A 45,379-nucleotide genomic window follows, 5' to 3' on the forward strand; every position below is an offset into this window, starting at 1 on the left:
CCCCACCCCCTATGAGCAGTATTTGCCTTATCTAAGTAAGAAATTTCCCCCCACTTACTTTGGTAATAAATGCCAATGCACACTCTCCGGCCCTTCACGGAATTTCTTTATATTAATAAATGTTTCCATCTTACCTAACCGCCAAAGTGCAGTCTCAATCAGGCATGATAGGTGAAGGGGGAGTGGTGTATCAGTATTCTTATACTTTCGTAGCTTTCTTGAAAAGTTACTCGGACAACTGTAACCAAGGGTTCTTGATACTTCTGACCAGCTAGTCCCTGTAGCCTTTATTAATAAAGCATCATTGTATGTTTTTATATGCAGCTGTGGATTAAGCATACGCGATTTTAATGGCATAAGACTCTCCGTTTAAAGGACGTGAAATATTAGTTTCATCTCAAGAACGTTATTACTTAATGCCTTTAAAACTATGTACGTTCTTTATGTTTGATAAATAAAACTGTTCAGAGCTTACGTATGACCTAACTTAAGGGTCTTCAGGGTGAAGTTCTGTGACTACATTGTTTAGCATTTGCACGAATTTCCGATAAAAAGACAATTAATTGTAACTTTTTTTAAAAATAATTAAGTGACCAATAACTAAAGGTATACGAGTAGGTATATCGCAAGCTCTTGCTGTTTGGTAAGTTGTTTTAAATCATGTATTTAGTAATTTAATTCAGCTGACCCCAGCTCCACCAAATATGAAAAAGGCTGCTCTCAGAGCGGCCTTTTTTTATTGCTAAAACTTTTTTCTAAAGCTCCTCTAAAGAAGTCCAGAGTCTAGAATCAAACAACCAACTGAACGGCATCAATAATCGGTTTGTTTTCGGTATCGATGGTGTCGATGATGTGTTTGTGTAGGCGCTTTTTATGCTCGGCGAAAATCGCGCGTTTTTTATCGAACTGGCTGGCAAATTCGAGGGCGGTATTTAACAAGGTTTCGCTGTCTGGGCAAGCTTGTTCAATAACATGATCCGTGGCAAGTTCGCCTGCGGTAACGCGACGGCCAGTTAGCATCATTTCGTTAAAACGATAGTCTGGAATGGCTTTTTTAATGAAAGCGAGCATGCCCGGTAAAAACGGGATTGATAAATCCACTTCGGGGAAGCAGAAGAAACCACGATCGCTTTGCATAAACCTAAAATCACAAGCGCACGATAAAATGGCGCCATTACCAAAAGCGTGGCCATTAATTGCTGCAATTACTGGCATTGGGAAGAGTAATAGGCGTTTAAATACCGCATCCATCGAGTGCATAAAGCCACTTACTTCAGCAAATTTTTGTGCTTTTAATGCAGGCATAAGCCAATCGGTATCTATGCCCAAGCTCCATGACTTTTCGCTGCTTGAAGTGATCACGAGTGCTTTGTGTTCAGGGTTATGTTCGATTTCGTCAAGGCAATTTAAAAAAGCCTCTGCAAAAGCAGGGTTATGGCGATTTTCAGCTGTTGTCATAGTTAAGATAGCAACAGATCCTTGTGTACTTAGATTCATCAGTGTCATGCTGTGCCTTCAATTTTATTGTGTTGTGGGCATAGTTATAACCCATAGGTTTAACAAAATAAACCACAAGTCTGACCAGTTGTGAATTTAGGGGCACTTCTCTTTTGGTTGATATGGTCTTTTAGTCGAAACTAATTTCCAATATGTCGCTAATAGTGGTGAGTCATGGTAGCGTTAGCTCAAACACACTATTTTAAGCGTAACAATGGATTTGATCAGTTGGCAGTTTTTGGGTGGAGATTTATTAAGTCCGATCAGCACAATCATGCTCATTGTGGTTGCGGGCTTTACTTCAATGATTTCAGCGGCTTTTGGTGCGGGTGGCGGCTTAATGCTGCTGGTGATCATGGCATCTATGCTTCCTATGAGTGTGGTTATTCCTGTCCATGGGTTAGTGCAGTTAGGCTCTAATGCAAACCGCTTTTTATTTACGTTTAAGCATATTGATGGCGCTATGTTTGTGTACTTCTCAATAGGGGGAGTCTTAGGTGCGCTGGTTGCCTCAACGATTGTCACATCAATTCCCCTTGAATTAATGAAATTAGTGGTCGCTGCCTTTGTGCTTTATTTACTCTGGGGTGTGACGCCAAAGCTCAGAGAAACCTCAAAGTTATGGCGTGTTCTCGCAGGGCTTTGGACCACGTTTATCTCGATGTTTGTAGGGGCAAGTGGGCCTTTGGTTGGCAGCTGCTTATATGTCAATAATTATAATAAGCTTAAATTTACCGCTACTTTTTCAAGCTGCATGACAGTACAACATACCTTAAAAGCGGTTTTATATGGGGCTGTGGGCTTTGCATTTTGGCAGTGGTTGCCGCTGGTTATGCTCATGATATTGAGCGGTGCATTAGGTACTTGGCTTGGTCTTAAGTTACTGCACCGCATTTCGTCAGATAAATTTAAAAAGATTTTTCGTTTAGTGTTAACGGTGCTTTCCCTGCAACTTGCGTGGCAGGGAATTATGGCTTTTAGTATTTAAACAAACCCAGTTTGGCAACGATGCCGCGTTCTAATTCATTGAGCTGGCCTATGGTGTTATCGAGGTGCTGAGCTTCTTGCGATAGGCTCTTAGCGCCTTGGTTTATGAGCTGCATGGTATTTAAGATATCAGCGGTCACACTGGTTTGCTCTTCAGAGCTTGCTGCAACGCTCTCGTTCATTTGATTAATGGTATTGATTTGTTTAGCAATATCTTTAAACACTGCTTGGCTTTTTTGATTCGCTTGGCTCACTTTATCGCTGAGTGACTTACTTTGCTCCGTTGCGGTTACACAATCAGAGGTATTGTTGTGTAGCGATACAATAATCGACTCAATCTCAGACGTTGAATCATAGGTTTTACTAGCAAGCGCTCTTACTTCATCGGCTACCACAGCAAAGCCACGACCAGATTCACCTGCACGAGCCGCTTCAATAGCAGCATTTAGAGCCAGTAAATTGGTTTGCTCGGCAATACTTTTTATAACATCGAGCACTTGGCTAATTTCATTACTACTGGCGTTTAGTTGTTTAACTACGTTTGATGTGTGGTCGAGCTGTGCAGCTAACTCATCCACCATGTTGCCATTGGCATTCATGTTTTGTTCGCCCTGTTGGCATAAGCGATGTACGTCGGTTGTTTGCTGCGCGGTTTGATTAGCCCCTTGCGCAATCTCTTTGGTTGCTTCACTTAACTGACTAAGCGCATTGGTTGCAGAATCAGTGCGGTTATATTCAAGTTCGGCTTCGTTTTTAGAGCGCACAGATGCTTCGTTTACTGTGCTGGCTATCATTTCAAGCTCACTGGCTGTGCTGCCTAGCTCTGTAATTATTTCTTGCACTTGCGCTATGAATCGATTGAAACCATCAACCAAATAGCCTATTTCATCATTCGATTGATAGCTAATACGTTTTGTAAGGTCGCCTTCACCTTTGACAATTTCATCAACAAGGTTATTTACGCTATCGATTGGTTTTATCACTAAAAGCCGCACGATATAAATAATCACCGCACCCAAGGCGATAAATGAGACCAGCAAGGTAATAAACATGGTGCGTGTCGACTCAGCAATGGTGCTATGCAGTGCTTGTTGTGAGTAACCAATTTTTATGTGACCAATTAAATTATCTAAATAGTGCAAATCAATAGTTTTGCTAACCGATGCGTTATTGCTTTGTTTAGTGATAGCGGCCAGTGGCTTATTGCGATGATCTGTCACTGAAATGCTATGTACATGTTTGTTTTGCGAAAAGGCTTTAATAATCTGATTGATTAACGGTTCATCATAAGAGAATACAGGCTCGGCTAAAATAACCTGCATTTGCTCATTAAGGGCCGTGATGTCGTCTTGCCATTGCTGTGTTTGACTCGACTTTGCCAGCAGATAGTTTGCGCTGATCACGAAGATCACGCTCAGTAAAAGGCACAAAGACAGTGCCAAGGTTATTTTATATTTTAATGATTTCATTGTGTGCTCATTGAAATGGGTTAAACCACAAAGGGCTATTTTTATTAGGTGTGTTCGACGATAACGTTGGGTTATCAAGCTCAATTACGCGACGCGAGCTTAAGTTGGCTTTTGATAAAACCGTTTGTACTTGGCTGTCTGCCAAAAACATGGCGTTAAATGTGCCATCAGCAATCATCTCGTTTAGCGCATCATTTAGCTGTTTATGCAGCGTGTGGTTGTTTTTGTTGACGAAAAAGTAAAGTGGTGCGGTGTACTTAATGACCAAGTGCGGCTCAACAGTGAGGTTAAGCTCTGAGTGATTGGCAATTTCATCCCAAGGTTCATTCACCCCACGCGGGAAGTAATCAAAGCGCTCGCCTTCAAGCATTGGGAACAAATTAGGGTATTTTAATGTAGTAACAACAGGCAGTTGATTTGCTTTTAATATTTTCGTGTCTGGCCAGGTTTTACCTTGCCCAGCGGTAAAACGTTTTAAATCTTGTAAGCTAGTTACCGAGCTAAACAGTTCGCGATTTTGTGCTTTCACAATCGCGACTCGCATGCCAAGTAAGCCACGAAACAAGGGAATATAAACGGCTTGATAATCCTGTTCTAACTGAGTTGATGTCATGCTCCACATCACATCCAGCTGGTTGTTTTTTACATCGTTTAAGATACGTGCATTAGAGATATCTTTATTGGTTTCATAAGGGTGAATATACTCTAAGCCAGCACGTTCGATGGCGCTGATCAGTAATTTGTGGGGAAGGGAGGTATCGCCACTGTAGCTTTGAACTTTTACCGGTGCGGCAAAACAAGCCGACGTAAAAGCAAAGCAAAAAAGTAAAGCAAAATGACGCATAAAGCACCTTTGTTATTATTATGTAAACAATAAACTAAAGTGCTTTACGCGCTTTCTCAATCTTATTTCTTATGCATACGTATTCAATTGCTTAGTAGGCTGTCGATTGACTTATCACCATTAAACAATTCAAACACTTGCGGTTTTTTCGGTGTATGTTCAGCGAGGTATAGCAGGGTATCTGCCACATCTTCACGGTTGATCACCGCATCTTGGCGCGTTGCAGGGCGTGTGGTGGTTAAAAACCCCGTTGCTGCATCATTTAATAGCGTGCCAGGTCTGACAATGCTGTAATTTAATTCGCTATTGATTAAATGTTGGTCAGCCATGTGCTTTGCAACTAAATACGGTTTTATACTGCTTTCAATGTTGTCTGGGGCATCAGCACCAATTGAGCTGACCATAATAAAGTGCTTAACCTTGGCATCTGCCGCATAATTAATCGCTTTAACAGCGGCCCATAAATCTATCAGTAAGGTTTTATCGGCACCCGTAGCGCCGCCGGATCCCGCGCTAAAAATCACTTGCTCAACCCCTTCGAAGGCGCGACTAAAATCGTTTTCGAGGTCTTGCTCTACAATCGTTAAATGATTACTTTCAAGCGCAGTCAGTTTGCTTTTGTCTCTAACTAGAGCCACTACGTCATGGCCACTTGCCAGCATTTTTTCGGTGGTCATTTTACCTATTTGGCCCGTTGCGCCAATGATTAAGGTTTTCATATCAAACTCCTTCTAATTGCTGTGTAACTAAAGACCTTGGGGTGTGGATTTATTTTTAAAGGGGTACAAGCAAACTTTGAATAAAAAAGTATTATTTGGCATAGTATTGAATCAGGTACAAAATCAATTAAAAGGACTTAAAGTGAAAATATATTTTAATCTTTTGGTGGTGGTAACATTAGCATTTTGCAATGCGGTATCTGCCAATCAATGGCTATCGCCTTATCCAAATAGTGAGGTTGAAAAGTCGGTTAAACTCAGTGGCGAACAGACACAATTACTGAGCCAGTTTGATGACAGTAAAAAGTCATCAGAGCGATTTAGTTACACAGACTTTATTGACGATGTAAACCACACATTGTACGAAATAAACAATGTTGCCACTCTCAAAGTATTTGAAAACTATAAACAAGCTTTACTCACCGATGGTTTTAATATTGTTTACTCTTGTCAGCTAGATGCTTGCGGTGACAGCAGTGATTTTGCAGAGGAAGTCGGTTACTTTCAGCTCTATAATTATCATCGTAAGCCATATTATCTGCTTGCCACTAAAGGTGAAAAGCCTGAGTTTGCAGTGTCGTTATTTGTTGGCCAGTACAACAGTAAAACGCGTGTTATGAGTAGCTCAATTGCGATTAAAGAGCTTGAAACAGGTCTGATAAAAGCCAATACAGCTGCTTTTGCAAAACAGCAATTAAATCCAGTTACCAAAGCACCTAAAGACGATATTAGAGGCTCAAGCGATCATCCATTACTTAGCCGTTATCCTGGTAGTTTTATTGAAGACTATGAGCAAATTGATTACGAGGAATTTTCACTACCAACAGGATTATTTAACCGTAAAAACAAAACGCTACCTGCTGAAGATGTGACAGGCGATATCACTCGTATTACTTATGAAATTAGAAAAGTATCAACCCTTAAGGTTTTTCATAACTATGTGTCTGCCTTAACAAAAGAAGGCTTTGAAACGGTATTTAGTTGCGAACGTCAAGCATGTGGTGACGACCGTAAGGCAATACAAGAACTTGGTGATCACTTGTCGGTAAAACAAGTTTATAACTATTATCGTCAGCCGCGTTATCAGTTAATGAAAAACACCATAGAAAATCAAACAACCTATGTCGCATTTTTTGTTGGGAATTACCAAGGCACTACGCGAGTGCAGCTTGTTATAATTCGAACAGAGCCTTTACAAGGCGATTTAGTTAAAACCAATCCGGACCAAGTGTTAAAGCAGCTAGAGCAAAAAGGTAAAGCAGCCATTTATGGCATTTACTTTGACCATGATAAATCAGACATTAAGCCAGAGTCAGCAGAGTCATTAAAAGTGATTGCGGATGTTTTAAATAAAAATAACAGCTTAAATTTGTACGTTGTTGGTCATACAGATGATAAAGGAAGCCCAGAATATAATTTAGGGCTGTCATCTAAGCGAGCTAAAGCAGTTGTTAAAGCGCTCGTGAGTCAATACGGCATTAAAGAGTCGCGTTTAATTGGTTATGGTGTAGGCCCTTATGCGCCAGCTGCCAATAATAAAAATGATTTGGGTCGTCAGCTAAACAGACGCGTAGAGCTAGTTGAGCGATTAAGTAATTAACAATCAAAAGGGGCTTTTTAGCCCCTTTAAATTTTATTACGAATTAGGTCGCGAACAATAAAGCGGGCGGGGTGAATAGCCTGACTCACACGTTCGCTAAATGGCCTTGGTTCATTGTTTAAACAAGCAATTAAATGTTCAGCACATAAAGGGGCACTGCACAGGCCTCTTGCACCAAAGCCTGTGAGTACATGCAAGCCTTGCTGAGGTTTCGTTAACGTTTGGTACTGATAACGCTTACCTAAGCGTAGATTAGCAAACGCGCTTACATAATCACTTTGTTCAGCCCATTCACCTGCCATAGGTAGATGGTCGATAAAGGTGCACCTTACAGCTGCTTTTGCCGCTGTTATCTCACCTAAGGTCGTTGCAAACTCGCTGTTTGTGTAAAAACTTAATAGTTGTTCGCGATTGGTGTGGTTGTCTTGCTCTTTAACTTCACGGCTTTTTGAGTTTTTTTCAAAAGTCGCGCCCATGCAATGATGGCCTTGATATTCAGGAGTAAAATAGCCCTTATGGCAAAGCACGGTCTTTAGGCGTTTTGACTGCTCGCTTGCTTGCACATGCGAGACTTGGCCGCGCACACCAACAATAGGTAGCGCTTGAGTTTGGCTAAACTGGTCACTGTGTTCACCTGCACAATTAATCACATCGCTAAATGGCCCGAAAGTTTGCTCTTTGCTGTGTAGTAACCAGCCATCAGCGGTTTTTTCGAGCTTTTCAATATGGCAATTAAAGTGACTGTCCATTTTATTATTGGTAGTGGCAGTTAACGAATTTGCCGCATTAAATAGTGCTGTAACCAGGGCTGGTGGATTTACCCAGCCGCCTTTTGCAAAGAATACACCTGAGTAGCCTGTTTCTACACCGGCAATTTCGTCACCTTCTTCGGCGCTTACATTACGCATTAATTCAACTGGCCAAAGTTCTTTATCGGCAAGGTTTTGATGTTTATCAGCTAGACCTTGTTTAACCGCGTGCTGTAATACACCACACCACTGGTGAGGGTAGTCAAAACCATCATCAAGTAATTGTTGGTACAGACGCATCGCATATAAAAAACTATGGGCGAACATTTCACTGTGTGGTGAATTTTTCGCTTGTAAATGCGGATACACAGCCCCTTGTACATTGTGAGAAGCGCCCATGGCAAGCGCTTCGTCTTGGCAAAAAAGCGTGGCTTTTAGGCCTCTTTTTGCCAGTGAATACAGTACACTGCTACTGGCAATACCACCGCCAATAACAGCCACATTACTCAGTTCACTTTGCTGATGAGTAAAATAGGCAGGCCCTGATTGTTGATCATTAGGCTCAGTGAGCTCGCCAATCAGCATTTCGCGTTTTTTACCATAGCCTTTTGCTTTACTCATGCTGAAGCCTGCTTCGATTAGCCCTCTTCTTACAAAGCCTGCGGCAGTGAAAGTGGCGAGTGTGGCATTTGCTCTTGAGATAGCACGCATCTTGTTGAACAAACTCTGTTGCCACATATCTGGGTTTTTACTTGGTGCAAAGCCGTCTAAATACCACGCATCAACAACCCCTTCGCTTGGGTAGCTCATGGCGTCAATGCTGTCTTGCACGTCACCAAAGTAAAGGTCGAGTATTAGTTTGCCGCCTGCAAATTCAAGGCGATGACAGCCGGCCAAATTAATTGGGTATTGAGTAATTAGTTGCTCACTATACTTGCTTAAACTAGGCCAGGCTTTGAGTGCTTGAGCAAGGTCATCACGCTTAATAGGAAATTTTTCAAAAGAGATAAAGTGCAAGCGGGTAACACTTTTTTTACCACTATGGTCGGGTTGATTTTGAACTTCTTGCTCTGCATGCTGCCTATCAAGGTGAGCAGCAAAGTGTTGCCATGTATTTAAAAAGTTAAGCCCCGTACCAAAGCCTGTTTCAGCAATTGCAAAGTGGTTACGGTCATGATTTTGTAATCGTTGCGGGATATGGTTTTGTTGATAAAACACATAATGTGATTCGGCTAAGCCATCGTCATTAGAGAAATAAACATCGTCAAACTGATCGGCGACAGGGGTACCAAGGTGATTAAAATGAATATGTGCGTTTTTGATCATGGTTTAACTAATTAACTACAAACTTTTTTCATTATTTTACGTGTTTTCTTTGAAATAGTCTGGCGTTATTTATAAGCTAGACATTCAGAGTACATGTGTACGCTAGAAAGCTGACCACTTCGAAAGTAATTTCAGCGTAAAATAGAACACAATTTAGTATAGAGCTAAGGTAATTACCCATGAGAAGAGCCGTTATTACGGGCATCGGTGTTGTTTCAAGCATCGGTAACAACAAAGAAGAAGTATTAGAATCATTAAAACAAGGCCGTAGTGGTATCGCGTTCAACCAAGAGTTTGCTGACTACAACCTACGTAGTAACGTATCTGGCAAAATCGATATTGATGTTAAAGAGTTTGTTGATCGTAAAGCAATGCGCTTTATGGGCGATGCTGCTGCATATGCTTATATCTCAATGTCACAAGCGATTGCAGATGCTGGCCTTAGTGAAGATCAAGTTTCAAACGAGCGCACTGGTTTATTAGTGGGTTCAGGTGGTGGTTCATCTAAATGGCAAGTTGAAGCGGCTGACATTTTACGTGAAAAAGGCGTAAAACGTGTTGGTCCTTACATGGTACCACGTACTATGGCGAGTACGACTTCGGCGTGTCTTGCAACACCATTTAAAATTAAAGGTGTTAACTACTCACTAAGCTCTGCATGTGCGACATCTGCACACTGTATCGGTCACGCGGTTGAGCAAATTCAACTAGGCAAGCAAGACGTAATCTTTGCAGGTGGTGGTGAAGAGCTTCACTGGACGCTAGCAATGGAATTCGATGCAATGGGTGCATTGTCTACTAAGTACAATGAAACACCAGAGAAAGCATCACGTACATACGATGCAAACCGTGACGGTTTCGTTATCTCTGGTGGTGGCGGTATCGTTGTTGTTGAAGAGCTTGAGCATGCACTTGCTCGTGGCGCGCACATTTATGCAGAAATCACTGGTTACGGTGCAACGTCTGACGGCTACGACATGGTAGCTCCATCAGGTGAAGGCGCTGTACGTTGTATGAAGCAAGCAATGCAAGATCTTGAAGGCGGTATTGATTATTTAAATACTCACGGTACTTCAACACCTGTTGGTGATGTGAAAGAGCTTGGCGCTATTCAAGAAGTATTTGGTGGTAACTCGCCAATGATCAGTGCAACCAAAGCGATGACAGGTCACGCTCTAGGTGCGGCAGGCGTTCATGAAGCAATTTTCTCGCTATTAATGCTTGAGCATAACTTTGTTGCTCCATCTATCAACATTGATGAACTAGATGAGCAAGCTGAAGGTCTAAATATTGTAACTGAGCGTAAAGACGTTGAACTAAATACAGTTATGTCTAACAGCTTCGGTTTCGGTGGCACTAACGCCACATTAGTAATGAGCAAATATAAAGGTTAAACCTCTCCAGTATTTGTTTAAAGCCGAGCAATAGCTCGGCTTTTTCATTTGTTATAAAGTCTTAGTTGTTACCTATCCGAATACTGATAAATTCGCTACAATAGCGCCACTTTCTGCCTCTCGGACACACAAATGAAAATTCTTGCAGATCAAAATATGCCATTGGTTGAGCAGTACTTTGCCGATTTTGGTGATGTTGAGCGATTTGATGGCCGTAATCTCCAACCCGAGCAGCTAGTCGGGGTCGATATTTTGTTAACCCGCTCTGTTACCAATGTAGATAAAACCTTACTCACTCAAGCAGATAAATTAAAATTTGTGGGCACAGCAACCATAGGTGTTGATCACATTGATACCGAGTTACTTGCTGAGCGAAATATCGCATTTAGCAGCGCACCAGGTTGTAATGCCGTGGCGGTTGCTGAATATGTTATTAGCTGTTTGTATGCCTTGAGCCAAGAAAATGCTAGTTCATTACAAGGTAAAACCATCGGCATAGTGGGTGTTGGCAGTATAGGTAGCTGTTTACGTGATAAGCTTAGCCTGCTTGGTATGAATGTATTGTTATGTGATCCACCAAAACATGAAGCCGGTGAGCTTGCAGAGCATATTGAATTAGACACATTACTAGCCCAAGCCGATATTGTGACTTTTCACGTGCCATTGGTTAAACAAGGTCCGCATAAAACCCTGCACATGCTAGACGAAACGCGCTTAAAAGCGCTTAAGCCGGGTATGACGATTATCAATGCAAGCCGTGGTGATGTGATTGATAACCAAGCATTGCTAGCATTGTTTGAGCAAGGCGCAAAATTAGATTGTGTGCTTGATGTTTGGGAAAACGAACCCAATATACTGACACCTCTGCTTGATTATGTACGTTATGCCAGTGTGCATATTGCAGGGCATACACTTGAAGGCAAAGCCCGCGGTACACAAATGCTGTATCAGCAAGTATGTGAGCTTGAAGGCATCGCAGCGCTTAAGTCTCTGGACGATTTTTTGCCAGAACCAATTAGCCACTCTGTCACGCTAGGTGAAACCTTTAACCTAGATGATATAGGTCGCTTAGTGCACTTAATTTATGATGTGCGTCGCGACGATGGCATTTTACGAAGTAAATTAGCAAGCGAAGGCTTTGATAGTTTACGCAAGAATTACCCGCCACGACGCGAGTTTAGTACTTTGTCGGTGGCTGCCAACAGTGCATGTGAAGGCGCATTAGCTGCACTGGGATTTAGAATTAACGAATAAAGCCATTTGCTTTATTCAAAAGAGGAAAACACATGTCGCAAAAATTTAATGTAGCCGTATTAGGTGCCACAGGTTTAGTGGGTCGTCAGATTATCGAAACTTTAGAAGATCGTAAGTTTCCGGTAGACCAATTATTTTTACTCGCAAGCAGCCGTAGTGCTGGTGAAGAAATCCAATTTCGCGGTGAGAGCATTGAAGTAATCGATGTTGAAGAGTTTGATTTTAGCCAAGCTCACATTGGTTTATTTTCAGCAGGCGGCAGTGTCTCTGAAAAATACGCACCGATTGCGGCGGACGCAGGCTGTGTGGTAATTGATAATACCTCACACTTTCGTAATGACTACGATGTGCCACTAATTATTCCTGAAGTTAATGCATCAAGCTTAGCGGATTTCAGAAACCGCAACATCATTGCAAACCCTAACTGCTCAACGATTCAAATGCTGGTGGCACTAAAGCCAATTTATGATGCTTATGGCATTGACCGCATTAACGTATCAACTTATCAAGCTGTATCGGGTGCGGGTAAAGAAGCCGTTGATGAACTAGCTAAGCAAACAGCAAACTTAATGAATGCGCGTCCGATGGATAATGCCGTTTTCCCTAAACAAATTGCTTTTAATGTGATCCCACAAATCGACAGCTTTGAAGATAACGGTTATACCCGCGAAGAAATGAAAATGGTCAACGAAACACAAAAAATCTTAGGTGATAACAGTGTTGTGGTTAACCCTACTTGTGTTCGTGTTCCCGTGTTCTTTGGTCACAGTGAAGCGATTAATATTGAAACGCGTATGCCAGTAGATATCGAACATGTGAAGCAGCTATTAAACGATGCACCTGGTGTAGAGTTTATTGAAGACTTAGCTGATTATCCAACTGCAGTATCAGACGCAAGTGGTAACGATACTGTATACGTGGGTCGTTTACGTGCTGATATTTCGCACCCACATGGCTTAAACATGTGGGTTGTTAGCGATAATACGCGCAAAGGTGCGGCAACAAATAGTGTGCAGATTGCTGAAGAGCTTATCGCAAATTATTTATAAATCTGATGATTTAGGCTGAGCTAAATTTAAGAAAAGCGGCAATTTGCCGCTTTTTTTGTGAATTCACTGCCAAATTATTGCCGCATACGCTGTAAAAGCGTATAAACTTAACGATAACAATAAAAAAGCCTCTCAGCCGCTATTATTTAAGCTATTTACTATCAAGGTGTTGCAATAGATATTGCAAGGCAACTAAGTTATAGTTTGCAGCTGGAATAGAGCTTGCAAGAAAACATAATTAAGAATCAATTCTGCAAGAATTACTTGATGTTTAAGCAACCAAGGTTGCTGCGTTAACATTTAAAACATAAAGGATCAGCATGCGCGGTTTAGCAACACTCTTCATATTAGCGTCTGCATTGGTGGTAACACCGACATACTCTGATGAAGGCACCACACTTAAAGGCCCTAAAGGTGTCGATTACGGTGCGCAGGGGCGCTCTATTGGTCCAATTAAACCGACCGATACATTATGGCGTATTGCCGCTAAAATTCGCCCTGACAACTCTGTAAGTATTTATCAGGTCATGCAAGCTCTGTATGACAAAAACCCATCGTCATTTTTAGACCAAAACCTAAATCATATGCGTGATGGCGCATACCTAAAAATTCCAACAATTGCAGAAATGCGTGCGGTCAACCCGACATTAGCAAAAGCGCGTTCTGAACAAGATGATGAGCTGTGGGAAAAAAAGAAAAACGGCACGCTGACTACAGCTGAAATTAATGAATCGCAAAAGAAAGTAACTCAAGCCCGTAAAGTTGATGTAGACGAAGCAAAACAAGAACTTAAGCAAGAAATCAACACCATTAAAACAGAGCAGGGCACGCAGCTCGTAGAGCTTCAAAAGCAGTTTAAATCGTCGGTTGAAAATGTTGAAGAGATTTTAGCTGAGAACAACAAGCTCAAAAAGCAACTGAGCGGTATTTCTAAAGAGCTTGAAACCGTTCGCGATCAACTTGGCCAAGACAGTGAAATTCAAAAGCAACTGAAAGAGTTGATCACTAAACAAAATCAAATCATAGAGCAGCAAAAAGCAAAAAAGATTGAAGAGGACAGTGGGTTTAGTTTTTCGAATTTACTGAGCAACCCATTTGTTCTCGGTGCTTTAATGTTTATTCCTGCATTACTTATCATTGCAGCCGTTGTGATGTTTTTGAAAAAACGCAACAGCGCCAATGATGATACAGATGCCAGCGATGACGATGAATTTTTACCTCAAAGCCCAAGTTATAATGCTGATGATGATTTAGAACCAATTATAGAAACTGATCCGCTAGTTCCTGATCCGGTCGAAGACAATGATGACTTGAGTGTGCGGTTAGATGACGACTTAGACCAAGACATGCTGCCTGATGATGACATCATTTTTGACGACAGCATTGATGATAGTTTTGATGAAGATGACAGTGTTTTAAATCAAGATGAACTAGAAGGTTTATTAAGTGATGACATCGAGTTTAATGATGAGTCTTCAAGTAGTGCTGACGATGATGATTTAGATGCATTTTTACAGCAAGATTTCGATCAAACCGATGACGACAGTTTAGGTGATGAAATTGACCTAGATAGCGAACAGTCTCCAGCAGATTCATCGGGTGATATTTTAAGTGCTGATGACATTGATGACCTATTTGATACTGATGAAGATGACTCGTTAGATAACGCCAATGATGAAATGGCAGCGCTTAGTGAAGAGCTTGCAGAAGATGACGCTGAAGATGATTTTGACATTGATAGCTTAATTGATGAGCAAAACAACACGGATTCTAATCAAGATGTAAACCTAGACGATATTGATGACTTACTCGATGAAAATAATGATGCCTCAACAACTAACGTTGAAGCTGAACTCATCGATGAAGATGATTTCGATATCGACAGCTTAATTGATGAAGCGCAAACAGACGAGCCAGCAGCCGAAGCTAACGATGCATTAGAAAACGACGATCTTGATGATGCGCTGGATGTTGATGACATTGACTCGCTATTAGATGAAGCTCAAGAAGAAGCGCCAGCCGAAGAACCAAGCGCGGATGAGCTCATCGATGAAGATGATTTCGATATTGACAGCTTAATTGATGATGCACAAACAGAAGAGCCAGCCGCTGAAGCTAACGATGCATTAGAAAACGATGATCTTGATGATGCGCTGGATGTTGATGACATTGACTCACTATTAGATGAAGTTCAAGAAGAACCTGCAGAAGAACCTAGCGCAGACGATTTAATCGACGAAGACGAGCTTGATGATGCCCTCGATGTTGATGACATTGATTCATTGCTAGATGAGGCACAAGCAGAGCCTGAAGCGGAACTTGTTGAAGAGCAGGCTGAAGAGCTTTCAGAAGAACCTAGCGCAGACGATTTAATCGACGAAGACGAGCTTGATGATGCCCTCGATGTTGATGACATTGATTCATTATTAGATGAGGCACAAGCAGAGCCTGAAGCGGAGCTTGTTGAAGAGCGGGCTGAAGAGCTTGCAGAAGAACCTAGCGCAGACGATTTAATCGACGAAGACGAGCTTGATGATGCCCTCGATGTTGATGACATTGATTCATTGCTAGATGAGGCACAAGCTGAGCCTGAAGCGGAGCTTGTTGAAGAGCAGCCTGAAGAGCTTGCAGAAGAACCTAGCGCAGACGATTTAATCGACGAAGACGAACTTGATGATGCCCTAGATGTTGATGACATTGACTCATTATTAGATGAGGCACAAGCAGAGCAAGAGCCTGAAGCAGAGCTTGTTGAGGAGCAGCCTGAAGAGCTTGCAGAAGAACCTAGCGCAGACGATTTAATCGAAGAAGACGAGCTTGGTGATGAACTAGATGTTGATGACATTGACTCGTTATTAGATGAGGCTCAACCTGAGCAAGAGCCTGAAACGGAGCTTGTAGAGGAGCAGCCTGAAGAGCTTGCAGAAGAACCAAGCACAGACGATTTAATTGATGAAGATGAACTTGATGATGCTCTAGATGTTGATGACATTGATTCACTATTAGATGAAGCTCAAGAACAGCCTGAATCTGAAGAGCTGGTTGAAGAGTCAATTGAAGAACCTAGTGCAGACGATTTAATCGACGAAGATGAGCTTGATGATGATTTAGATGTCGATGACATCGACTCATTATTGGATGAAGCGCAGGAAGAGCCAGAACAAGAACCAGTTGAAGAGCTTACCGAAGAGCCTATTACGGATGATTTAAGCGATGAGTTTGATACTGATGAAATAGACTCACTACTTAATGAGGTTGATGCAGAGTCAGAAGAACCTGAGTTAACAGATGAAAGTAGCTCAGATATTGATGACAATGCTGAGCAAGACGATGAGCTCGATGTAGCAGATATTGACTCATTACTTGATGAAGACACTAGTGACGAGCAGGACTCTGACGTTGATGATGAGCTTGAAGAGCTTATTCAGCAAACAAATGAGCTGAAGCAAGACACTGAAGCGCAGATATCAGATTTAAGTCATGAACAGAGTGACAGTGCAGAGCATGATGAGAATCTACAAGAGTCGCTAGAAGATTTAGCCGATGCTGATCAAGCGGTTGATGACATGAATGTTGAATCAATTGCATCAGAGTTGGTTGATGATACGGATGATAGTGACGAAGTTGATATCGATGAAGCGCTTAATCAAGAGTTTAATGAAGATAGCGATGAGCTATTAGATGAAGATGATAGCCTTGACGAGTTTGATGATCCATCACTGAAAAGTGTCGATGAGTTATTAAATGAAATTGGTGAAGAAGATGACTATGTCGAAGCACCAGACTGGTCAATAGATGAACCAGAGCAAGACATAGAAGAAGTTGAAATTGATTTAGGCGATGATCCGCTAGCAGATGAAGACCTAACTGATGAATTTGATTTAACCGCCGACGAAGAGCCATTACAGCAAGATACCGTGACTCCTAGCCAAGAGTTGGAAGAGTACCCAGAGCTTGAGCTAGATGAAGCCGGTTTTGAATTGGATGAATCTGATGAAGACACTTCTAGTGAGTTAGATGAAGATGCACCATTACAGTTAAGTCAGGCAGAGCAAGACCTTGCTAATTCATTAGCAACGGGTAATGAGCTTGATCAGCTAGACGATGATTTTGATGATGAGATCTTGCTTGATAATGAATTTACAGAAGATGATATTCTTGATCCTGAGGACGACTTATCGGATCAATCACAGAGTGAAGGCACAACAGAGTTAACGAGCGAAGCGCCAATTGACGATGAGGTGGCTGATAGCCAAGACGAATTAGAGGAGTTCCCTGAATTCGAATTGGACGATATTGAACTTGATGATGCCCTAGAAGCTGAGCAAACATTAGCTGATATCGAGTCTAATTTAGCTGACGAGGCTGATTTAAGTGAGCTGTCAGACGATGAAATCGATGATGATTTTATGGCTGACCTTACTCAAACAGACTTTGATGCGCTGTTAAATGAACTAGCAGAGCCAGATGACGCTGATATTGCTGATGCCAGTGAGTTCGACGTTGATTTTAATGCACTATTAAATGAAGACTTACAGGGTGAAAGCGAACAGCCAGTTGAACCTGAAGTAGAGGCATTAGATTCCGAGGAGCAAACTACTTCAACGGATGAGTTTGTAGATATCGATTCATTACTTGAACAAAGTGACGATGAAGCACTCGACCACGAACCTTATGATGAGGTTGATATGGATGTAGGGCTGAGTGATTTTAATGACTTACTAGCAGGCGATAACCCAACTGATGTTGATGCCGAAAGTGGTGGTTACTCAGCAAAACTGGACTTAGCTCGGGCATATATCGAAATAGACGACTTTGACTCAGCGCTGCAAGCCATTGAAGATGTTATTGCCAATGGCCCAGAGGAAGTTCAAGAAGAAGCACAATCACTTAAGGCTAAAATTAACGAGTAATAAGTAAAACTGACAATAAAAAACCGAGCAACTAGCTCGGTTTTTTGTATCTAAGCAAAGGCTATTGCTTGTCTTGTAAGCGACGAGTTTTGAAATCAGACTCGGCTTTCCACTTAGGCCAATCGCCGTTATCAGCAAGTTTGGCAGCAATATCAACTATCAGCTCGATATCTTGCTCAACACCACCCATAGACCAATCTGCTGAATAGTCGTCAGCTTCTTTATGATATTTGTGAGCGATGTAATCAGGATCTGTATCACCTAAACTCATAAATAATAAGCTAGGCACGCCTTGCTTAGCTAGAGAGAAGTGATCAGAGCGGAAAAACAAACCATTTTGAGGACGCGGGTCCATTTTTACATGACGACCTTGTGCTTTCGCTGCATCTGCAAGGTAGTCTTCCATTTCAGACATGCCTTTACCGTATTGTAATATGTAGTCAACGCCGTCTAGCACGTTCATACCATCAATATTAAGCAGTGCGACCATTTGTTTAGTTGGTACAATTTCGCCAGTAGCGAATTGTTCTGAGCCAATAAGCCCTGTTTCTTCAGCCGTAAAGTTGGCAAAGATAATAGAGCGTTTAAATGGTTTTTTCTTATGCATTTCAGTAAGAATACGGGCTATTTCAACCGTTGCTGCGCTACCTGATGCGTTATCAACAGCACCATTGTAGATTTTCACACCGTCATCAGTTTGCTTGGTGCCAAAGTGGTCCCAGTGCGCACCAATTACAATGTACTCATCAGGAGTTTCGCTACCTTTAAGCGTTGCAACAACATTATGCGATTGCGCTTGAGAGATATCACTTTTCAGTGTCAGCGCTGCTTTCGCTTTTAAGTCGACAGGTTTAAAGTCAGCTTTTAGTGCGTTGGCTTTTTCAGTTTGATAATCAAGGCCTGCTTGAGCAAAAATTTCATTTGCCGCTTGCTCATCAATCCAACCCATTACAGGGATGTCAGAAGCATTCTTATCTTGGTCGATTAAGGTATATTTGCTACCCGTGTTCGAGCTTTCTACAACGCCCCAAGGGTATGCGGCAGGAGCAGTTTCGTGAACGATAAATACCGCTTTTGCACCTTGGCGAGCACCTTCTTCATATTTGTAAGTCCAACGACCGTAGTAGGTCATAGCATTACCGGTGAAAAGCGTGTCGTCTTGGGTGGCAAAACCAGGGTCATTAACAAGCACGATAATTGTTTTGTCTTTTACATCAATATCTGCAAAGTCATCCCAATTATATTCAGGTGCATTAATACCATAGCCAACAAACACAACATCAGAGCCATCGATGTTGATTTCAGGGTTAATTTGTTGGGTACGGGCGGTAAAATCACTGCCAGCATTAAAGCTTAAATCACCCACTTGTAAGGTCATGTTTTGATCTGGAGTGAGTTTTGCCATGGTAACTGGCTGTAAAAACTCGCCATTAAAACTACCGCTTAAGCCGAGTTTTTTATACTCGTCGGCTAAATAATTAATGGTTAGTGTTTCGCCTTCAGTTAAAGGGCCACGGCCTAAGAATTCATCAGAGGCGAGGGTTTTAATATGTGAGCGTACATTGGCAATGTTTACGGCTTCATTGCTTTCAGCACTTGGTTCATCAGTGCTTGTTGTTGGTTGCTCAGAGCAGCCGAATAAACCAATTGCAAGTGCCAAGCTTGCATACTTAAGGTGAGTTGTCATAGTTTTTCTGGTTGATTGCACAGGGTTTCACTATATGGGACGCGAAGGGGGCTGTCCAGAAAGAGTCTACAAATAACTAATTATTCAGGATGAAAGGATAATAATGCACCTTTCATCCTGTCAATTTTACCACCACGCTTTATCAATGGCGGTATCTTGAATTTTAAATACCTCACCAACTAACGGAGTACTCAGTGATACTTGCTCTTGTCCTGCTTTTTTAGCAACACGTTTAAGTGGGTCATACCAAGCATGAAAGGCCAGATCGAATGTTCCATTATGCACTGGCACCATCACATCACCTTGTAAATCGAGGTGAGCTTGTACTGATTGTTCTGGTGTCATGTGAATGTCAGCCCAATCTTTGTCGTAAGCACCGGTTTCAATAAAAGTGATATCAAACGGCCCATAACGATTACCAATCTCTTTAAAGCCAGAAAAATAGCCAGAGTCACCGCTAAAATAAAAGCGCTTGTCATTTACTTTAATAGCCCAAGAGCCCCAAAGGGTTTTATTGCCATCTGTTAAACCTCGGCCAGAGAAGTGCTGAGTTGGGGTAAATACAATTTGGCTATTTGCCATATTTTTCTCTTGCCACCAATCAAAACTATGGACTTTTTGTTCATCAACGCCCCATTTTTTCAGGTCGTTTTCGACTCCTAATGGCACATAAAAAGAATCTGTTTTATCAACAAGCTGTTTAATTGCCGCTTTATCTAAGTGGTCATAATGGTTGTGTGAAATAAACACTTTGGCAATGTTTGGTAGCTCTGCAATGCTGATAGGTGTTGGCTGAAAGCGCTTTGGCCCCATGAATGAAAAAGGCGAAGCGCGCTCTGAAAATACCGGATCAAATAGCCAGTATTCGCCATACACTTTCGCTAAAATAGAGGAGTGACCTAACTTCACAAAATGCACTGTGTCATTAGATAAACGCTCAAGCTGTGCATGAGAAACAGAATGCATAGGCAGTTCACCTTTTGGCTCTGCATCAATTTTCTTTTCTGTAATAAAGCGTTTGAAGATACCTAGCGTTTTCTTAAAGCTGGGTCTTTCTACCTCAGCACTATTGTGGAACTTGCCATCAGATAATTGCGCAGAGTGGCTGTTATCACTCACACCTTCAGCGGCTAATTGATTATTCATAATAAACACTCCTATCACGATGCATAGAGTGGCGATTGCGAGCCATTTTAGAAATTTCATATCGTCACCATAAGTAAACTACACGGTGTAGTTTTTCATGGTTTGCTATAAAAGTAAACTATCTAGTGCATTTTTTATTTTTGCGTTACACTAGTAACCCTTATCGGAGGGGTCCATGAAATTATCACAGAGAAAACGATTAGATATTTTGAATGCAGCTGAGACATTGTTTTTTCAGCAAGGTGTTGAGCATACCAGTATGGATCAGGTTGCAAGCTTAGCGGGTGCCTCAAAGCGTACCGTATATAATCACTTTGAAAATAAAGATGTGTTGTTTCAAGCCATTCTAGTGTTTATGTTTGAAAAAGTCCGCCAAGAGCAAGCGGTTGTATTTGATGCCGCTGTGCCAATTGCACAGCAGTTAACACGCATTGCTGAACAAGAAGTGGCGCTTTTGACCTCTGAAGAGTTTTTAAAAGTAGCGAAAGTCGCTTTTATGCAGATGTTACAGCAGCCTGATTTAGCAAAATCATTAGCCAGTAATAACATGGGCTGTATGCAAGATCTGGTGGCGTTTTTAGAAGCGGGTGTGAAAGCACAGGTTTTAACTATTGATGATGTTGAGTTTGCAGCAAAACAGTTTGTGTATCAGTTAAAGTCGCTGATCTTTTATCCGTTGCTGTATGGCTTTGAGCGCCAAGAAGGCGACTCAGATAAGAAAGTAATAAACGAAACTGTAAAAATGTTCTTAGCGCGTTATGGGCGCTGATATTTTGGAATATAAAAAAGCCCGCTTAATGCGGGCTTTTAAATAATTGTAAAAGTATTACTTCACTTCTTTACCAGCTGCTTGTTGGTCAGCATGATAGCTTGAGCGAACAAATGGACCACAGGCCGCATGTGTAAAGCCAATTTCGTCTGCATAATCTTTTAAAGCATCAAACTCTGCTGGCGGCACATAGCGTTTAACCGGTAAGTGGTGCTTAGAAGGTTGTAGGTATTGACCTACTGTTAGCATATCAACGTTATGCTCGCGTAAGTCACGTAACACTTCTTCGATTTCGCTAATTTCTTCACCTAAACCTACCATCAAACCAGATTTAGTTTTCACATCTGGATGTGCTTCTTTAAAGCGGCGTAACAACTCAAGTGACCATTTATAGTCAGCACCTGGACGCGCTAATTTGTATAAACGCGGTGCTGTTTCTAGGTTGTGGTTAAATACATCTGGCGGCGTCTCGATTAAGATATCAAGGGCTCTGTCCATACGACCACGGAAATCAGGTACTAGAATTTCAATCGTGATTTCTGGGTTGTGCTTGCGAATTTCACGAATACAGTCAGCAAAGTGCTGTGCACCACCATCACGTAAATCATCACGGTCTACTGACGTGATTACAACATAGCTTAGCTTCATGTCTTTAATAGTCAGCGCTAGCTTTTCTGGCTCAGCTGCGTCTGGCTTTAATGGACGGCCATGGGCAACATCACAGAACGGACAGCGACGAGTACAAATAGCACCTAAGATCATGAAAGTCGCAGTACCATGGTTGAAGCATTCAGATAGGTTAGGGCACGAAGCCTCTTCACACACAGAGTGTAAACCATGTTTACGCATCGCTTGTTTAATACCATCAATACGTTCAGTTGATTTTGGTAAGCGAATTTTTAGCCACTCTGGCTTACGCAACATTTCGTTTTTTTCAGTCGGTAAAACTTTAACTGGGATCAGTGCCATTTTTTCTGCATCACGCAGTTTTACGCCTGGTTCCATTTTGACTGGTTTATTCATTCGTTTTCAAACCCTTCAGTGTGCTTAACCACAGTAGCATTAAGCTTTTTAATCATGTGTTTTACAAGCCCTGCACCTGCTTGCTCGAGGTTTTTCGGACCGTTTAGATCGGTTGTTTGCACCATGTTCATGCCAGCATAGCCGCATGGATTAATACGTAAGAATGGACTTAGATCCATACTTACATTTAGTGCTAAACCGTGGAAAGAGCAACCGCGGCGAACGCGAAGGCCTAATGAGGCAACTTTGCTGTCGTTAACGTAAACACCGGGTGCATCCGCTTTCGCGTAGGCATCAATATCGTAGTCTTTTAACGTATCAATAATGCACTCTTCAAGCCAGGTTACCAGCTCCCTTACACCAATGTTTAAACGACGTAAGTTGAATAGCACATACATCATTTGTTGGCCTGGTCCGTGATAGGTAACTTGACCACCACGATCCACTTGGATCACTTCGATATCACCGGTATTTAATAAGTGCTCAGCTTTGCCTGCTTGGCCTTGCGTAAATACTGGCTCGTGCTCTACAAGCCAAATTTCATCTGCAGTGTGCTCATCACGGGTGTCGGTAAAAGATTGCATTTTTTGCCAAATTGGCATGTAACGCTGACGACCTAATTGACGAACGATTAATTCTCTTTCGCTCACGAGTTACTCCGTAATCGGCCTATAGCATGTGACGTACGTCATCGATGTTGCTGATCACGTTATAAATTTCTTCGATGTGCTCTTTACTTGTAACGGTTGCTACAAGCGTTACAGATTCGTAATTACCTTTGCTGCTTGGTTTTACCTTTGGCGCATAATCGCCAGGTGCAATTGGTTGCAGCTTTTCTAGGATCTGATCTGTTAGATTTACGTTAGCTAAGCCCATGATTTTAAATGTGAATGGGCAAGGGAAATCTAAATACTCATCAAATTTAGTATTTTTTACAGGTTGAACCACGACGGTGACTCCTCAAACAGTGAGTGTGCTTAATAGAGGTGTTCTCTGCCATTTCTTGGCGTTAAGCAAACTTAGATTACGACGCACTCGACCCAGCGCGACTGATATGGGGCGCATTCTATCATTTTTCAGACAAAAAAAAACGCCTTGCGGTGCAAGGCGTTTATAAACTTTATGACCAGATTACTGAATTTGTAAACGTAGGTAATCGTAGATCTTGCTAAAGAAGCTGCCTTCTTCCACTTCTTCTAGTGTAACTAGTGGATATTGTGCAATTTCTTCACCTTCAAGCTGTAAGAATAGCGTGCCTACTTTAGTACCTTTAGCAAGCGGCGCTTCTAATGTTTTATCAAGCTCGAAGTTCGCTTTTAAGTTTTTACGCTGACCACGCGGAATAGTAATAGGTGTATCTTCTAAGATACCTAACGATACGTTTTCTTTGTTACCCATCCAAATACGTTGCTCAGCAAAGCTGTCGCCTGCTTTATATGGCGTGATTGTTTCGAAAAAGCGGAAACCGTAGTTCAATAGTTTTTTGCTTTCAACTTTACGAGCACGTTCGCTTTCTGTGCCCATTACTACAGCGATTAAACGCATGTCATCTTTAGTTGCAGAAGTTACTAAGCTATAACCCGCTTCTGATGTATGGCCGGTTTTAATACCGTCAACGTTCATGCTTTCATCCCATAACAATGAGTTACGGTTGTATTGCTTGATGCCATTAAAAGTGAATGATTTTTTCGCGTATACTTCGTACTCATCTGGTACATCGCGAATAAGTGCAGCACCTAAGGTTGCCATATCACGTGGTGTCGTGAAGTGTTCGTTAGTATCTAAACCATGGCTATTTACGAAGTGGCTGTTAGTCATGCCAAGCTTTTCAGCGTGGGCATTCATTAAATCAGCAAATGCGCTTTCACTACCAGCAATGTGTTCAGCCATTGCTACACAGGCATCGTTACCCGATTGAATAATGATACCGTGGTTTAAGTCATCAACACTGATTTGCTTACCGACTTCGATAAACATTTTTGATGATTCAGGAAAATTCTTTGCCCAGGCTTTTTCACTAACTGTAACCATATCAGTTGGTGCAATATTACCTGCTTTGATTTCAGTACCAATTACATAACTGGTCATCATTTTGGTTAAACTAGCCGGTGCTAATTTTGTATCTGCTTCGCCTTCGGCAATTACTTTACCTGTGGTGAAATCAACCAAGAAATAACCTTTCGCATTAACTTGAGGTGGGGCAGGGATAATTTGGGCTGTTGCAGAAAATACGCTAGCAGTGCAAACAAGGCCACAAACGCCACTTAAGATTTTATATTTTATAGATTTCATCGTACTCATTAATGGTTAAAGTTAAACATGTTGCGTTGACCTATTCTAAAGGTCTTACTCACTGTAAAGCAAGAACGCGTTCTGAAATTGGTTTTGTTTTAGCTTTTCTAAAACTGCTTGTGCTTCTGCGGCATCTTTTATTGGACCAAGACGTAATCGATAGATTCCATCTTTTTCAACAATGTTTGTTGGCACATGATATTGCTGACGAAGTTGAAACGCGAGCGCTTCAACATTAGCAAGAGTACTTCCCGCTGCAACCTGAATGTAGCTTAAACGAGGGGCAGAATTGGCAAGGGTAACAGCCTCAACCTTAACACGGGCTGTACCTTGTCGGTAATAACCTAATTTATAGGCCGCAGAATAAGATAAATCGATAATCCGGTCATCATGAAACGGGCCTCGGTCGTTTACGCGAACAATTACTGATTTTCCGTTGTCTAAATTTGTTACTCTGGCAAAGCTCGGTAGCGGCAGTGTTTTATGAGCTGCTGTCATCGCAAACATATCGTACACCTCGCCGTTTGAGGTGTGATAATTGTGAAACTTTCGACCATACCACGAAGCAATGCCTTCTTCAGAGTAGCCAGTTTCATCTAACATCGGCGTGTAGCGTTTACCACGGACTTCGTAAGGGCGACTAGCGCTTGCGCTTTTAACAACCGGGGTGACTATGGCATCTTGCATTTCAAGTTCGGTTGGTTTTCGAAGCGGGGCTGCATCATGCTCCATAGCATAACGGCCTTGTTGAGATGAAGAGCTACACGCCGCAAGCAGCACAGAAAATAACGCTATAAGTAAGTAATTGACTCGCTGTGTCATTATTTTAAAAGCATCCTTTTATCGGTGGCGATAGACATGATAATGCCAAATCCGGCCATCAAGGTCACCATTGAGGTGCCACCATAGCTTATTAGAGGTAACGGAACACCTACTACAGGCAGTAAGCCCGAAACCATGCCAATATTCACAAATACATAAACAAAGAAGGTCAGTGTTAATGCGCCGGCAAGCAGTTTACCAAACGCATCTTGCGCGTTTACCGCAATATATAAGCCACGACCAATAATAAACAAGTACATACAAAGTAATAAACAAACCCCAAACAGGCCAAACTCTTCGCTCAGTACAGAAAAGATAAAATCGGTATGACGCTCAGGTAAAAACTCTAATTGTGATTGTGTGCCTTGCAGCCAGCCTTTACCTTCAACGCCGCCAGAACCTATCGCAATTTTCGATTGAATAATGTGGTAACCCGAGCCAAGCGGATCGCTTTCAGGATCTAAAAAGGTCAATACCCGTTGCTTTTGATAATCAAGCATCACGTAATGCCAAAAAGGCCATGCTGCCAAACCAACAGTAGCAGATAAAAAGCCAATAAGGCGCCAACTTAGTCCAGATAAAAATAATACAAATATCCCTGAACTGGCAATCAAAATAGAGGTACCTAAGTCGGGTTGCTCTTTAATTAAAATGGTTGGCACCATTACAATCGCAAAGCCAATAATTAAATGGATGATTCTTGGCGGTAAATGGTTACGCCCGATATACCATGCAACCATCATTGGCACAGCAATTTTCATTAGCTCTGACGGCTGGAAACGGGTCACACCTAAGTCAAGCCAGCGCTGTGCACCCTTTGAACTTACCCCAAATAACAACACCCCAACCAGCATTAAAAGCCCCACGCAGTAGAGCGGAATAACCATACTCTTTAATGTGTTAGGCGAAAACTGCGCGAGTATAAACATACCTAAGATAGCGCCAAACATACGTGTTGCGTGGCGTATCATCATTGCAGAGTCTTGGCCGCTAGCGCTGTAAACAATAGCAAGGCTGGCTACCATCATCGTCATAAGGGCGATAAGTAGTGGTAAATCGAGGTGTAGGCGCTGCCAAATTGAGCGTTTTTTATTTAATGGGATCATGGCGCGTCACTTTGGGCTATTTGAATCGGGTTCGCTGAGAAGTAGTAATCCATTAATTGACGCGCAATAGGCGCACCAACTGTACTACCACCACCGGTGTTTTCAACCACCACAGAGACCACAATTTGTGGATCGTTATAGGGTGCAAAACCAACATAGATAGCGTTATCACGTTGGCGCTCTTTAAGTGATTTTGCGTCGTAACGCTCACCTTGAGCAATACTCACAACCTGAGCAGTACCGGTTTTACCTGCTGGGTCGTAATTCGCCCCTTTAAATGCTTTATGTGCAGTACCTGTGACTTTATGTACGGTGTTGTGCATCGCATCTAGCGCAATTTGCCAATGATGTGGATTTTTTAATACTACAGGTGGCTTTTCATCATTATTAATTTGCGTTACTTCGTTTTCTTTTTTAGCGACTTGTACAAGGTGCGGAGGGTGATCGAGTCCGCGGTTCACTAATATGTTGGTAGCATTAGCTATTTGCATCGGTGTTGCGGTCCAATAACCTTGGCCGATACCCACTGAAATGGTATCGCCGCGCCACCATGATTCTCTAAAGCGGGCTTCTTTCCACTCTCGCGATGGCATAATGGCAGATGTTTCTTCATGAATATCGATTCCAGAGAGCTCGCCAAAGCCAAACTGCGTCATAAAGTCACTGATTTTGGTGATCCCTAAACGGTAAGCAACATCGTAAAAATAGGTATCGCATGACTCTTCAATAGCACGATAAACATCAACATGACCATGGCCCCAACGTTTCCAGTCACGCCATTTGTGCTCCACATTAGGAATTTGGAAAAAACCCGGATCCCAAATTTGTGTTTGCTCGGTTACCAGTCCTTCTTCAAGGGCAAGGATCGACATATGAGGTTTTACTGTGGATGCAGGTGCATAACGCCCTTGCGTGGTACGGTTAATTAGCGGTCGGTCTGGGTTTAACAACTTTTTGTAATCTGTGCTGCTGATACCATGAACAAATAAATTCGGGTCATAACTAGGGTTAGAGTAGAGCGCTAAAACGCCGCCATCTTTAGCATCAAGCACCACAATGGCACCACGCATATCTTTTAAGGCATGTTGAGCAATTTGTTGCAGGCCAATATCTAAAGTCAGTACTAAGTCGTGACCTGGTTCAGGTGGCGTGAGGCTTAAAGTGCGGATCACTCGGCCACGGTTATTCACTTCAACGCGTTGTGAACCAACTACACCATGAAGGAGTTCTTCGTAATACTTTTCGATACCCAGCTTACCAATGTCGTGCGTTGCACGGTAGTTAGTAGCTTGGTCTTCAGCTTCAAGTTTGGTGAGTTCTTTTTTGTTGAGTTTGGCAACATAACCTAAGGCATGGGTAAGGGTATCGCCATAAGGGTAATAGCGAGCTAAACGCGCTTCGATACTAAAGCCAGGAAACTTATGCTGATTAACCGAGAACTTTGCAACTTCGGTTTCGTCTAAACGGGCTTTTAATACTTGGCTTTTAAAGCGGCGATTGTGTTTAATGTCATCTAGAAAGTCAGCTTTTTGTTGCTCAGTTATTTCGATAACTTTTTCAACTTCGCTCAGAGCCTCTTCAAGGTTGTCAACTTCCTCGGGGATCACTTCTAAATTATAAACTGGCTTGTTTTCAGCCAGTAATACGCCATTTCTGTCGTAAATAAGCCCACGGTTAGGGGCAATTGGAATAACTTTGATGCGGTTATCGTTCGAACGTGTTTGATAATCTTGATGTTCGATAACTTGGATGTTGTATAGGTTAGATAACAACACACCAATTAACAGTGTAACAAACACAAAACCCACAAATGCTCGGCGAGCAAACAAGTTTGCTTCAGCCGAGTGGTCTCGAATCGTGGGTCTGTGTTTTCGCATTGGCTTCACTACTCGCGATGATAAGGGTGGTTGTTATTCAAGCTCCAGCCTCGGTATAGGCTTTCTGCAACAATAATGCGCACTAGTGGGTGCGGTAGTGTCAGGTTTGATAATGACCACTTTTGCTCAGACGCTGCAATACACTCAGGTGCTAAACCTTCTGGTCCGCCGATCAATAAGCTGACATCGCGACCATCAAGCTGCCACTTTTCCATACTTTTTGCCAACTGATGGGTATCCATTGGCTTACCGGTGACCTCTAGCGTCACAATGCGGTTGCCTTTAGGAATAGCAGCAAGGGTCTTTTCGCCTTCAAGTTGTAAAATACGTTTGATATCCGCATTTTTACCACGTTTACCTGCGGGGATTTCAATTAGCTCAAGGGGCATATCACGTGGGAAGCGACGTTGATATTCTGTGAATCCGGTTTCAACCCATGCTGGCATTTTGGTGCCAACAGCAATCAATTGTATTTTCAAAATGGTTACCTATGTCCTTGCTAAGGGTTAGCCCCAAAGTTTCTCTAGATCATAGAAGTCGCGAGTTTGGTCTTGCATTACATGCACAACCACATCACCTAGGTCTACAAGCACCCACTCACCTTCGTTTTGGCCTTCGTAACCGAGAGGTTCTTCACCAGCATGGCGTGCTTCTTTAGCAACGTGGTCAGCAATCGATTGTACATGGCGTTTTGAGTTACCTGAGCACACTAACATGTAATCAGTAATGTCAGACTTACCACGAACATCAAGCTGTACCACATCACGGGCTTTCATATCATCGACTTTATCAAGGGCAAATGCGAGTAGTTGTTTAGAATCCAAAGTGTTTTCTCAAAAATAAATAATCTTAATTTGTTATTTTATCACGCAGGCAGTATTTATTCATCTGTTTGGTAAAGATGATGCTGCGCAATGTATTGACTTACATTGGTAGGTAAAAGTTCCGCTATATTATCATTTAAATGCAGCTTTTTTCTGATTTCGCTTGAGGCGGCATTAACTTGTAAGCCATTTAAAAAGAATAACTTACCTGCAGGGGCTTGTTGTAGCTGGCTAAGTTGCTCTGTTACGGCATTCTCTTTATAAGCTGCAAGTTCACCAGATACTTGGCAGTGCTGCCCCGGGCGCAGGTACACGACGATATGACAAAGTTTGACAATCTCTTGCCATTTAAACCATTTATCTAGGCTATTGAATGAGTCCATACCAATTAAAAACATAATCGGCGCTGCTGGGTTTTCTGCACGAAGCTCTTCTAAACTCAGCAAAGAATAAGACGCACCTTCTCGGTTTAGTTCGCGGTAATCAATAGCAAAATGCGGATTGTCGGCAATCGCAAGTTTTAGCATGTTAATGCGATGCTCATCACTAATTCCTGGCTTGGCTTTATGAGCAGGAATAGCACAAGGCATGAAGTAAAGGGTATCGAGTTGGCACTGCTGAACACACTGCTGGGCCATATTAATATGACCTAAGTGAATTGGATCAAAGGTGCCACCAAAAATAGCAATCATCAATTGTTACTCTTAGTCAAAGACCGGGTGGCAAGGTAAAGGTATCGCCACAGGTTGGCAAAACACTAAGCATATTTGCATTAATGCTTGGTAGGGGGCTACAAGGTTGCCTTGTTTATATGCGGCATCAAACTGAGCTAATTGTTTGGTAATTTGTTCGAGTACTTGGATGTTCAAGCGGTTTAAGGCCTGTTGTACAACAGCTTGTTGGTTTTTCCAAATATTATACTTTTTGTATAAATCAGCCATATTGGCACCATTCAAGCGCCCGTGTTGCATTGCCAGTAAGTTAGCGGCTTCTTTATTGATGGCCCAAAAAATACTCATGGCTTCAGTGTTATCGGCAGCCAGCTTAGTCATTACTTTAACTGCTTGTTCGGCGTGGCCATTTAATAAAGCATCACTCAAATCAAAAATATCAAACCTTGACTGATTTAGTAGCCCTTGCATCACAGCTTGTTGGTCAATTAGCTCACTACCATAAAGCAAAGATAGCTTTTCTAACTCTTGATGACAGGCAAGTAAATTTCCTTCAGTGGCATCAATTAAGCTTTGTTTCGCGTTGTTATGAAGGTTTAAGTTTAAACGGTAGCATTGCTCATCTAACCAGCGGCTCAGGTGATTACCTGTTAATGGGTAACAAGGAACAAATAAGCCTTGCTTATCGAGGGCTTTAAACCAAGCACTGCGTTGAATATCTTGGCTGGCTTTGGCACCTTTTAAAACCAAAATAGTATCGGGATTAGCAAGCTCAACAAGCTGCTTAAAGATTTGACTGCCTTGCGTACCAGGTTTTTGCTCGTTTAAATCAAACTCAATTAAGGTACGAGCGCTGAACAGTGACATACTTTGGTATTGAGCAACAATTTCTTGCCAATCAAAACCCGGCATTAAAGTAAATTTGATTACCTCGTCAAAGCCTTGCTGTTTAGCTGCTTGACGAATTTGCATGATGCACTGAGCAATTTGATAAGGCTCTTCACCAAACACCATGTAAAAAGGCGCGAGGCCTTTTTTTAACTGGCTAGGAAGCTGGTTTGCATAACAACGCATTACAGTTGTGATAACTCACGAACAATACGACGACTCGCTTGCTTACGAATTTCGCCTAATAGCAAATCAAGCTCTTTTGCTTTTGCAAGGGCATTGTCTGGGTCGTCTTGGTAGTTACGATACAATTCAAAGCTTTGATTAATCGCTTTTTGTCCTGGGCGCTTCAAGGTATAGCTTACACTGTAGGCAAGTTCATACTCAGCAACCTGACCATTATCAAATAATGACAAGATTTGACGCTCTAAACGGTCTTTGTGGATCTTTAACTCAGGGTGTTTACCAACTTGGTTAAGCTCAACTTTACTCGCAATAAGCTCTTTTTCGACTAATTCGAATAAGGCTGACTTTTCATCATCGCCAACAAGGGTGAGTACTTTCAAGTCGTCAGGCAAGTTAGAGGCTTTCTTTAAGTGAAAGCCACAACTTGTCAGCAGTAAACAGACTAGCGCAAGGGCTAGTCCGTTTTTCAGTGCTTGAAGCGCTGCCATCTTAGTTAGCAACCACGTTAAGTAGTTTGCCAGGTACGTAAATTACTTTACGGATAGTCGCGCCTTCAGTGAACTTAGTCACGTTTTCTTCAGCAAATGCTAATGCTTCAACTTGCTCTTTGGTTGCATCAGCAGGCACTGTTAACTTAGCACGTAGCTTACCGTTAACTTGTACAATGATTAGCTTCTCATCTTCAACAAGTGCTGACTCATCAACTGTTGGCCATGCTGCATCTAAGATGTCGCCTTCTTTGCCAAGGTCTTGCCATAACTGGTGACACATGTGCGGTGTGATAGGCGCAAGCATGATAAGTAATGCTTCAAGTGCTTCGTTAGCAATTGCCACATCTTGTTTATCAGCAAGTGGTGCCTTAAGTAACTTGTTCGAGATTTCCATGATAGCAGCGATTGCAGTGTTGAACGTTTGACGACGTTCAACGTCATCAGTCACTTTTGCAATTGCTTTATGAAGTTCACGACGAAGAACTTTTTGGTCGTTGTTTAATGCTGATTTATCAAGCGCTTGGTAGCCTACTGTTTCTACATCAACAGCGTATTTCCAAATACGTTTTAAGAAACGCATTGCACCTTCAACACCTGAATCAGACCATTCAAGAGTTTGCTCTGGTGGTGCTGTAAACATCATGAATAAACGAACTGTATCTGCACCGTACTCGGCAATAACTTGTTGTGGGTCGATACCGTTGTTTTTCGATTTCGACATTTTGCTCATGCCCGCAGAGAACACCGGCTCGCCATCTTCTTTGTGCCATGCTTTAACAACACGACCTTTGTCGTCTGTTTCAGTTTGTACGTCTGTTGGTGAAATCCAGATATCACCGCCTTTCTCATCTTTACGATAGAAAGTATCAGCTAGTACCATGCCTTGACATAATAAGCGCTCAAATGGCTCATCTGAGTTTACTAAACCAAAGTCACGTAATAATTTGTGGAAGAAACGCGAGTAAAGTAAGTGCAAGATCGCATGCTCAATACCACCAATGTATTGGTTTACTGGTAACCAGTAATTTGCAGCACCTGGCTCGATCATGCCTTCGTCAAAACGTGGGCTACAGTAACGAGCGTAGTACCAAGACGATTCCATGAAGGTATCGAAGGTATCTGTTTCGTGGAATGCAGGCGCGCCATTTACTGTTGTTTTAGCCCACTCAGGATCAGCTTTGATTGGTGAAGTCACACCATTCATTACTACGTCTTCTGGTAAGCGAACCGGAAGCATGTCTTCTGTTGCTGCAAGCTCATCACCATTTTCGTCGCTAAGCATTGGAATTGGAGAACCCCAGTAACGCTGACGGCTAACACCCCAGTCACGTAGACGGAAATTAACTTTACGCTCACCTACACCAAGCGCTTCTAGTTTGTCTGCAACGGCATTAAACGCTGCTTCAAACTCAAGACCATCGAACTCACCCGAGTTAACTAACACACCTTTTTCTGTGTAAGCTTGGTTGTCTAAATCAACCGTTTCTTCAGAACCTGCAGCTGGTGCGATAACTTGAGCAATTTCAAGGCCATAAGCTGATGCGAACTCGTAGTCACGTTGGTCATGTGCAGGAACAGCCATAACTGCGCCTGAGCCGTAATCCATTAATACAAAGTTAGCAACCCAAATCGGTACTTGCTTACCTGTTAATGGGTGAATCGCATAAAAGCCAGTTGCAATGCCTTTTTTGTCCATGGTTGCCATGTCTGCTTCAGCGATTTTCGTGTTTTTACACTCATCAACAAACATAGCTACAGCGTCGCTGTTTTTAGCGGCTTCTTGTGCAATTGGGTGACCGGCAGCAACCGCTACATACGTCACACCCATGAAGGTATCTGGGCGCGTTGTATAAACACTGAATGTATCTTCGTTATCGGCACGCTTAAATTCGATTTCTAAACCTTCAGAGCGACCAATCCAGTTGCGCTGCATGGTTTTAACTTGCTCAGGCCAGTGATCAAGTTTATCTAAATCGTCTAGTAGCTCTTGTGCGTAATCAGTGATTTTGATGAACCATTGTGGAATTTCTTTTTGCTCAACAATAGCACCTGAACGCCAACCACGACCATCAATAACTTGTTCGTTAGCAAGTACAGTTTGGTCAACTGGATCCCAGTTTACTGTTGACATCTTTTTGTATACTAAGCCTTTTTCGTAAAGCTTAGTGAAGAACCACTGTTCCCATTTGTAGTATTCTGGGTGACATGTTGCGATTTCACGATCCCAATCATAACCAAAGCCTAATTGCTTTAACTGGTCGCGCATGTAATCGATGTTTTCGTAAGTCCACTTAGCAGGTGCTGTGTTGTTTTTGATTGCCGCATTTTCAGCAGGTAGACCAAACGCATCCCAACCCATAGGTTGCATTACGTTTTTGCCTTGCAAGCGTTGGAAGCGTGATACTACGTCACCAATGGTGTAGTTACGAACGTGACCCATGTGGAGTCGGCCGCTTGGGTATGGGAACATAGATAGGCAGTAATACTTTTCTTTGCTCTCATCTTCAGTGACTTTAAATACTTGGTTTTCTTCCCAGTAGGCTTGTACTTTTGACTCAATGTCTTGCGGGTTATATTGCTCTTGCATCTACGATTCCAGACTTCTTGCAAATTAATAAAAAATTGTCGATAAGGATAACCCAAAATACATGCTAATCACAGCGGCAAATAGGCGCTTTTGTTAATTTTCCAATGAAATATATTTTCAGGGCAGGTTAACCTATACTCAACTAGAATAACGGTTGATTTTTCATCACTTTTGAAGGAGTAAACGATGGCAGATTATAAATCTTGGCTGAGTGATTTGAGTGCTTGGCTTAAAGACGTAAAAGATCATGAGCTCAAGGATGCAATGGAGAAATTTGTTGAATCAGAGCAGGCACTTAAAGATTTAGGGCAAGAAAAATTAAATCAGTATCGTGACTATTTACAACGCGATATCGACCACATCAAAGAAAACGACAGTCACTATGATTCACTCGCATGGCTCGAGCTTAAAGAGTCGCTTTGGTACGAGTTATCGCACATTGAAGATAAAACTCAGCTCGAATGGCAAGCCTTAAACCAAGATTTTCAACACAATGGTGTTTATCAGGAAGGAGAATGGATAGCCATGGGCACATTAGTATGTAAAAATTGTCAACATAGTTACGATGTTTACCATGCTACGCAAATTACTCCTTGTACTGAATGTGGCGGTATTTATTTTCGCCGTAAGGCATTACAACCTTAATCAGTGACGCAAGCTTGTGCTGGGCGTTACCTATAATGCCCAGTCAAGGCTGGGAAATAAGAAGTTAGAATGACAAAAAAACTAATCCCACTACCTGTTTCTGCGTTAGCACCTGAGATTGCGGCGAGTCATGTTGCCACATGTATGCAAAACCCATATCCAGAAGCGTTGCCATTTATTGGCCAGCAACGTGCGCAAAGTGCCCTCGACTTTTCACTGGGCATGGAGTTACCTGGTTATAATGTTTATGTGATGGGTGAAGCTGCACACGGTCGATACACTTTAGTAAAAGACAAACTGACCGCCCATTCAAAAGACCGACCAACGCCTAGTGAGTGGTTATACGTAAATAACTATGACGACCACCGTGAGCCAATCGCGTTATTTATGCAAGCCGGTCAATCGAAGCAATTAGCTGACGATATAGACTCTTTTATTGACGAAGTACTTGATACATTCCCAGCAGCTTTTGATAACCCGGGTTATCAGCGCAAGAAAAAATCAATCGACCGTGAATTCACCGATACTTACGATGCGGCAATTACTGCTGTTGAAATTGCAGCTCTTGAACAAAGTGTGGCACTGATTGAAGAAAATGGCGTTGTTGGGTTTGCGCCTTTAGTGAATGGTAAACAACTGAGCGACAGTGAATTTGCTGCTCTTGATGAGCCACTGCGTATCGAATTTTATGAGGTTATCGAAAAGCTTGAAGATGCGTTAATCGAAGCATTAATAGAGCTTCCTCGTTGGAAACGAGAGTCATCTGAAAAGCTACGTAACCTTAAAAAATCAACTGCTGAGCTTGCCACTAAGCCACTCATTAAAGCCCTTGAACATAAATACGCGACACACATCGGTGTATTACGTTATTTAAAAGATATTCGTGAAGAAATCATTGATGCGGTACTTGAATGGCTCGACGATGATGAAAACGACGAAAACAAAGAAGACTTTGACCGTAAAGGGATGCTCACAGACTTCTTTGCGCCAAATATTCTAGTCGAATACAAAGAGGGCGATGCAGCCCCTGTGGTGTATGAGCCAAACCCAACTTTTGGCAATATTTTCGGCAAAATTGAATATGCGACTTCGCAAGGCTCGCTTATCACCAGTTACCGCTCAATTCAGCCAGGTGCACTGCATCGTGCTAATGGTGGCTATTTGATTATGGATGCTGAAAAAGTCATGGCGAACCCACAAGTGTGGGATGGCCTTAAGCTTTCTTTAAAAACGCATCAAATCAAAAACGACTTACCCTATCAAGACAGCTCTGTGGGAAGTAGTTTTACGTTACGTCCGCAGCTTATTCCTCTTGATGTAAAAATAGTGCTGCTAGGCTCTCGGGACCTTTATTACACCATAGGTGAATATGACGAAGAGTTTGCAGAGTTATTCCGTGTCCTTGCTGACTTTGATTATTACTTGCCAAGTAGCGATAAACTGCAATATCAGTTCATTACCAAGGTGACTGAGTATTGTCAGCAAACACTCAATTGCACGGTAAATGAATCGGCAATGGCGAGGTTATTAAAGTTTAGTTATCGCCAAGCTGAGCACCACAACAAGCTCTCAGCTCGCTTTGCTGATGTATTAGAATTAGTGGCAGAAGCCAGTTTTTATGCCAAACAAGATGGCCAAACCGTGATTGATGCTCATCACATAGATGAAGCCATTGTTGGTAAGCAATATCGTACAGGGCAAATTTCAGAAACCATGCTGAGTGATATCAAAGAAGGGCAAATTTTAATTGCAACCGAAGGTCACGCAGTGGGCAAAGTAAATGGCTTAACAGTGCTGCACATTGGCGATACCTCATTTGGTACACCTGCGCGCATTACAGCCACTGTTTACGCGGGTGCAGATGGCGTTATTGACGTTGAACGTGAAGCCGAGCTGGGTAAAGCCATTCACTCAAAAGGGGTGATGCTATTAACCGGTTACTTAGGTAATAAGTATGCTCAGCAATTTAGCCTAACGCTCAGTGCTAATATCGCAATAGAGCAAAGCTATGGCTACATCGACGGTGATAGCGCCTCATTAGCAGAGCTGTGCGCGCTTATATCAGCCATTACGAACTTACCTATTAGCCAATCTATCGCACTGACGGGGTCAATTAACCAGCATGGTGATGTGCAATCAATTGGTGGCGTAAACGAGAAAATAGAAGGCTTCTTCAAACTTTGTAAAATGCGTGGCTTAACCGGTGAGCAAGGGGTGATTATTCCTAAATCTAACCAAGTTAATTTAGTGCTTGATGACGAAGTACTCGATGCCGTTGAAAAAGGACGCTTTAATATTTATGCCGTTGAAACCGTTGATCAAGCGCTGAGCTTATTAATGGATAAAGACGCAGGTGAAATGACCGCAGAAGGTTACCCTGAAGGCTCTATAAACGCGCTAGCCTTAGCAAGGCTTGCCAATATTGCAGATATCGTAAATGGCGACAATGATGATGAGAAGGACGCAGAATGATTAATTTAATACTTTTACTGATCATTGGTATTTTTTGTTTTTTAATCTTTAAAAATAGTAAAAAGGCGAAGCTACAAGCCCTTGAAAATGAAAAACTCGCCGCGGACTTTTTAGCGAATAACAGTAAAGCCGACGATGTTCATGAAACCACATCTGGGCTGCAATACAAAATTGAGCAAAGTTCAGGGAATGACACAAAGCCAAGTGCAACCAGTAAAGTAAAGGTTCACTATCATGGCACGCTTATGGATGGCAGTGTTTTTGACAGTTCAGTGGTAAGAAATTCGCCAATTAGCTTTGGTTTAAATCAAGTCATTGCAGGTTGGACCGAAGGCTTACAGCTAATGAACGAAGGGGATAAGTTTACCTTTTATATCCCGCCTCAGCTTGCTTACGGCCGTAAACGCGTCGGCAGCATTCCAGCAGGTTCGCTACTTATATTTGATGTAGAGTTGATTAAGATAGAATCTTAAAATGTTAAAAAGGCTTCATCATGAAGCCTTTTTTAATAGTTATTTCTTAACCCTTACAAATACACCCACGGCACTCAGTAATATCACTACTGCCCACACTGGCCAATTGCCGTATTGGCTATAAATACTATCGCCTTTAATCAAAGTGATATTGGCCTCAAGTACATCAGCTTTAAATTGTGGCATAGCTAATTGTGATTGAGCGATAGGGTCGTAAACGGCGCTAATACCATTATTCGTCACGCGAATTAGCGGGCGCTGTAACTCTAGGGCGCGCATACGCGCTATTTGCATGTGCTGATGCGGGCCATGTGAGTCACCGAACCACGCATCGTTACTCACCGTGAATAAAATGTCGGAGTCACTGCGATAATTACCACGAACCAACTCAGAAAAAGCAATTTCATAGCAAATAGCCGGTAAAATATTTAAGCCATTTGCGCGTAAATTGTTTTGCACTTCATCGCCACGAGTGAAAGATGACATAGGTAAATCAAACAGTGGCGCAATTGGACGCAAGAAGTCCTGAAACGGCACAAACTCACCAATAGGTAATAACTGATGCTTTTGATAGCGGTTTTTACCTAAATATTGATAGTGGCCTTCACTGTCATCATCTTCTTTTTTACCAAGCACTATTAAGGTATTAAAAATGTTACGCGTGTCGTATTGGTAATCAACGATACCGGTAATAAGTGCGGTGTCATTAAACGTTGCTGCACTATCAAGGCCTGTTAAATACTCGGTTGATAAAGCTTCAAGCTCCGGCACCGCAGCTTCTGGCCAGACAATCAAATCAGCATTCCAATGCAGGCGAGTCATATCCTGGTATTTGCTCATAGTCGTCCAAAACTCAGACGGTTCAAAGCGAAGATGCTGTTTAATATTACCCTGCACTAGTACAGTCTTAATGGTTTTGTCTTGGTAGTGTAGCTGGCTGCTGCTTGCAATCGTATATAAGCCAGCTAATAGGGCTACAGAGGCGATAAGAGGTTTGCCATCTTTGCTAGCTAGGCGATATAAAGCAAACGCAATTAACATACATACAAGCGTAATCCCAAACTCACCAATCACTGGGGCTAAAAAATTAAGTGGGCTGTCTGTTTGCGTGTAACCAAAACTCAGCCACGGAAAGCCTGTTAACAATGTGCCACGTAAGTATTCTGTGGTTGCGATAGCGGCGAGTAACCAACATATAAAGCTATATGGGCCTGTAGCATGGCGTGTTGCCAGCCAAGTAGCTAATGCAGGATAAAGGGCTAAATAAGCACAAAGCAACACCATTAACGAAAGTGATGCGATTAATGGCATGCCACCAAAGGTCGCTATTGATACATGCACCCAGCTTATACCTGCACCAAACCAACCTAAACCAAATATAAAGCCATATTTAGCACTTTGTTTAGCGGCTAATTTACCGTTTGCGAGAGGGTTAATGCAGTAGAGTAGAGCACCAAGGGAAAGAAAAGTTATAAACCATAGGTTATAGGGTGCGTAACTTAAGGTTAAAAAGAGGCCCGCAATAAGTGCGAGCCAGGCTTTTTTATCTTTTGCAAGGTGACTTAGGTTAGTTAGCAGTTTCTTCACTGTCGTTATCATCAGCCTTTGGAATGGTGACTTGCAATTGTAAGATACGGCGGTTATCTGCGTTAGTGACTTTAAATTGTAAGCCTTCTACCTCGATTGTTTCACCACGGCTTGGCATATGGCCAAATGCATGTAAAACAATACCACCTATGGTGTCAGCATCTGAGGTGCTGTAACCAGTTTTAAAATACTCGTTAAAGTCATCAACTTCAGTCAGTGCTTGCACAGCGTAAACGTGTTTTGCAACTTGGCGAATATCTTGTAGGTCTTCACTTTCATCGTGCTCGTCTTCGATTTCACCAACGATGATTTCAAGGATATCTTCGATAGTGACAAGACCAGACACACCACCATACTCATCAATAACAATCGCCATGTGGTAACGTTGTTGACGGAACTCATTAAGCAGCGTGTCTACACGTTTACTTTCAGGCACTACAACTGCAGGACGCAAATATTCACGTAAAGAAGGCAGTTGCTCATCTTTGTTGATGATCAGTGGTAATAAATCTTTTGCTAATAAAATACCTTCAACATGGTCTTTGTCTTCACATACCACAGGAAAACGTGAATGTGTTGAATCAACCATCATAGGTAATAGCTCTTCTAATGGTGTATCAACCTCTAAGGTTACCATTTGCGAGCGTGGGATCATGATGTCCCGCACTTTTAGCTCTGATACACCTAGCACCCCTTCAATCATATCCTTGGTTTCAGGGTCGATAAGGTCGCGTTCTTGCGCATCGGCAATTACTTCTACCAGCTCTTCTCTATTCTGGGGTTCCCCTTGCAACATTTGGGCTATGCGGCCCAGCCACGTTTTGCCAGAAGAACCCTGGCTAGTTTGCGAGTTGTCGTCGCTCATTGCGTCTAATTGCTCCGTTAATTTAAATATCGTCTCGATATGGGTCAGCGATGTTCAGATCGGCAAGTAATTGCTTTTCTATGCTTTCCATTTCAAGTGCATCTTCGTCCTTTATATGGTCAAATCCAAGTAAATGCAAGCATCCATGGATAACCATATGGGCAAAATGGTCGTGAAAGGTTTTTTCTTGCTCAATTGATTCGGCTAAAACAATAGCCGGACAAATGATTAAATCACCTACTAAAGGTAACTCAATGCCCGGTGGTGCTTCAAATGGAAAAGATAAGACATTAGTCGGTTTATCTTTGCCGCGGTAATCATTGTTGAGCTGCTGGCTTTGTGCTTCATCGCTGATCACTATAGTCAGCTCTGCATCTTCACGGTAGTTGCTAAGGGCTTTGTCAGCCCATAGCTGGAATTGTTCAAAGCATGGTAAGTCGTCAAACTCACAGGCTATTTGTAAATCTAATTCGGTCACGAGTTTGCTTCTTGTTGGTTTGCTTGTGCTTCTTTCGCACGTTGCTTCTCTGCACGTTTTAAACGTTCTGCTTCATCGTTACGCTCATAAGCTTCAACGATACGAGCAACAACCGGGTGGCGAACCACATCGTGTGATTGGAAGAAGTTAAAGCTAATTTCATCGACACCGTTTAATACTTCGATGGCATGACGTAGGCCTGAGCGGGCACCACGCGGTAAATCGACTTGTGTGATATCACCCGTGATCACCGCTTTTGAATTAAAACCAATACGAGTTAAGAACATTTTCATTTGTTCTGCTGTGGTATTTTGGCTTTCATCGAGAATAATAAACGCGTCATTAAGCGTACGACCACGCATGTAGGCAAGGGGCGCGACTTCAATCACGTTTTTCTCTATTAACTTTTCTACACGCTCAAAACCCAGCATTTCAAATAATGCATCGTATAGAGGGCGTAAATACGGGTCGATTTTTTGGCTTAAGTCACCTGGTAAAAAGCCTAGTTTTTCACCAGCTTCAACCGCAGGACGAGTTAATAAAATACGGCGAATTTCTTGACGCTCTAAGGCATCAACAGCTGCAGCAACCGCTAAATAAGTTTTACCTGTACCGGCTGGGCCAATACCAAAGGTAATATCGTGGTGCAAAATATTTGCAACATACACGCCTTGATTATCATTGCGCGGTTTAATAACGCCACGGCGAGTTTTAATCACCATGTCTTTGCCATATACACCTGGGTTTTCATCTTGCTCTAGCGCATTTGATTCGCTAATTGCCAAGTGTACGGCTTCAGGTTCAATCTCGCCAATCAGGCCGCGAATAGATTGAGTTTCAATATAGAGGTTTTTTAGTATCTCAACAGCCGCTGCTGCAAGGTGCAGTTTACCAGTTACTCTGAAGAAATTATCACGGTGTGCAATCTCAACACCAAGGCGGCGTTCAATTTGCTTAATGTTTTCGTCAAACGGACCACATAAAGATGAAAGGCGTTTGTTGTCGGCGGGTTCTAAATAAATCTCTAATGTTTTTAACTGATTACTCAAAATTGCTTCCTATTGATGGGTGCAGGCTGTGCCTGCACCAAGTGTCACCCTAAGGTACGAAAGTAGCAACGCCAATTTCGTTAGGGGCCGCAGCGGCCTCAGCTTCAGCAGCTTTACTTAAAATAGCTGAAGGTGCCACATCACGGCGTAAGTTCATTTCTGATTCTGTACGAATTAGTTCACCACGTAAAGAGTTTGGCAATGCTTCTGTAATACGTACATCAACGAATTGACCGATCACTGAGTGAGGGCCTTCAAAGTTAACCACTCGGTTGTTCTCAGTACGGCCACGTAATTCCATTGGGTTCTTCTTAGAAGGACCTTCAACTAGGATACGCTGTTCGGTATCAAACATTTGGCGGCTGATTTGCTGCGCCATTTGCGTGATACGGTTTTGCAGAATGTATAAACGTTCTTTTTTCTCTTGCTCTGTTACGTCATCTGGTAAATCAGCAGCAGGCGTACCAGGGCGCGCACTATAGATGAAGCTAAAGCTCATATCAAAACCAATATCATTGATAAGGTTCATAGTTGCTTCAAAGTCCGCTTTACTTTCGCCAGGGAAACCAATGATGAAGTCTGAAGACATGCTTAGGTTAGGGCGAATTTTACGTAACTTACGAATCGTAGATTTGTACTCGAGTGCAGTATGACCACGTTTCATAAGGTTAAGAACACGGTCTGAACCACTTTGCACTGGTAAGTGTAGGTGGTCAACAAGCTCAGGTACGTCTGCGTACGCATCAATGATATCTGGCGTAAATTCTACAGGGTGCGATGTGGTATAACGAATGCGGTCAATACCGTCAATCGCAGCGACATAACGTAATAGATCAGAGAAGTAACAAATTTCACCGTCGTGAGTTTCACCACGATACGCATTTACGTTTTGACCAAGTAGGTTTACTTCGCGAACACCTTGCTCTGCAAGTTGGGCAACTTCAAGTAAGACGTCATCAAGTGGGCGGCTTACTTCTTCACCACGTGTATAAGGAACTACGCAGAATGTACAGTATTTAGAACAACCTTCCATAATTGATACAAACGCAGTAGGGCCTTCCGCTTTTGGCTCTGGTAAACGGTCGAACTTTTCAATCTCAGGGAATGAAACGTCAACTACCGAGCTGCTGTCGCCACTTTGCACTTGCTTAATCATTTCAGGTAAGCGGTGTAATGTTTGCGGGCCAAAGATTACATCAACAAACGGCGCACGTTGACGAATTGAGTCACCTTCTTGCGATGCAACACAGCCACCAACACCAATGATTAACTCTGGTTTGTCGTCTTTTAATAGTTTCCAACGGCCAAGCTGATGGAATACTTTCTCTTGTGCCTTTTCACGGATTGAACAGGTATTGAGTAAGATCACGTCAGCGTCTTCAGCTTCTTCAGTTAACTGATAGCCGTTAGTCGCATCTAGTAGATCAGCCATTTTCTGAGAGTCGTACTCGTTCATCTGACAACCCCAGGTTTTAATATGCAGCTTTTTACTCATTGAAATATAGCCTCGTTTTCAATTCGGTAGTGACACAAAAATGTGTTAGAAACAGGATTAAGTGGCAAGTATGCCGACTTAAAGGACGCGTATTTTAGCTGGATACCCGCACAGATCCAAGTATAGTTTTTATCTTTGTGGTGTGAAATCAAACAAGTCACTGTTTTGAAATTCATAAGCAGTAAATGCACTGACACGCAATATTGAATTACGTTACAATTTATCTCGTATTTAAATAGCCAAATGAGCGAATATTAAATGAATAAAAATAAGGTAATTGTTGTCGGTGGCGGGATGGTAGGTGCTGCTACTGCTGTAAAACTGGCTAAGCAGGGTAGGGATGTCACCGTTATTGAAAAGCACCTTATCGATGCTGATCAAATTTTAAGCTCAGATAAGGTTGATATTCGCATTTCGGCTATTAATCGTTTTTCAGAGAATTTACTTGATGAGCTTGGTGCAATGCCATTACTAAGACAAAATCGTATCGCACCTTATCAACAATTAGAGGCCTACCAGCAACAAGGCGAAAATTTATTGTTTGATAGCCATGAGATTGGCGAAACGCATTTAGGTCATTTAATCGAAAATAATTTAATTCAAGCAAGTCTTTGGCAGCAATTCGCTAAGTACAACATCGAAGTGATAGAGCAGTTATCAGCCATCACGGATATTACTCAAACGGTTGATTCAATCACCTTACATTATGGCGATACTCAATATACCGCTGATTTAGTTGTTGCTGCAGATGGTGGACAGTCACAATTGCGAACTAAAGCTGGTTTAGGTGTAACGGGTTGGCAATATGGCCAGCATTGCATGGGCGTGTTAATCAAATTAGATGCCCCGCAGCAGGTAAAAACGTGGCAACAATTTACGCCAACCGGGCCTGTAGCATTTTTACCGATGCAGGCGCCTTACGCTAATTTAATTTGTTATCACGATGCAGGGGTTTTAAAGCAGTGGCAAAAATTGTCGAATGAGCAACTTAAAGCAAAACTCATTGACCATTTTCCTGAACTACCGGGCGACTTTGAATTACTTGAGCATGCTGTTTTTCCACTTGCACGCCAACATGCCAATGATTACTCGCACGGACGTTTAGTTTTGGTGGGTGATTCGGCGCACACAATTAACCCGCTTGCTGGGCAAGGTGTGAACCTAGGGTTTCAAGATGTTGTAGCACTGGCAGATATTTTGGCAGATCAACCTGATGTTGGTCAGCAAGCGTTATTAAAGCGCTACGAGAAAAAACGCCGCCACGCTAATTTACTAATGATGAGTATGATGGATGCGTGTTATTTTGGTTTTTCAAACGAGATTAAACCACTGAGCTGGGTGCGCAGTAAGTTTTTAAAGCTTGCTAATAACACTGGCCCTGCAAAGAACTGGGTTTTAAAGTATGCGATTAGCGGGACATTAAGTTAAATTCATTGTTTTAAAAATTTAAATTTTGAAGTACAAGTGCCTAATAGCACTTGTACCTTACAGCTTACTTTTAATTCCAATTGCCACTTCTAGAGTACATATACTCCGCATCTGCACACCAATTTACATCAGCCCATGTGTAGTCTGTGTAATAAATCTTATCTACACACCCTCTTACTGAACTCTCAACTTTGTATACATCAACTAAACAAGTAGTGCCAGTACAATCAGCAACGCTTGCACTGCTGTAAGTACCGCTAAATACCCATTCAACGCGTGAAACTTCTTTAGAGGTATTAACCTTAAAAGCAACTTTCGGTGCCCAGTTAGGATTTGTCTCACCACCAAAACAATGATTTTGGGTATAGTTATCGTAAGCCATTGTATCTACGTAGCACGATACAGAATTTGCAAAGGCATTTGTAGCAAATAGACCACTAACTAGCGTTAAAATTGTAAATAACTTTTTCATATAACTTTCCTTATTAGAATATTAGCTCGTTTTTTGAGCACCTTTAGAGTATCAATAAGGGTACCTTTGTCAATAAAAAGTTGCATAATAGTTAATTTTTTTGATTCTTTATTGTTAAAGCCTATTTATATAGTTAGAAATGAGAAGTTAGATATTAGAAGTTAGATATTAGAAGTTAGATATTAGAAGTTAGATATTAGAAGTTAGATATTAGAAGTTAGATATTAGAAGTTAGATATTAGAAG

General features: G+C 42.1%; 37 protein-coding genes. 11 read left to right on the plus strand and 26 right to left on the minus strand.

The features are described from left to right. Positions 1–789 precede the first annotated feature (789 nt). Entirely contained in the window at positions 790–1,506 is a 717-nt protein-coding gene (locus NFU46_RS19580; protein WP_251604228.1) for an enoyl-CoA hydratase/isomerase family protein, read from the minus strand. A gap of 205 nt (positions 1,507–1,711) precedes the next feature. Here NFU46_RS19580 and NFU46_RS19585 point away from each other — a divergent pair, with 205 nt between their 5' ends. Continuing rightward, positions 1,712–2,485: a sulfite exporter TauE/SafE family protein gene (locus tag NFU46_RS19585; protein WP_251604231.1), complete on the plus strand. Its 774-nt coding sequence runs from the start codon at positions 1,712–1,714 to the stop codon at positions 2,483–2,485. Here the strand turns inward: NFU46_RS19585 and NFU46_RS19590 are convergent. From NFU46_RS19590 to NFU46_RS19600, 3 genes are all read right to left on the minus strand, one after another. After that, positions 2,475–3,953, minus strand: a complete 1,479-nt coding sequence (locus NFU46_RS19590) for a methyl-accepting chemotaxis protein (RefSeq protein ID WP_251604234.1) — start codon at positions 3,951–3,953, stop codon at positions 2,475–2,477. The two genes, NFU46_RS19585 and NFU46_RS19590, sit on opposite strands and share 11 nt — an antisense overlap. A gap of 7 nt (positions 3,954–3,960) precedes the next feature. Further along, complete coding sequence (locus tag NFU46_RS19595) at positions 3,961–4,797, minus strand: ABC transporter substrate-binding protein (protein ID WP_251604237.1); 837 nt, start codon at positions 4,795–4,797, stop codon at positions 3,961–3,963. Between the two features lie 83 nt (positions 4,798–4,880). Then, on the minus strand, positions 4,881–5,516 hold the full coding sequence (locus NFU46_RS19600; RefSeq protein ID WP_251604240.1) for an SDR family oxidoreductase: 636 nt from the start codon (positions 5,514–5,516) through the stop codon (positions 4,881–4,883). Positions 5,517–5,658: 142 nt separating this feature from the next. Between NFU46_RS19600 and NFU46_RS19605 the strand changes: the two genes are divergently transcribed. Then, positions 5,659–7,116: an OmpA family protein gene (locus tag NFU46_RS19605; protein ID WP_251604243.1), complete on the plus strand. Its 1,458-nt coding sequence runs from the start codon at positions 5,659–5,661 to the stop codon at positions 7,114–7,116. Positions 7,117–7,142: 26 nt separating this feature from the next. On the opposite strand, the gene mnmC is transcribed toward NFU46_RS19605, so the two are convergent. Then, the gene (gene mnmC, locus NFU46_RS19610) at positions 7,143–9,191 is read right to left on the minus strand and encodes a bifunctional tRNA (5-methylaminomethyl-2-thiouridine)(34)-methyltransferase MnmD/FAD-dependent 5-carboxymethylaminomethyl-2-thiouridine(34) oxidoreductase MnmC (protein WP_175082116.1); all 2,049 of its coding nucleotides are present in this window, start codon (positions 9,189–9,191) and stop codon (positions 7,143–7,145) included. 179 nt (positions 9,192–9,370) lie between these two features. On the opposite strand from mnmC, the gene fabB reads away from it, so the two are divergent. From fabB to NFU46_RS19630, 4 genes are all read left to right on the plus strand, one after another. Continuing rightward, a complete protein-coding gene (gene fabB, locus NFU46_RS19615) occupies positions 9,371–10,585 on the plus strand; it encodes a beta-ketoacyl-ACP synthase I (protein ID WP_054561838.1) in 1,215 nt (404 codons plus the stop codon). Positions 10,586–10,717: 132 nt separating this feature from the next. After that, positions 10,718–11,839 (plus strand): 4-phosphoerythronate dehydrogenase, encoded by a 1,122-nt coding sequence (locus NFU46_RS19620; RefSeq protein WP_251604246.1) that lies wholly within the window; start codon positions 10,718–10,720, stop codon positions 11,837–11,839. A 32-nt stretch (positions 11,840–11,871) separates the two neighbouring features. Continuing rightward, on the plus strand, positions 11,872–12,888 hold the full coding sequence (locus tag NFU46_RS19625) for an aspartate-semialdehyde dehydrogenase (RefSeq protein ID WP_054551679.1): 1,017 nt from the start codon (positions 11,872–11,874) through the stop codon (positions 12,886–12,888). A gap of 320 nt (positions 12,889–13,208) precedes the next feature. Then, positions 13,209–17,801 carry a FimV/HubP family polar landmark protein gene (locus NFU46_RS19630; RefSeq protein WP_251604248.1) on the plus strand — a complete coding sequence of 1,531 codons (4,593 nt, stop codon included), beginning with the start codon at positions 13,209–13,211 and terminating at the stop codon, positions 17,799–17,801. Between the two features lie 61 nt (positions 17,802–17,862). On the opposite strand, the gene NFU46_RS19635 is transcribed toward NFU46_RS19630, so the two are convergent. After that, the gene (locus tag NFU46_RS19635) at positions 17,863–19,488 is read right to left on the minus strand and encodes a M28 family metallopeptidase (protein ID WP_251604251.1); all 1,626 of its coding nucleotides are present in this window, start codon (positions 19,486–19,488) and stop codon (positions 17,863–17,865) included. Between the two features lie 126 nt (positions 19,489–19,614). Further along, complete coding sequence (locus NFU46_RS19640; RefSeq protein ID WP_251604256.1) at positions 19,615–20,634, minus strand: MBL fold metallo-hydrolase; 1,020 nt, start codon at positions 20,632–20,634, stop codon at positions 19,615–19,617. Positions 20,635–20,809: 175 nt separating this feature from the next. On the opposite strand from NFU46_RS19640, the gene NFU46_RS19645 reads away from it, so the two are divergent. Continuing rightward, positions 20,810–21,403, plus strand: a complete 594-nt coding sequence (locus NFU46_RS19645) for a TetR/AcrR family transcriptional regulator (RefSeq protein WP_251604259.1) — start codon at positions 20,810–20,812, stop codon at positions 21,401–21,403. Between the two features lie 57 nt (positions 21,404–21,460). Here NFU46_RS19645 and lipA read toward each other — a convergent pair whose 3' ends face one another. The 13 genes from lipA to leuS all read right to left on the minus strand — a co-directional run bounded on the left by lipA (position 21,461) and on the right by leuS (position 34,170). Then, positions 21,461–22,426: a lipoyl synthase gene (lipA, locus tag NFU46_RS19650; RefSeq protein ID WP_054551675.1), complete on the minus strand. Its 966-nt coding sequence runs from the start codon at positions 22,424–22,426 to the stop codon at positions 21,461–21,463. Next, the gene (gene lipB, locus NFU46_RS19655; protein ID WP_251604262.1) at positions 22,423–23,076 is read right to left on the minus strand and encodes a lipoyl(octanoyl) transferase LipB; all 654 of its coding nucleotides are present in this window, start codon (positions 23,074–23,076) and stop codon (positions 22,423–22,425) included. The genes lipA and lipB overlap by 4 nt, the downstream gene beginning before the upstream one ends. Before the next feature lie 19 nt (positions 23,077–23,095). Beyond that, complete coding sequence (gene ybeD / locus NFU46_RS19660) at positions 23,096–23,374, minus strand: DUF493 family protein YbeD (RefSeq protein WP_054551674.1); 279 nt, start codon at positions 23,372–23,374, stop codon at positions 23,096–23,098. Between the two features lie 183 nt (positions 23,375–23,557). Continuing rightward, positions 23,558–24,718 carry a serine hydrolase gene (locus NFU46_RS19665; protein WP_054551673.1) on the minus strand — a complete coding sequence of 387 codons (1,161 nt, stop codon included), beginning with the start codon at positions 24,716–24,718 and terminating at the stop codon, positions 23,558–23,560. 54 nt (positions 24,719–24,772) lie between these two features. Continuing rightward, the gene (locus tag NFU46_RS19670) at positions 24,773–25,540 is read right to left on the minus strand and encodes a septal ring lytic transglycosylase RlpA family protein (protein ID WP_063527804.1); all 768 of its coding nucleotides are present in this window, start codon (positions 25,538–25,540) and stop codon (positions 24,773–24,775) included. Then, positions 25,540–26,646 carry a rod shape-determining protein RodA gene (gene rodA / locus NFU46_RS19675; RefSeq protein WP_062564348.1) on the minus strand — a complete coding sequence of 369 codons (1,107 nt, stop codon included), beginning with the start codon at positions 26,644–26,646 and terminating at the stop codon, positions 25,540–25,542. The genes NFU46_RS19670 and rodA overlap by 1 nt, the downstream gene beginning before the upstream one ends. After that, entirely contained in the window at positions 26,643–28,523 is a 1,881-nt protein-coding gene (mrdA, locus tag NFU46_RS19680; RefSeq protein WP_054561830.1) for a penicillin-binding protein 2, read from the minus strand. Before mrdA ends, rodA begins: the two co-directional genes overlap by 4 nt. 8 nt (positions 28,524–28,531) lie before the next feature. Continuing rightward, positions 28,532–29,002, minus strand: coding sequence for a 23S rRNA (pseudouridine(1915)-N(3))-methyltransferase RlmH (rlmH, locus tag NFU46_RS19685; protein WP_036967350.1), 471 nt, complete (start codon positions 29,000–29,002; stop codon positions 28,532–28,534). A gap of 27 nt (positions 29,003–29,029) precedes the next feature. Further along, complete coding sequence (rsfS, locus tag NFU46_RS19690; protein WP_054551669.1) at positions 29,030–29,347, minus strand: ribosome silencing factor; 318 nt, start codon at positions 29,345–29,347, stop codon at positions 29,030–29,032. Positions 29,348–29,403: 56 nt separating this feature from the next. Continuing rightward, a complete protein-coding gene (nadD, locus tag NFU46_RS19695; RefSeq protein WP_251604266.1) occupies positions 29,404–30,039 on the minus strand; it encodes a nicotinate-nucleotide adenylyltransferase in 636 nt (211 codons plus the stop codon). A 12-nt stretch (positions 30,040–30,051) separates the two neighbouring features. Further along, complete coding sequence (gene holA / locus NFU46_RS19700; RefSeq protein WP_175082124.1) at positions 30,052–31,092, minus strand: DNA polymerase III subunit delta; 1,041 nt, start codon at positions 31,090–31,092, stop codon at positions 30,052–30,054. Beyond that, positions 31,092–31,580 (minus strand): LPS assembly lipoprotein LptE, encoded by a 489-nt coding sequence (lptE, locus tag NFU46_RS19705; RefSeq protein ID WP_054561826.1) that lies wholly within the window; start codon positions 31,578–31,580, stop codon positions 31,092–31,094. The genes holA and lptE overlap by 1 nt, the downstream gene beginning before the upstream one ends. A gap of 1 nt (position 31,581) precedes the next feature. Further along, complete coding sequence (gene leuS, locus NFU46_RS19710; RefSeq protein ID WP_175079005.1) at positions 31,582–34,170, minus strand: leucine--tRNA ligase; 2,589 nt, start codon at positions 34,168–34,170, stop codon at positions 31,582–31,584. Between the two features lie 186 nt (positions 34,171–34,356). Here leuS and NFU46_RS19715 point away from each other — a divergent pair, with 186 nt between their 5' ends. The 3 genes from NFU46_RS19715 to NFU46_RS19725 all read left to right on the plus strand — a co-directional run bounded on the left by NFU46_RS19715 (position 34,357) and on the right by NFU46_RS19725 (position 37,760). Continuing rightward, positions 34,357–34,815, plus strand: a complete 459-nt coding sequence (locus NFU46_RS19715; RefSeq protein ID WP_054551664.1) for a zinc ribbon-containing protein — start codon at positions 34,357–34,359, stop codon at positions 34,813–34,815. Between the two features lie 69 nt (positions 34,816–34,884). After that, entirely contained in the window at positions 34,885–37,287 is a 2,403-nt protein-coding gene (locus NFU46_RS19720; RefSeq protein ID WP_251604269.1) for a Lon protease family protein, read from the plus strand. Next, entirely contained in the window at positions 37,284–37,760 is a 477-nt protein-coding gene (locus NFU46_RS19725; protein ID WP_175079007.1) for an FKBP-type peptidyl-prolyl cis-trans isomerase, read from the plus strand. Before NFU46_RS19720 ends, NFU46_RS19725 begins: the two co-directional genes overlap by 4 nt. A gap of 39 nt (positions 37,761–37,799) precedes the next feature. On the opposite strand, the gene lnt is transcribed toward NFU46_RS19725, so the two are convergent. The 5 genes from lnt to miaB are packed head-to-tail and all read right to left on the minus strand — an operon-like array spanning position 37,800 to position 43,234. Continuing rightward, positions 37,800–39,347 (minus strand): apolipoprotein N-acyltransferase, encoded by a 1,548-nt coding sequence (gene lnt, locus NFU46_RS19730; RefSeq protein WP_251604272.1) that lies wholly within the window; start codon positions 39,345–39,347, stop codon positions 37,800–37,802. Next, positions 39,328–40,212, minus strand: a complete 885-nt coding sequence (gene corC, locus NFU46_RS19735) for a CNNM family magnesium/cobalt transport protein CorC (RefSeq protein WP_054551660.1) — start codon at positions 40,210–40,212, stop codon at positions 39,328–39,330. The genes lnt and corC overlap by 20 nt, the downstream gene beginning before the upstream one ends. A gap of 22 nt (positions 40,213–40,234) precedes the next feature. Next, positions 40,235–40,690 (minus strand): rRNA maturation RNase YbeY, encoded by a 456-nt coding sequence (ybeY, locus tag NFU46_RS19740; protein ID WP_251604276.1) that lies wholly within the window; start codon positions 40,688–40,690, stop codon positions 40,235–40,237. Beyond that, complete coding sequence (locus NFU46_RS19745) at positions 40,687–41,739, minus strand: PhoH family protein (RefSeq protein WP_251604279.1); 1,053 nt, start codon at positions 41,737–41,739, stop codon at positions 40,687–40,689. Before NFU46_RS19745 ends, ybeY begins: the two co-directional genes overlap by 4 nt. Before the next feature lie 49 nt (positions 41,740–41,788). Further along, entirely contained in the window at positions 41,789–43,234 is a 1,446-nt protein-coding gene (gene miaB, locus NFU46_RS19750) for a tRNA (N6-isopentenyl adenosine(37)-C2)-methylthiotransferase MiaB (RefSeq protein ID WP_138602619.1), read from the minus strand. A gap of 258 nt (positions 43,235–43,492) precedes the next feature. On the opposite strand from miaB, the gene NFU46_RS19755 reads away from it, so the two are divergent. Further along, positions 43,493–44,662, plus strand: coding sequence for an FAD-dependent oxidoreductase (locus NFU46_RS19755; RefSeq protein WP_251604282.1), 1,170 nt, complete (start codon positions 43,493–43,495; stop codon positions 44,660–44,662). 70 nt (positions 44,663–44,732) lie between these two features. Here NFU46_RS19755 and NFU46_RS19760 read toward each other — a convergent pair whose 3' ends face one another. After that, positions 44,733–45,134, minus strand: a complete 402-nt coding sequence (locus NFU46_RS19760; RefSeq protein WP_251604285.1) for a hypothetical protein — start codon at positions 45,132–45,134, stop codon at positions 44,733–44,735. Between the last annotated feature and the right edge of the window lie 245 nt (positions 45,135–45,379).

Origin of the sequence: Pseudoalteromonas sp. NCCP-2140, from assembly GCF_023708065.1 — a bacterium.
Classification (GTDB): domain Bacteria; phylum Pseudomonadota; class Gammaproteobacteria; order Enterobacterales; family Alteromonadaceae; genus Pseudoalteromonas.

Coding starts and splice junctions, on each gene's coding strand:
- NFU46_RS19580 (WP_251604228.1), bottom strand. CDS start 1,506: ATGACACTGATGAATCTAAGTACACAAGGATCTGTTGCTATCTTAACT.
- NFU46_RS19585 (WP_251604231.1), top strand. CDS start 1,712: ATGGATTTGATCAGTTGGCAGTTTTTGGGTGGAGATTTATTAAGTCCG.
- NFU46_RS19590 (WP_251604234.1), bottom strand. CDS start 3,953: ATGAAATCATTAAAATATAAAATAACCTTGGCACTGTCTTTGTGCCTT.
- NFU46_RS19595 (WP_251604237.1), bottom strand. CDS start 4,797: ATGCGTCATTTTGCTTTACTTTTTTGCTTTGCTTTTACGTCGGCTTGT.
- NFU46_RS19600 (WP_251604240.1), bottom strand. CDS start 5,516: ATGAAAACCTTAATCATTGGCGCAACGGGCCAAATAGGTAAAATGACC.
- mnmC (WP_175082116.1), bottom strand. CDS start 9,191: ATGATCAAAAACGCACATATTCATTTTAATCACCTTGGTACCCCTGTC.
- fabB (WP_054561838.1), top strand. CDS start 9,371: ATGAGAAGAGCCGTTATTACGGGCATCGGTGTTGTTTCAAGCATCGGT.
- NFU46_RS19620 (WP_251604246.1), top strand. CDS start 10,718: ATGAAAATTCTTGCAGATCAAAATATGCCATTGGTTGAGCAGTACTTT.
- NFU46_RS19625 (WP_054551679.1), top strand. CDS start 11,872: ATGTCGCAAAAATTTAATGTAGCCGTATTAGGTGCCACAGGTTTAGTG.
- NFU46_RS19630 (WP_251604248.1), top strand. CDS start 13,209: ATGCGCGGTTTAGCAACACTCTTCATATTAGCGTCTGCATTGGTGGTA.
- NFU46_RS19635 (WP_251604251.1), bottom strand. CDS start 19,488: ATGACAACTCACCTTAAGTATGCAAGCTTGGCACTTGCAATTGGTTTA.
- NFU46_RS19640 (WP_251604256.1), bottom strand. CDS start 20,634: ATGAATAATCAATTAGCCGCTGAAGGTGTGAGTGATAACAGCCACTCT.
- NFU46_RS19645 (WP_251604259.1), top strand. CDS start 20,810: ATGAAATTATCACAGAGAAAACGATTAGATATTTTGAATGCAGCTGAG.
- lipA (WP_054551675.1), bottom strand. CDS start 22,426: ATGAATAAACCAGTCAAAATGGAACCAGGCGTAAAACTGCGTGATGCA.
- NFU46_RS19665 (WP_054551673.1), bottom strand. CDS start 24,718: ATGAAATCTATAAAATATAAAATCTTAAGTGGCGTTTGTGGCCTTGTT.
- NFU46_RS19670 (WP_063527804.1), bottom strand. CDS start 25,540: ATGACACAGCGAGTCAATTACTTACTTATAGCGTTATTTTCTGTGCTG.
- rodA (WP_062564348.1), bottom strand. CDS start 26,646: ATGATCCCATTAAATAAAAAACGCTCAATTTGGCAGCGCCTACACCTC.
- mrdA (WP_054561830.1), bottom strand. CDS start 28,523: ATGCGAAAACACAGACCCACGATTCGAGACCACTCGGCTGAAGCAAAC.
- nadD (WP_251604266.1), bottom strand. CDS start 30,039: ATGATTGCTATTTTTGGTGGCACCTTTGATCCAATTCACTTAGGTCAT.
- holA (WP_175082124.1), bottom strand. CDS start 31,092: ATGCGTTGTTATGCAAACCAGCTTCCTAGCCAGTTAAAAAAAGGCCTC.
- lptE (WP_054561826.1), bottom strand. CDS start 31,580: ATGGCAGCGCTTCAAGCACTGAAAAACGGACTAGCCCTTGCGCTAGTC.
- leuS (WP_175079005.1), bottom strand. CDS start 34,170: ATGCAAGAGCAATATAACCCGCAAGACATTGAGTCAAAAGTACAAGCC.
- NFU46_RS19715 (WP_054551664.1), top strand. CDS start 34,357: ATGGCAGATTATAAATCTTGGCTGAGTGATTTGAGTGCTTGGCTTAAA.
- NFU46_RS19720 (WP_251604269.1), top strand. CDS start 34,885: ATGACAAAAAAACTAATCCCACTACCTGTTTCTGCGTTAGCACCTGAG.
- NFU46_RS19725 (WP_175079007.1), top strand. CDS start 37,284: ATGATTAATTTAATACTTTTACTGATCATTGGTATTTTTTGTTTTTTA.
- corC (WP_054551660.1), bottom strand. CDS start 40,212: ATGAGCGACGACAACTCGCAAACTAGCCAGGGTTCTTCTGGCAAAACG.
- miaB (WP_138602619.1), bottom strand. CDS start 43,234: ATGAGTAAAAAGCTGCATATTAAAACCTGGGGTTGTCAGATGAACGAG.
- NFU46_RS19755 (WP_251604282.1), top strand. CDS start 43,493: ATGAATAAAAATAAGGTAATTGTTGTCGGTGGCGGGATGGTAGGTGCT.
- NFU46_RS19760 (WP_251604285.1), bottom strand. CDS start 45,134: ATGAAAAAGTTATTTACAATTTTAACGCTAGTTAGTGGTCTATTTGCT.